Origin of the sequence: Stagnihabitans tardus (assembly GCF_009925085.1) — a bacterium.
GTDB classification, from domain to species: Bacteria; Pseudomonadota; Alphaproteobacteria; order Rhodobacterales; family Rhodobacteraceae; genus Stagnihabitans; species Stagnihabitans tardus.
On record NZ_JAABNR010000025.1, the window covers coordinates 1 to 45,478 of the forward strand.

The following is a 45,478-nucleotide window of genomic DNA, read 5'->3' on the forward strand; positions in this document are numbered from 1 at the left end:
CTGACACCTTGATCATCGGTCCATCAGGTCTCCCCAACTTCCCTACAAGGCCGATATGCTAGCTTTCAGACGCCGATGCGCCCAAACCGCCCGCATATCCCTTCGTTCATTACAGTTTCAAAGAGCAAGAGGACAAAACATGTCCGAGGCGCCAGTCTCCCAGCGTTCCCCGAACCGCCTTATCTTCAGTTTTCGCTTCGCTTCCGCTCAGCTCCCGTCCCGCTTCCAACACCGTCTGGCGTCGTCTTCGTTTCGGTGAGGCGGTATTTACGGAGACAGATCAGAACCCGCAAGAGGAAAAATCAGACCACGTGACGATTTTCTGACGCCTTTCGCAAAATTTCCAAGCCTGCTTGAAAATTTTCCTTGCGAAAAATCCTGGGCCGCCCTCTCCTGTTGCCTTCGCAAGGACAGCGAGGGGCCGAGTTCTCCACAGAAACCGGCCCCCATGTGGATAACTCAAGCGAATCCAGCACCTTGATGGGTCACGCGACCGGCCGAAACCGTCAGGGCGATTCCCATCTGGCCGATCTGGGCGAAGGGTGTCGCCTCGATATCGCCGTCCAGAAGCACCAGGTCGCCCGCCATCCCGATCCGCAGCATGCCCGTCACATCGTCGAGCTTCGCCGCCCAGGCGCCGCCCGCCGTATAGCCATGCAGGACCTCCATCAGGGTGAACCTTTCATCCACACCGCCTTCATAGACAGCCCGGGTCATCGCCGCCTGGATGCCCCGCAGGATCGAGATATCGGTGACCGGCCAATCGCTGGCCAGGGCCACCGGGGCGCCGGCCTCTTTCAGCGTCCGCCACAGATAGGCGTCGTCCCAGCGGTCGCGGCCGATGATCTCTTCCATGGTCGGGGAGAAGGGGAAGTCCATCGCCCCCGGAGGATGCGGCGGCTGCACGGAGGCCGTGATCCCCAAAGCCCCGAGCCGCGGGATATCGGCCTTGTCGATCAGCTCGATATGTTCGATCCGGTGGCGGCTGTCACGCCGCCCGTTGCGGACCATGGCCGCCTCGTAGCCGTCGATCGTCTGGCGCACGGCGCCATCGCCGATGGCATGGACCGCGATCTGCAATCCCCGCCGGTCGATCTCGGCGCAGACATCGCGGAACTGCTCCAGCTCGAACAAGGGCACCGAGCGCGCCTGCGTGCCGGGATAGTTCCGCAGCATATAGGCGGTGCGGCTGTCGACCACGCCATCCATGAACATCTTGACGAAGCCAGAGCGCAGCCAGTCGCCCCGGTAAAGCCGGTCCATCTCGGAGGCCCGCTCCAACTCGGACAGCGCCATCGTGGGCTTCATATGGAAGGGCACCACGACCCGCGCGGTCAGATCCCCCGCGGCTTCGATCTCGGCCAGGACCTGCAAGGTATAGAGGTTGCCATCCATGTTGACCATGGAGGTCACCCCATGCGCCGCGCAATGCGCAAGCCCGCGCTTGAAATGCACCGCATCCGCCGCCCGCTCAGCCGCCCCCGCCCCCTCGGGCTCCATCCCCGTGGCGATGCCCACGTTCATCCGCTTGTAGCCCGCCGCCTCGATCACCGGACCAAAGGCCTCGAACTCGCGCAGCTCACCCGTCGCAAGCCCGTCCTCCATCACCACCTCATGCCCCTCGGGCATCACGGCGCCATGCAAGAGGCCACAGAGCTCCAGGCAGGCGGTGTTCGCCCAGACCGTGTGATGATCCGGCGAGGTCATGGCAAAGGGCCGCGCGATGATCGCATCCAGAAGCTCGCGCGGCTTGCCGGCCCCGAGGCAGCCATAGCCCGCGCCCTGCGCCATCAGGACAGGGTCCGAACGCCCCTCGGCATAGGCCCGCACCCGTGCCGCCACCGCGTCAAAGCCGCAAACGCCGCCCAGTTGCAGCTGATCGAGCTCTGACCCGCCAAGCCCCAGGTGCAGATGGCTCTCGACAAAGCCCGGCAAGAGCGTCCGCCCCCCGGCCTGCACCACCCGCGTCCCCTTCCCCCGCAGCGTCAGCACGGCCGCATCCGACCCCACCGCGACGATCTTGCCGCCCGCCACCGCCACGGCCTCGGCCCGAGGACGCCCGGCATCCATCGTGATAACCCGCGCGCCACAAACGATCAGATCCGCTTCCATCTCTCTCACCCTCTCCGAGAACTCCCGCCCTCGTCTTTCAATTTGGCTCAAATATCCCGGGGGTCCGGGGGCAGCGCCCCCGGCGCTCTCCGTCAGCGCTCCGCCATGACGCAAAGCATCTCGAACATCAGGTTCACCGCCAGCCAGGCCGTGTTCCCCGTCTGGTCGAAGGGAGGCGAAACCTCCACCAGGTCCGCCCCCACGACATTGGCCCCGCGCAAAGCCCGCGCGACCTGAAGCGCCTGCCAGGAATTCGGCCCGCCCACTTCCGGAGTCCCCGTCCCCGGCGCGAAGGTCGGATCGACGAAGTCGATGTCATAGGTGACATAGGTCTCCCCACCCCCGATGATCTCGCGCACCTCCGCCATGACGTCATCGACGCCGCGCTTGTGGAACTCCTCGATCCCGATGATGCGAATGCCCTGTTCCGCCGCGTAATCCCAATCGTCGCGCCCGTAAGCCGTGCCGCGTATCCCCACCAGCACATAGCGCGCGGGATCAATCAGCCCCTCCTCCATCGCACGCCGGAAGGGCGTGCCATGGGTATACTTCCCCGTCCCGAAATAGCAGTCGTTCAGGTCGGTATGGCTGTCGAACTGCACCAGCCCCAGTTTCCGCCCCTTGGCGAGCCCCCGCAGGATCGGCAGCGTGCAGAGGTGATCCCCGCCCCCGGTCAGGGGCCTGACCCCCGCCACACGCAGCCGGTCGTAAAACGCCTCCATCCGCGCGAGGCTGTCCATCAGGTCCGCCGGGTTCGGGCTCACATCCCCCAAATCCGCGCAATTCTGCAATTCAAACGGAGCCACCCAGGTCACCCCATTCTTCGCCCGGATCATGGTCGACAGGTCGCGCAGCTGGCGCGGCCCATGCCTCGGCCCCGGACGGTTCGTCGTGCCGCCATCCCAAGGCGCCCCCACCAGGCCGATCGTCACATCCTTGAAGCGCGGATGGTCGAAATCCACGTAAGGCAGCCGCATGAAGGTCGGGACCCCTGCGAATCGCGGCAAGTCCAGCCCGGACACCGGTTGAAAGAACGGATCACCCGCCATCATCGTCTCCTCATTCCACCGCAAGGCGAACGCCCGCGTATCGAAGCCAGTCAACACCCCCAGAGCCGCCCCCACAAGCCCATCCGCGACACCCAAAGGGCGGGAAATGGCCGCCTCCCCCTTGACCAAGCCCCCCCTTTCCGTCCTTATCGGCCCAACCTCTTCGGGACCTGACACATGTTCACCAAGACCGAGCCGATGACTTCGCCCAATGCCCCCGCCCGCCCCGGCGCCAATTCCAAATCGGTGCTTGCCGCCGACCTGCGCATCGTCGGAGAGATCACCTCCTCCGGCCAGGTCGAGGTCATGGGCGAGGTCGAGGGCAATCTCGTCGCCAAGGGCCTGGTGATCGGGGCCGAGGGCCGGGTCTCCGGCACGGTCAATTCCGACATCGTCGAGGTCAAGGGCGTGCTGAACGGGTCCGTGAAATCGCAAAGCTTCGCGCTGCGCTCGACCGCCGAGGTCCAGGCCGATGTGACCTATTCCACCCTGACCATCGAAAGCGGCGCCCAGATCGAGGGCAAGTTTGCCCTGAACAAATAATGATCGGGGTCAGCCACCACGGCGCCATCACGCGGATCACGCTGCAAAACGGCGCCAAGCTGAACCCGCTCTCGTCGCAGATGCTCCAGGCCTTGACCGACGCGGTCGAGGCCTTTGCTTCCTCTGACGCCCGCGTCCTGGTGATCGCGGCGGAAGGAAAGGCCTTCTGCGCCGGCCACGACCTGCGCGAGATCCAGGGCTTCCGTGCCGACCCCGACGGCGGCGCCGCCCGGATGACCGCGCTCTTCACCCAATGCTCGCGCCTGATGCACCGCATCGCGACCCTGCCCAAGCCCGTCATCGCCGAGGTCCAGGGCATTGCCACCGCCGCAGGCTGCCAGCTTGCCGCCTCCTGCGATTTCGTGGTCGCCGCCGACCACGCGCGCTTTGGCGTGAACGGCATCAACATCGGCCTTTTCTGCTCGACCCCCATCGTGGCGCTCTCGCGCAAAATCCCCCCCTCCGCCGCCTATGAGCTGGCCGCAACCGGCGATTTCCTCGACGCCGCCCGCGCGCAAAGCTTGGGCCTCGTGACCCGCGTGACGGTGCCTGAGGACCTGACGGCCGCGACCATGGCCTTGGCCGAGAAGCTGGCGACCAAGCTCCCCAGCGCCCTGGCCATCGGCAAGAGGGTCTTCGCCGCGCAAGCGGGCCTGGCGCTGGACCAGGCCTATGCGGCAGCCACGCCCCTGATGGTGGAAAACCTGATGAACGCCGACACCGACGAGGGCCTGCAAGCCTTCATCGAGAAGCGCCAGCCCCGCTGGTAAAGACCCGGGGTATACCCCGGGGCCCTAGCCCTCGACCCGCACCCGCGTCACGACGACGGCCAGCACCAGGGCCGCCAGCGCAAAGCCCAGAAGTGCGGCATAGACCGCCCCCGTTCCGAACCCGTCCAACAGCACGGCCCCCAGCGAAGGCGCCGCCGCCGAGGCCAGGATGGGCGAGACCGCCGAAGCGCCCGAGACCGCGCCAAAGCCCCTGCGGCCGAGCACCTCGGCGATCAGCATGGGCCGCATGATCGACATGAGCCCCACGCCCGCGCCCTGCACCGCCACGACGACGAAGACCAGCATCGGCGCCGCGCCCGCCAGGATCAGCAAGCCCCCCGCCAAAGCCACGGCCAGGACCGAGACCCTTGTGGCCGCGCGATTGGTCACCCGGCCTCCGCCCACCATCAGCACCAGCCGGCCCACCAATTGCGCAGGCCCAAGGCAGGCGGCGGCAAAGGCCGCGGCCTCGCGGCTGACGCCCCGCTCCTCGAACAGCGGCAGGATATAGGTCAGCAATATCCCGTGATCGAGCCAGATCAGCGCGAAGATCCCCGCGATGCCCCAGAACTCCCAGCGGGCCAGCGCCGCGCGGAGCGCGCCCTGGGCCGCCTCGTGACGCGGGCTTTCCCCGCGCCCGAGCCGCTTCATGGCGTAAAGGTTCAAGGGCACGGTGATGACCAGGGTCATCAGGGCAAAGACCGGATAGGCGCCCTGCCCGCCCAAGGCCCCCGCCAGGTAATGGCCCAGCGGAAAGGTCATGGTCCCTGAAAGGCCGGCAACCAGGGTGATCCGCGTGATCCCCTCGCGGGCGTTCGGCCCCAGGTGGCGGGCCAGCATGGCGAAGGTGCTTTCATACAGGCAGCCCGCCTGGGCCACCCCCATCAGCGCCCAGACCGCCCACCACTGCCAGGGCTCGCGCACGAAACCCAGGGCGCCGACACAGGCCACCGCCAGAACCGGCGTCCAGATCATCAGCCCCGCGCCAAGGCCCCGGTCGACCAGGCGGCCCGTAAACGGCGTCAGCGCCGCCATGACCAGCGACCCCAGGGTCGGCCCGAAGGCGAGCGTCGCCTTGCTCCACCCGGTTTCCGCCAGCAGATCCGGCAACATCGCCGGATAGGCATAGAAGACCCCCGCGTAGATCACCAAAAGCCCAAGCGCCAGCGCCCAGACCGCATGGCGCTGATCCCTGGTCACAGCCCGTAAAGCCCGGAGAACTTGGCTTCCAGGTAGTCCAGAAGCGGCCCCTCGGAGGGCGCGAAACCGCAGGCATGTGCGATGGTCTCCGACGGCGTCCGCAGACCGCCATGGCGCTGCAAGCGCTCCTTCAGCCAGCCCACCGCGCCCGAGGTATCGCCCTTGGCCAGGGCCTCCTCGACCCCCGGCAGATCGCGCCGCAAGGCCTGCCACAGACAACCCGCATAGACATTGCCCAAAGTATAGGTCGGGAAATAGCCAAAGAGCCCGACCGACCAATGCACATCCTGCAAAACCCCGTTCGAGGGCTTGTCCACCTTGACCCCGAAATCCGCCGCAAACCGCGCGTTCCAGGCCTCTTCCAGGTCGCCCACTGCAAGGTCACCCCGGATCAACGCGCGTTCAAGGTCGAAGCGCATCATGATATGCAGGTTGTAATGCACCTCGTCGGCCTCGGTCCGAATGAAGCCCGCCTGCACCCGGTTCACCGCCCGCAGGAACTCTTGCGCAGAGGACACGCCCAGGGCGCCGAACCGCGCCTCCATCCGCCCGTAAAGCCAAAGGGCCATCGCCCCGCGCCCGATCTGGTTCTCGTAGATCCGGCTCTGGCTCTCATGCACCCCCATGGACACGCCACGCCCCGCCGGAGTCATCTTGAGCCCACGGTCGATGTTCAGCTCGTAAGAGCTGTGGCCCACCTCGTGGATCGTCGAGTAAAGACAGTTGAACGGATCGCTCTCCACCACCCGCGTCGTGATCCGGCTGTCATCGCCCGAACCCGAGCTGAAGGGATGCACCGCCAGGTCGATCCGCCCGCGCGTGAAGTCATAGCCGTAAGCCTCTGCCACCTCGCGCGCCAAGGCCAATTGCCCCTCGGCCGGGAAATGGCCGCTGACCCGGGGCGCGGCCTTGCCGATCACCTTCTCGCGCAGGGCCACCAGCCTTGGCCGCATCCGGTCGAACATCGCGCCGATGGTGGCCGCCGTGGCGCCGGGCTCGTAATCATCCATCAAGGCATCATAGAGATCGCCGCCCTCGGCCAGACACGCCGCCTCCTGGCGCCGCAGGCCCACGACCTTCTCCAGCGTCGGCAGAAAGGCCGCCACGTCCTCCTTCGCCCGCGCCTCGGCCCAGACGCCTTGCGCGACCGAGGTCACCCGCGCCAGCTCCTGCGCCAGGGCCCCCGGGATCTTGACCGCCCGCGCATGAGACCGCGCGATCAGCCGCAATTGCGCTTCGCCTGCGGCATCGGGCGCCACGGCGGCCCCCAGCCACTCCGCGATGCGCGGATCGGTGCGGCGGGCATGCAGGATGCCCTCCATCGCCCCCATCTCCTCGCCGCGCTGCTCGGCGGCGCCCCGCGGCATCATCGTCTCCTGGTCCCAGCCCAGGCGCTCGGCCACGGCGGCAATCGCCTGGGTCTCGCGCTCGAAAGCCATCAAATCGGTGAAAGCGTGGTTGTTCATGCCGTTCCCTTCCGGATCGAGCCCTGGATGGGCGCCGCCGCCAAATGTCGTGCCCGCATCACCAGGACCCAGAGGAGGATCGCCCCCACCTGGTGGCTGATCGCAGGATGGATCGCCGCCGCCGCCAGCACCGTGACGATGCCCAGGACGACTTGCAGGACCAGCGCCGCCAGCACCCAATGGAAGGCGCGGCGCGTGCTGGCATGGGGCGAGGCGCGCCCCTTGACCCAGGCATAGATCCCATAGGCCAGGATCACATAGGCCATCATCCGGTGGACGAATTGCACCAGGGCCGGGTTCTGCAAGAGGGCGCCGTCAAGGGCCTCGGGCGGCAGGAAGGCGCCGTTCATGTCCGGCCAGGTCGGGTAATACTGGCCCGCGTCGATGCCCGCGACCAGGGCGCCCAGGATGGCCTGGAGGAACAGGAAATGCATCAGCCCCGTGGCCTTGACGGCCAGCTTCTTCTCCCCCGCCCGGCGCGCGACCATCAGTTCGGTCTCGCTGCGGCCGAGCTGAAAGACCCAGGAGGCGATGAAACCGAAGATCACGAAGGCCCCGCCCAGATGCGCCGCCAGCCAGACATTGGCGACCGAGATCATGCCCTCCTTCAGGCCGGAATGGACCATGAGCCAGCCGATCAGGCCCTGAAGCCCGATCAAGGCGCCCAGAAGCCAGAAGCGCTGCGACCAGCCCGGCGGGATCTTGCGCGCCAGCGCCAGGCCCGCGAAGCCCACGGCCCAGACCAGGCCGATGACCCGTCCCAGAAGCCTGTGGCCCCATTCCCACCAATAGATGCCCTTGAACTGCTCCATGGTCATGTTCGGGTTCAGGTTCTTGCCCTGCGAGGAGTCCTGATACTTGGCGAATTCCTGCGCCCAGTCGGCCTCGGACAGGGGCGGCAGGGTGCCCATGACCAGGTTCCATTCGGTGATGGAGAGGCCGCTTTCGGTCAGCCGCGTCAGGCCGCCCACCGGGATCATCACGGCGACGAGCAGGAAGATGACGATGAGCCAGGCGCGCACCGCCCCCCGCCCCGCCTTGGGCCCCGAGATCATGCCCGCCTTGGGGCCCTCGACCTTTTGGCCGACCTCTTCGAAAATGCTGCGCTTGGCTGCCATGGATCACCCCTCGTGCTGGGGCCAGACCCTAGTCCGCCGCCCGGGGGGCTTCAAGGGGAGGAGGATCACGGAGGGGTCATGAGACGCGGCCCCGACACCTAGACCGGGCGGGAGAGGGCTCGGATTTTCTGCGAAAATCCTCGCCCCGCGCGGCGGCCCCGGCGCTTAGGCCTCAGGGCGCGACGCGGACCGGGCAGAGGCGGGCGGAAAAGCCGCGCATCCCTTTGTCGTCCTGCTCATAATCCATGAAGACCAGCATCCCGACCCCGGGCCGCAGCGCCTCGACCCGGACCTGCCGATCGGTCACGGCACCCATGTCGGCGGCAAGGCCCCCCGGACCCGCGCCCAGATCGGTCGAGAGCTCGGCAAAGGGGGCGGAGACCTGCAACAGGCGCCGCTCCCCGGGCTTCAGGACCAGGGCTTCCGAAGCGGCCTCGCCCGGGGGAGGTGCCGTTTGCGCCGCGCCTGCGGGGCCGAAGTCGCAATCCCCCCAGGCCCAGGCCCCCGGCTGCTCCATGACCGGCGCGAGGCTCCCGCTGCCCAGAAGGCAGGCATGGACCTGCCCCGCGCCGTCCCAAAAGCGCAACTCGGCCTTGGGGCCGCCTTCCCTCGCCCGCTCGCTGAAGACGAGGGCATGGCGCGGGTCCTGGAGGCCCTCGAAAAAGGCGAGGCCCTCGCCCAGGACCTCGACCCGGTCGAAGTCTACGGGTGTCGTGACCATGGCCGGGAAGCCCGTGGGCACCAGGCCCGGCAAGGGACCGTTCACCGCGCAGGGCGGCGGTTCGGCGAGGACCGGGGCGGCCAGGAGGCAAAGCGCCCCCAGCGCGGCGCCCCGCCTCAGCAGCGCAGGGGTCTTGCCAGGCAAAGTCCTTGCCAATTTCTTAACGGAAAACAGGGTATGAAATGAATTCAACGCATTACCTCCCCTTGCACGCGTGCAAGGCCGCTATTTCCCCGGGTTCTTGATCCGGTAGGCGATCTGGCGGAGCATGCCGTGAAAGGTCTGAACCTCGGCCCTTGTGAGCCCCAGCCGGGACCACATGTTCCGCAGGGAGGTCTTCATCTTCGGCGCCTTGTGGGCCGGAAAGAAGAAGCCCGCGGCCTCGAGGTCTTCCTCGTAATGGGCGGCCAGGGCCGCGATCTCCCCGGCATCGGCGAGATCGGCGCCGGCCATCTCCATGACGACCGGAGCCACCTGAACCGTCTGCCGCCGCCATTCATAGGCCAGGAGAAGCACGCATTGGGCGAGGTTCAGGCTGAAGAACTCCGGGTTGACCGGGACCGTGACGATGGCATTGGCCCGCACGATATCCTCGTTCTCCAGCCCCGCCCGCTCGGGTCCGAACAGAAACCCCACCCGCTTGCCCTGGGCGGCCATCTCGCGGGCCAGCTCCATGGCTCGTTCAGGCGTATAGACCGGCTTGGTCAGCTCCCGCCCCCGCGCCGTCGTGGCCATCACGAAATCGCAGTCCTTCAAGGCCCCGTCGAGGTCCGCAAAGACCCCCGCCTGGTCCAGCACCCGCCCCGCACCGGAGGCCAGCGCCACCGCCCGCTCATTGGGCCAGCCGTCCCGAGGGCCGACGACCCGCATCCGCTCCAGCCCGAAGTTCAGCATGGCCCGGGCGGCTGCCCCGATATTCTCCCCCATCTGGGGCCTGACGAGCACGAAAACCGGGGGGATCATGGCGCCTCCATTCTGCCCTGCCCCCTTACAGAAACCCGTCCCCCTAGGCAACCGCCCGCCCTTGGGCTAAACCGCCCCAAAGCGAGGTATCCAGATGTCCGAAGATCGCCCCCAGATCAACCTGATCACCCCCCCGGTGATCGACCTGATCACCTTCCCCGACCAACTGGCCTCGGTCATGGACGCGGTCGAGATCGCCTGCCTGCGCCTCTCGCTGGCCACGAAGGACCCCGATGACCTCGGCCGCGCGGCGGATGCCTGCCGCCTCATCGCCCATGCCCGCGACGTGGCCATCGTGATCGAGAACCACGTGGCCTTCGTCGAGCGCCATGGCCTCGACGGGCTCCACCTCACGGACGGCGGCCGCCATATCCGCACCCTGCGCAAAGACCTCGGCCCCGACGCCATCCTCGGCGCCTGGTGCGGGGTCACCCGCCACGACGGCATGAACGCCGCCGAGGCCGGGGCGGACTATGTCTCCTTCGGCCCCGTCGGCCCCTCGCCGCTCGGAACCGGAGACCTCGCCCCCCATGACCTCTTCCAGTGGTGGTCCGAGATGATCGAGGTCCCGGTCGTCGCCGAAGGCGCCCTGACCCGCGAGCTCGTGGCCTCCCTCGCCCCGGTCACCGATTTCTTCGCCCCCGGGCCGGAGATCTGGACCTCCGAGGACCCCGCCAAGGCCTTGAAGGCGCTGCTGGCGCCGATCCTTTAGGGCCTGGAATCAAGCGCCTGGCCCCTGCCAGGTCGGAGGTTGCCCCCCCTGACCCGCGACAGCAACGCCTTCGCCCCGCCTGCGGAAACCAAGTGCCTCGGCTGGGCGCGCGATCGCCAATCCCGGCCAGGTGGTGAAGGGCGGTGACCTGCGCCTTCATCCGAGGTATGCGAGCTTGAGGCATGAAGTGCTGCGCGATCCGATGCAGGCCTTCAGGGCAAATCCTTAACGCCAAAGGGAGGTCTTCAAGATGGTCTGGGGCATCGTGTTGCCGACTGGATTTGGCAAGCACTTTCCAAGAAGCGACTTCGTCGGTTGGAAAGAGCACCTGAGCCGTCGGTTGAAGGACCTGGCCCCAGAGGTGAAAGCCATGATGGATGGGTCCGTGGCGGATTACTGCTACCGGGTGTCCGAGGCGTTCACCCGCGAGGTCAGGAACCCTGCCAGGAGTCAGTCTCCTGTCCGCATGCCTGACATTGATGAGCTGCCGCAGGAAATTCGGCTGGAAGGCGCCCATACGGACTTGGCGGCGTTCTTCATGACACGCGATCGCATGTTGGCCGTCGACGAGCAACTTAGGACCATCATCGAAGCCTTGGAACCGGGGGGGCATGTCTTCTGGCCGCTCCGGCTTACGACATCCAAAGGCGCGGACCTTCCGAAGCGCTACTTCGGATTGATCATTGGCCGCTTCTTGGACAGTTTTGATCTCGAAGCAACTCCGCCCGAGTCTGTCACCGGGACGGGCTATCAAAGGCAGGCAAGTGGCATGACAATGGCCGTTTTTGCGACATTGGCCTTTCGGGCCGACCAAATCGGCACTTCGCATCTTTGGCGTGAACGGCGTTTGTTGCGCCCGAGGGTTTTCCTGTCCGACATCTTGCAGGCCGAAATCCTCAAAGCCGGTCTGAACATCCCAAAGCATCACAAGGTGAAGACCATTTGAGGATGCCCCTGCCGTTGGCGGGTCTTCAAGCCCCCGATGTAACCTCTCAACAGATCGCCGAACGCCCCCATTCATCTTTTCGCAAATATCCCGGGGGGAGAGGGCGAAGCCCGAGGGGGGCAGCGCCCCCCTCGCCCGCAGGCGAAGGCGAATGCCGCAGCCGAGGCAAAAGGCTTGGCCAAAGGCCGCAATTTGCTTCGTCCGCTTACTCCGCCAGCGGATGCGAAGTGCGGATCACCCTTTCGCAGTAATTCGCCAGGACCTTGCGGTTCTCGAAGGCCGCCACCGTCACCGGCGCATGGAAGATCACCTCGACGGAGCCCCCGCGCCGATCCCCCAGCACCATCAACAGATGCGGCCCGAATTCCATGTCGCCCCACCAGCCGTAATGGCGCGGATCGCAACCCTCCGGCGCATGATAGACCACGGTCACAGGCTGAACCTGCATCGGCGGCGCGGTCTCGACCGTGAAAAACGCCTGGAACAGCGTCGATTTGAAGGGCAGGATGTGCAGCGCATCGGTGCTGGTCCCCTCAGGGAAAAACAAAAGCTTGTGCCCCGCCTTCAGCCGCGCCTCGAAGAGCTCTTGCTGCTTCTTGGCCTCGGTCCCCTTGCGCGCGATAAAAACCGTCCCAGTGGCGCGGGCCAGGATGCCGATGCCGGGCCAGCCATGGACCTCTTCCTTGGAGACGAAATAGACCCGCGCTGCCGCGTTCAGCGTGAAGATATCCAACCAGGAGGAGTGGTTGGCGACAATCGCCCCCGGCTCCTTCAGCGCGCGGCCCTTGACCGTATAGCGGATGCCCAGGATCGCCATGGCCGAGCGGCAGACGAATTGCGTGATGAACGGCGTCCAGGGCCGTCTAACGCCATAAAGCGGCGCCTCGACGGCGCGCAGCACCAGCATGACCAGAAGGCAGCCATAGGTCAGCCCGCCCAGAAGCAGCCCCCGCCTCAGGACGCGCAGCCAGCCCATGACCCCAAGGGGCGGCATCGCCATCTCGGCCGCGTTCCAGTCATTCATGCCTCGCGGCCCTTCCGGATGTGAAAATCGCGCCGCCTTGCGCTCATCTGCGCCGTGTCCATCACGAGGCAGACATCCACCGTGTTGAAATCCCGGTCGATGAAGGCCCCGTCCGAGACATGACCTCCCAGCCGCAGATAGGCCTTGATCAGCGCGGGCACATGGGCCGCGCAATCGGGCGGGCAGAGGTCCATGCGCTGCGCCCCGTGGGAAAGCGGCGTGACCCGCAAGGCCTCGGGCGCGCGGTGGTTGTGCCAGAGCCAGGAGAGCGGCTTGGCAAGGCCCTCGACATCGGTGCCATGAAAGGAGGCCGGGCCGAAGAGCACTTCGATCCCGCGGTCCTGGACGTAATCGGCCAGGCCGTTCCACAGCATCAGCATCGAGGTCCCGCCCCTGTGGTCGCGGTGGACGCAGGACCGGCCAAGCTCCAGGAGCCGCCGCCCCGAGGCGCGCAGGGCGGAAAGGTCGAACTCCGCCTCGCTGTAGTAACGGTCGGTGCGGCCCGGCGGCAAAAGACGATAGACGCCCACGACATCCGAAAGCGTCGCCGGGTCGCGGCGCGGGTCTATCAGAAGAAGGTGATCGCAAAGCGGGTCGAAAGCGTCGCTCTCCAGCCGGGCCGCGTGGTCGACGCCCGGCCCATCGGCCCCAAGTTCGCGCACGAAGACCTCGTAGCGCAGCCTTTGCGCGGCGGCCAGGTCGCGCCCATCCCGCGCCAGCCGCAGCGTCAGCCTCAGATCATGCACTGTCATCGCCGCCCCCTCACGCCTCTCGCTCCCCCCTCCTGCGGCAGGAATGCTGCCGTTTTGTGACAGGCCCCGCAAGCCCTCCCTACTTGGCCCCCTACTTGGCGTTGCCGAAATCCAGCACAAGGTCGATTTGACCCAGGTCGATCACAACCTTTCCTTGATGCTCGAAGTTAACCGTGCATTTACCATTAATGAGAGATTGTACCTGACCAAGACCCCAGTCGGGGCACTGGGGGTGCCTGACCAGCATGCCCGGCTCCAGAAACGACCGCATCGACTGCCCCTTCGAAAGGAATCCCATGAGCGACAAGTCAGATCTCGCTGCCCTCCTGGGCTCGCGCATCTGCCATGACCTTATCAGCCCGATCGGCGCGATCGGCAATGGGTTGGAGCTGTTGATGATGGAAACCGGCTCGCGCGGGCCGGAGATGGCGCTGATTTCCGAAAGCGTGGCCCATGCCAATGCGCGGATCAGGTTCTTCCGCGTGGCCTTTGGCGCCGCAGCCGGTGAGGCGCGGCTGGGCCGGGCCGAGGTGGCCTCGATCATTTCCGACATGACCAAGGGCGGGCGGTTGTCGATCGACTGGCAGACGGGGGCGGACCTGTCGCGGTCGGAGGTGAAGATCGCCTTCCTGCTTCTGATGTGCCTGGAATCGGCCATGGCTTACGGCGGCAAGATCACGGTGCAGGTCGATGGCGGGCGCTGGTCGATCATGGGCGAGGCGAACAAGCTGCGCATCGATCCCGCCCTTTGGGCCGTGCTGGCCGATCCGACGGCCGAGCCGGAGATCACGCCCTCGAACGTGCATTTCCCCTTGGCCGCCGAAGAGATCTCCCGCCGCCAGTTCCGCCTGGCGGCCGATCTCGGCCAGACCTCGATCAAGCTGAGCTTCTGAGGGGCCGTCACGGATTGCGCCGGGCGTGCTGACGGCCCCGCGTCACCTTGCGCGGATCGGCCATGCGATCCCGCCAGGGACCCGCCGTCCCGGGCTTGACCCGGGACCTCGACCCAAGAGGACCGACCCCCAGCCCGCGGGCGCAACATCCGTTGCACCGATCCCCCAATGACATGGAGGCCCCGGGTCAAGCCCGGGGCAGCCCAGCTTTTGGGACAAGGGCGCGAGACCGCCTCAGTCCCGGATCGTCCCATCCCCGGTGACCAGGTACTTGAACGAGCACAGTTGCTCGGCCCCCACAGGGCCGCGCGCATGCATCTTGCCGGTCGCAATCCCGATCTCGCCGCCAAAGCCGAACTCGCCGCCATCGGCGAACTGGGTCGAGGCATTGCGCATCAGGATCGCCGAATCCAGCCTCTGGAAGAACCGTTCCGCCGTCGCGTCATTCTCCGTCAGGATGCTTTCGGTATGGCTGGAGCCATATTTGCGGATATGGGCGATCGCCTCATCCACCCCATCCACCAGACGCGCTGCGATGATCATATCGAGGAATTCCCGGCCGAAATCATCGGGCGCGGCCCGCACGGTCCCCGGGATCTTCAAGAGCTCCCCTTCCGTGCGCACCTCGACGCCCGCCTTGATCAGGTCCTCGATCAGCACGGCGCCATGCTTGGTGTAGAACTGCCAGTCGATCAGCAGGCATTCCGCCGAGCCACAAATCCCCGTCCGCCGCGTCTTGGCGTTCAAGACCACGCGGCGCGCCTTCTCCAGGTCGGCATCGCGGTCGGCATAGACGTGGCAGATGCCCTCCAGATGCGCAAAAACCGGCACCCGCGCCTCTTCCTGCACGCGGCCCACCAGCCCCTTGCCACCGCGCGGGACGATGACGTCGATCCAACGGGTGGCCCGCAGCATCTCCCCCACCATCGCGCGGTCCGTCACCGGGATCATCTGGATCGCCGCCTCAGGCAGCCGCGCCTCCTTCAGCCCCGCCACCATGCAGTCGTAAATCGCCATCGAGGTCTCGTGGCTCTCCGAGCCGCCGCGCAGGATCACGGCATTCCCCGCTTTCAGGCACAGGGCCCCCGCATCGGCGGTCACATTCGGGCGGCTCTCATAGATCACCCCCACGACACCCAAGGGCGTCGCAACCCGCTGAATATGCAGCCCATTCGGCCGGGTCCATTCGGCCAGAACCCGCCCGACCGGGTCCTTCTGCTCGGCAATCGTCCGCAGGCTGTCCACCATCCCGCGGATCCGCCCCTCGGTCAGCACCAGCCTGTCACGCATCGCAGGCGTGATCCCCCGCGCATCCGCCGCCGCCAGGTCCATGACATTGGCGTCCAGGATCTCCTGCCGCCGCTCCCAGACGAAATGCGCGGCACTCACCAGCGCTGCATATTTCCGCTCCTGCGAAGCATAGGCCAGCTCCGCCGCCGCCGCCCTGGCGCGCGCGCCAATCTCATTCATCAGGCCCGAGAAATCCTCGACCATCCCTAAACCCTTTCAATTTGGCCCAAATATCTCCACGGGGGTCCGGGGGTGTGAAACCCCCGGGCGCGTGGGATCAGACCACCATATCGTCGCGATGCACCAAGGCGGCCCGGCCCTCATAGCCCAGGATCGCGGCGATCTCGCCCGAGCGATGCCCGGCAATCGCCTTCGCCTCCGCCACCGTATAGCGCACCAGTCCCTTGCCGATCACGTCGCCCGCTGGCGAGACCAGGGCCACCGGATCGCCTCGCCCGAAGTTCCCCTCGACCGAGACAACCCCGGCGGGGAGCAGGCTCTTGCCCTCCGCCATGGCCTTGACAGCTCCTGCATCCAGCCGCAGCTCACCGCGCGGCTTCATCGCGTTGATCCAACGTTTCCGCGCCGCCTGGGGGTCGCTTTGCGCGACGAACCAGGTCCGGTTCGCGCCTTCGGCGAGCGCCTTCAGCGGCCGCAGCACGGAACCTTCCATGATCGCCATGGCACAGCCCCCGGCGACGGCCGTCTTGGCGGCCAGGAGCTTGGTCTTCATCCCGCCCTTGGAGAGCCCCGAAATCGGGTCCCCCGCCATGGCCTCGATGGCCGGCGTGATCTTCTCGACCAGGTCAAAGCGCTGCGCCGTGGGGTCTTCCTTCGGATTGGCCGAATAGAAGCCATCGACATCCGAAAGCAGGATCAGCTGATCCGCCCCCACCGTCACCGCAATCTGCGCGGCCAAGCGGTCGTTGTCGCCAAAGCGGATCTCGTCGGTCGCTACCGTGTCATTCTCGTTGACGATCGGGACAACCCCAAGGCCCAACAGAGTCTCCATCGTCGCGCGCGAGTTCAGATAGCGCCGCCGGTCCTCGGTATCCTCCAGCGTCACCAGGACCTGCGCGGTGGTGATCCCATGCGGCGCCAGGACCTCTTCATAGGCCCGGGCGAGCCGGATTTGCCCCACCGCAGCACAGGCCTGCGACTGTTCCAGCGTCAAAACACCGCTGCCCAGCCCCAAAACGCTGCGCCCCAGCGCAATCGAGCCCGAGGAGACCAGCACGACATCGGCCCCGCGCACCTTGGCCTCGGCCACATCCATGGCCAAAGCCGAGAGCCAGCCCTGCCGCAGCCCCTTTTCGCGGTCGACCAGCAGGGCCGAGCCGATCTTGATGACCACCCGTTTCGCGGCCCGAATATCGGGAACGCTCAGTTGGACGCGGGATGCCAAGGCGTTGCCTCCACCGGTTTTGCGGATGCCTCCGCGATGTCTGATTGCAGGGCGCGCAGCACCTCTTGCAGCCCCTTGCCCGCCACGCCGGAAATCACATGGACCGGCCCGCCCGAGGCTTTCTCCAGCGCGCGGCGGCGGTCGGAAATCTGCTTGGCGTCCATGGCGTCGCATTTGGTCATGGCCAGGACCCGGCGCTTGTCGCCCAGGACCTCCGAGTAAGCCTCGATCTCCGTGATGATGGTCCGGTAATCCTTGGTGATGGTCGAAGAGGTGCCATCGACCAGATGGAGTAGCACCTTGCAGCGCTCGACATGGGCGAGGAACTGGATGCCGAGGCCCCTTCCCTCATGCGCGCCCTCGATGAGCCCCGGGATATCGGCCATCACGAATTCGGTCCCGTCGATGCCCACAACCCCGAGGTTGGGCACAAGCGTCGTAAAGGGGTAATCCGCGATCTTCGGACGCGCGTTCGACACGGCGGCCAGGAAGGTCGACTTCCCCGCATTGGGCAGGCCCAAAAGCCCCGCGTCCGCGATCAGCTTCAGCCGCAGCCAGATCGTGCGCTCCACCCCCGGGATGCCCGCATTGGCCCGCGCCGGAGAGCGGTTGGTCGAGGTCTTGAACCGCAGGTTCCCCCAGCCGCCATTGCCGCCCTCTGCCAGAAGCACGCGCTGCCCGACCGAGGTCAGGTCGGCGATCACCGTCTCTTCGTCCTCGTCCAGGATCTCGGTCCCCAGCGGCACGCGCAGGGTGATGTCATCGCCCGACTTGCCGGTCTTCTGGCTGCCCATGCCGGGCTGGCCGGACTTGGCGAAGAAATGCTGCTGGTAGCGATAATCGATCAGCGTGTTCATGCCCTCGACCGCCTCGACCCAGACCGAGCCGCCCCGACCGCCGTCCCCGCCATCGGGCCCGCCGAATTCGACGAACTTCTCGCGCCGGAACGAAACGCAGCCGCCACCGCCGCCACCCGAGCGGATATAGACTTTGGCGAGGTCGAGGAACTTCATGGGCGCACTCCTTGGGATTTCCAGCCGATAAACGCCAAGGCGGCAAGGCGCAAGGCTTTCAGCGCAGGGCGGCCAGCACTTCTGGTGATACCTTGCCCGTGACGGCTTGCCCGGTGGCCCTCTGCCAGGCCTCCAAGGCCGCCCTGGTCTTGGGGCCGAAGACGCCATCGGTGGACCCGGTGTCGAAGCCCAGCGCCGTCAGCCTCTCCTGCACCCGCACCCTTTCGGCCTGGGTCAGGCCCGTCGCATCGGGCGGGAAGGCGCCTTTCAACGCCCCGCCGCCATTCACCCGGTCCGACAGAACGCCAACGCCGACGATATAGCGTTCAGAGTTGTTATAGGCGCCCAGCACCCTGCCGTTGCGCAGCAAAAAGAACCCGGGCCCCGAGGAGGTCACCAGCTTGGCCTTGGCCCCGCCCGAGATGTTGCGATAGGGCACGACGCCGCGTTCGGCCCATTCCGCCACGGTGCGGGTCGCGGCCTTCACCCCCTTGGGCACCTTGACCTCGACGCCCCAGGGCTGGCCCGCCTGCCAACCGGCCTCGGCCAGGTAATGCGCGGCCGAGGCGAGGGCATCGGCGGGATCGTCTGCCCAATGGTCGGATTTCCCGTCGCCCGTCGCATCGACGGCAAAGCTGCGATAGGTCGTGGGGATGAACTGCATATGGCCCATGGCCCCCGCCCAGCCGCCCAGCATGCGGTCCGCCGTCACATCACCGTGCTGCAGGATCTTCAGGGCGGCGATGAGCTGGCTTTCAAAGAACCTCGCCCGCCGCCCCTCGTAAGCCAGGGTCGAAAGCGCTGAAATCACCGGAACCGTGCCCTTTTTCGTGCCGTAGAAGCTCTCCACCCCCCAAATCGCACAGAGAACCTCGGCCTGGACGCCGTAAGCGCGCTCCAGCTTCCGCAAGAGCCCGCCGTGGCGCGAGAGCGCGCGGCGCCCGGCCTTGACCCGCTCTTCGCTGGCGGTGATGGCGAGGTAATCCTCCATCCCATAGATCGATTCCGCCTGGTTGCGGTCCTTCTGGATGACGCCCGGGACAAAGCCCGCCCGGGCGAATGCCTGGCGAAGGGTGGTCTCGGAGATCCCGGCCTTCCGCGCCCGGGACTGAAAGCCCGCGACCCAATCCGCCCAGCCCGCATCGGCCACCGGGGTGAATTCATCCGCCAGAGCCGCAATCGGGGCCACAAGGGGCGCGGCCATCAGCCCCGCCAGAAATCCGCGCCGAGAAAGTCCTGCCAACATGAGCCACCTCTTTTCGCCGCCACCCTAACCCGCCCCCGCCCCCCTTGTCATTCCCCCGGCCACGGACCAATAGGCGCCGATGACCCTGACCACGATCTCTCAGCTTGTTTCCGCCGGTCTTTTGGACGCGGACCAGGCCCCCGGCCTGGAACCTGTGGCCGAGACCTTCCGCGTCGCGGTGACCGAGGCCATGGCCCGCCCCGAGCTTGCCGCGCAATTCGTCCCCACCTTGGCCGAGATGCTGACCCGGGCCGAAGAGCTCTCCGACCCGATCGGCGACCATGCCCATGCGCCTAGCCCCGGCCTGACCCATCGCTACCCCGACCGCGTGATCCTGCATGCGACCCAGACCTGCGAGGTCTATTGCCGCTTCTGCTTCCGCCGCGAATCGGTGGGCGCCTCGGGCCACCTGCCCGAAGCGGACCTGACCGCCGCGCTGGACCATATCGCGGCCACCCCTGCCATCCGCGAGGTCATCCTGACCGGCGGAGACCCCATGGTCCTTTCCCCCCGGCGCCTTGGCGCGCTCTTGCGGCGGCTCGACGCCATCCCCAATGTCGATGTGGTGCGCTTTCACACCCGCGTGCCCGTGGTGAACCCCGCCCGCATCACCGATGAGCTGATCGCGGCGCTGGATATCCGCCCCGCCGTCTGGGTCGTCGTCCACACCAACCACCCCGCCGAGATCACCCCCGAGGCAGAGGCCGCCTTCCGCCGCCTGACCCGCGCGGGCGTGCCGCTCCTGTCGCAATCCGTCCTGCTGAAGGGCGTGAACGCCGACCCGGACACGCTGGAAGCCCTCTTCCGCGCCCTGATCCGCAACCGGGTGAAGCCCTATTACCTGCACCATGCGGACCTCGCGAAGGGGACATCCCACTTCCGCACCACGATTGCCGAGGGCCAAAAGATCATGGAGACCCTGCGCGGCAGGCTCTCCGGCATCGCCCAGCCGACCTATGTGCTCGATATCCCCGGAGGTCACGGCAAGGTGCCCATCGGGCCCGGCTACCTGGAGCCCCGGGGCGCCCAATGGCAGGTCACCGACCCCAGGGGCCAAAGGCATGCTTACGCCGATGTGACCAATGGTGACGTGCAAGCGCCCGCGCCCGCGCCTATATTGACCCCATGAACCTGATCGCTTTCCTCGCCCCGCTCGCCTTCGCGCCCCTGCTTCTGGCCGCGCCGCTTCGTGCCGCCGAAGTGCCCCTTGCCACGCTGTCCGCCTATCTCCAGGGCCTGGTCACCGCCGAGGCCCCTTTCGAGCAGGTGAATGCCGATGGCACGACCTCCAGCGGCAAGATCATCCTGAAACGCCCAGGCTTCGCGCGGTTCGAATATGCCAAGCCCGACCGGACGCTCGTCCTGGCCTCGCAGGGCATCGTCGCGGTCTTCGACGGCAAGACCAACTCGGCGCCCCAGACCTATCAGCTGCAACAGACGCCTCTGAACCTGATCCTGGGGCGCAACATCGACCTGGTGAACTCGCGCATGGTCGTCGATCATACCGAGTTCCAGGGCGACACCCATGTCCTGGCCCAGGACCCGGCCCATGCCGACCTGGGCTCCATCGAGCTGATCTTCGGCGACAGCCCGGTGCGGCTGAAGGGCTGGATCACCACGGATGAGGCGGGCAACCAGACCTCGCTGACGCTGGGCACGCTGAAGACGGGGGAGAGCTACTCCTCCAACCTGTTTTCCATCGACCGGGAAAAGGCCCAGCGCGGGATCGACTAGCGCAGGCAGGTCCGCAGCTGCTCGCGGTACATCGCGGCCCGGGCGCCCACCTTGGCCGCGACCGTCACCAGCCAGCCCTTGGACTGGTAAGACCCATTGGCATAGCCGCGCCGGCCCTCGTGATAGGCCAGGTATTGCGCCTCGGCATCGGTCTTGGGGATGCCAAGAGCCTCGGTCGTGCCGTCGATATACCACCCCATGAAGTCGGTCGCGTCGCGGATGTTGTCGCGCCGCGCGCCCCCCCGGCGCTGGTCCTTCTTGTAGTCGTTCCAGGTGGAGTCCAGCGCCTGGGCATAGCCGTAAGCGCTGCTTTGCCGCCCCATCGGGATCACGCCCAGCGCATATTGATGCGGGGTGCGGGCATTGCCGATGAACTTGCTCTCTTGATACAGGATCGCCATCTGGACCGAGATCGGCACGCCCCATTTCGACTGGGTGGCCTTCATCGCACGCAGGTATTGCGGACGCTGACGGATCACCGAACAGGCGTCATCCAGGTTGCGCGGCGCCGAAAAGTTGCCACCGCCGCAAGAGGCGAGAAACAGCAACAGGATCGACGCACGGGATAGTCTGCTCATCTGCCCCTCATGCGTTCTTGTTTTGCGGGGAAGATAGGGCAGAAATCCGCGCTTTCCAATGGGCCTGCGCGGGTCTGACGGCGAAATCCCGCCCAACTGTCGGTTTCAGGGCCACAGATTGTTTCCCGCACGGGGCCCCGCATCGGTGGACATGAGTTTCCTACAGGTTTACTGAAAAGAACCAAGGAGACCCGGCATGATGCTTTCGACCGCCGCCAAATATCACATCGGCCAGGTGCTGCGCCATCGCAAGCATCCGTTCCGCGGTGTGGTCTTCGACGTGGACGCGATGTTCTCGAACACCGAGGAATGGTATCAGAACATCCCCGAAGAGGCCCGTCCGCCCAAGGATCAGCCCTTCTACCACCTCTTGGCCGAGAACGATCAGTCCTATTACGTCGCCTATGTCTCGGAGCAGAACCTCGTCCCCGACGAGACCGGCGAGCCGATGAGCCATCCCGACCTGCCCGATCTCTTCGGCGATTTCGAGGATGGGCGCTATCCCTTGCAGTTCCAGCTGAACTGAGCCCGCTTACCCTTCCGTAACCCCTTTCCGCTTAGCTTGGCCGCACAACCAATGCGAAAGGGTGTTCCATGAACCTGCAAACCGAACATCAGGGCGATGTCCTGCTGATCACCGTGGCCGATGACAGGATCGACGCGGCCTCTGCCATCCAGTTCAAGGAAATGATGCGGGAAATCGTCTCGGAACCCTCCGAACGCGTGGTGCTGGACATGTCCAACGTGGGCTTTCTCGATTCCTCGGGCCTGGGCGCCGTCGTCGCCGTGATGAAGGCGCTTGGCCCGGTCCGCAGGCTTGAACTTTCGGGCCTGACCGCCACGGTCGAAAAGGTCTTCCGCCTGACCCGGATGGACACGGTCTTCATCATCCACAAATCCCTGCCCGAGGGATTGCGGCATGCCAGTTGACGGGATGGCCTGTGCCATGTGTGCAGAAGCCCCCCTTCCCTCCCCCGCACCGGATGCCATCGCGGACCCGGATGCAGCGCCCCGGACGGACGGGGAATGGACCTTTGACGCAACGCCCCATGCCGTGCGCGAGGGGCTGGCCTGTCTTCTGAAGAGCCCGGCCCTGGCCTCCCTTGGAGAAGAGGATCGCGGCACCGCCGAGCTCCTCCTGGCCGAGGCGCTGAACAACGTCGTCGAACATGCCTATGCCCGCTGGACCGGCGACATCCGCATCAGCCTGAGGTCCGAGGGGTCGCATATCCAGGTCCGAATCACCGATCAGGGCCTGCCGATGCCCGGGGGCGCCCCGCCGCGCGGCGAATTGCCCGAGATCGAGGCGCAAGAGGATCTGCCCGAAGGGGGCTTCGGCTGGTTCCTGATTCGCAGCCTGTCCGAGGATCTGTCCTATCTGCGTCTGGGCGACAGCAACGCCCTGTCCTTTCGCATTCCCGTGGACAATTGGACGCGATAGGGGTGGATTGTTTCCAGTCCCGCACCGGTGACACGAAAGCGCCTTGATCCGCCCCAAATTCCGTCGCGGCACACCGGCATGATCGGTCTTGTAGCTGCATAAGGCTTCACCTCGGCGTCGCGGATCATAGCCCCCACCCAGTCCCCGACGCCGAGGTTCTACTCCCCAAAATCTTGTCCGAACTGGCCCAAGCCCCGCGCCGAAGCGCAAGGCAAAGGGGCCCTCGTCGTCAGCCCCCCAGCCAATCAGCCTGCTCCAGCCGGCCCGCTCCCGTCAGCCCTTCAAGGCGTGCCTCTCCTCCCGGCCAACCGGGACCAACCTGCCGCCCGCCCAGAGCTCCCAGTCGGCAGGGCCACCCCTGTTGCACACCCCCGCCCTCGCAGTCGGCAGGGAGCCGCTCCCCGCCGAGATCGGCCACCCAACCCGCCCTCCCAAAACGCCTCTCCTCCCGGCCAACAGGGCCCAATCTGACGCCTCCCCAGAGCTCCCAGTCGGCAGGGCCACCCCTGTTGCACACCCCCGCCCTCGCAGTCGGCAGGGAACCGTTCCCCACCGAGATCGACCTCCCATCCCGCCCGCCCAAAACGCCACTCCTCCCGGCCAACAGGGCCCAACCTGCCACCCTCCCCAGAGCTCCCAGTCGGCAGGGCCACCCCTGTTGCACGTCCCGGCTTCTCAGTCGGCAGGGCCCGATCCCCCCTTCCCCCCCGCCCCATGCCGCCCTAGTCTCCCCCGAAAGGAGACCCCATGCGCGATTTCCACCTTCCCGGCCGCTCCGCCGTCTATGCCAGCAATGGCATGGCCGCGACCTCGCATCCCCTCGCCGCCGCCACCGCCATCGACATGCTGAAACAGGGCGGCAATGCGGTGGATGCCGCCATCGCCGCAGCCCTCCTCCTCGGCATCTGCGAACCGCAGATGACCGGCATCGGCGGCGACTGCTTCATCCTGCTCAAGCCGGCGGGCTCGGACGAGGTCCTGGCCCTGAACGGCTCCGGCCGCTCCCCCGCCGCCGCGACGGCCCAAAGGCTGCGCGACCAGGGCCACAAGACCGTCCCGATCCGGGGGATCGAGGCCGTGACCCTGCCCGGCGCCATCGACGCCTTCTGCACCCTTTCCGAATCCCACGGCCGCCTTGGCCTCGCGGCCTCCCTCGCCCCCGCGATCCGCTACGCCGAAGAGGGCGTCCCCGTCGCCCCCCGCGTGGCCTTCGACTGGGCCGAAGAGGCCTCTTGCCTGCAGGGCGCGGCCCGCGACCACTACCTGATCAACGGCCAGGTCCCGAAACTCGGCCAGACCTTCCGCGCCCCCGGCCAGGCGGAAGTCCTGCGCCGCATCGCCCGCGAAGGCCGCAAGGGCTTCTACGAGGGCGAAGTGGCCGAGGACATGATCGCCTCGCTCCGCGCCCTGGGCGGCCTGCATGCCCATGACGACCTCGCCGCCGTCAAAGCCACCTGGGGCGCGCCGGTCTCGGGCGATTACGCGGGCCACGAACTCCTGGAGCACCCGCCGAACGGCCAGGGCGCCACGGCGGTCCTGATGCTCAACATCCTCAAGCATTTCGACCTCGCCTCCCTGCATCCCTTCGGCCCCGAACGCGCCCATCTGGAGGCCGAGGCGGCCAAGCTCGCCTATGATGCCCGCAACCGCTTCATCGCCGAGACCTCCCCGCGCCTCGACCACATGCTCTCACCCGAGACGGCCGCCAAACTCGCCGCCCTCATCGACCCCAAGCGCGCGATGAAGGCCGCGGCGCCGCTGACCGAGGCCGTCCACCGCGACACCGTTCTGCTGACCGTCGTCGACCGCGACGGCATGGCGGTCTCGCTGATCTATTCGATTTTCTGGGGCTTCGGCTCTGGCCTGGCCTCCACGAAGTTCGGCATCAACTTCCAGAACCGGGGCGCAGGCTTCACCCTGACCGAGGGGCACCCGAACGAACTGGCGGGCAAGAAACGCCCGATGCACACGATCATCCCCGCCATGCTGCGCCACCAGGGCCGCGTCACCATGCCCTTCGGCGTCATGGGCGGCGCCTATCAGCCCACGGGCCATGCCCGCCTCGTCACCAACCTCCTGACCTATGGCATGGACCTGCAATCGGCCATGGACGCCCCGCGCTGTTTTGCCGAACAGACCCTGTCGGTCGAGCGCGGCTATGCGCCCGAGACCCTGGCGAAACTGTCGGAAATGGGCCATGTCGTGACGATCCCCGATGAGCCCCTGGGTGGCGCGCAAGCCATCCTCATGGATGAAACCGGCGTCCTGATCGGCGCCTCTGATCCCCGGAAAGACGGCTGTGCCCTTGGATATTGACCGCAACGCCCTCGCCCAATCGATCCTCGCCCTGACGGAGGGAGAGACCGACACCGTCGCCCTCATGGCCACCGTGGTTTGCGAGCTGCACAACCATCACCCCTTCGCCGACTGGACCGGGTTCTACCGCGTCGTGGCGCCCGAGCTTCTGAAGATCGGCCCCTACCAGGGCGGCCATGGCTGCCTGGTCATCCCCTTCTCGCGCGGGGTCTGCGGCGCCTCGGCGCGGACGGGCCAGGTCCTGAACGTGCCGGATGTGGAGCACTTCCCCGACCATATCGCCTGCTCCTCGACCACGCGGTCCGAGCTGGTCCTGCCGGTCTGGAACGGCAAGGGGCGGCTTCTGGGTGTGCTGGACCTCGACAGCAACACCGAGGCCGCCTTCACCGCAGAGGACGAGGCCTGGCTCGTTCCCCTTTTGGCGCAGGTCTTCCATGACGCCGACTGAACATCCGGGGTCCTGCCTCTGCGGCGGGGTGCGCTTTACGGCGCTGGGGCCGCTTCGTCCCGTGATCGCCTGCCACTGCACGCAATGCCGCAAGCAATCGGGGCATTTCTGGGCGGCCACTTCCGTCCCGGCCACCCACCTGCACATGGAAAAGATGGAAACCCTGCGCTGGTTCGCAGCCAGTGACACCGCCCGGCGCGGCTTTTGCGGGGGCTGCGGGGCCTTCCTCTTTTGGCGGGCGACGGGCAGCCCGGATATATCCTTCGCGGCCGGAGCCCTGGACGGACCCACCGGCCTGACCATCGCCGAGGAGTGGTATTTGCCGGATGCGGGCGATTACTACACCGCGCCGCAAGAGGCGACCGAGGTCCATGGCGCCTGCCTATGCGGCGCCAACCGCTTCACCGTGCCCCATGCGGCGGGCAAGGTCTGGGCCTGTCATTGCACGCAATGCCGCAAGACCTCCGGCCATTACTCGGCCAGCTTCGACGCCGAGGATATCCACTGGCACGCGAAGGATGCCGCTAGTCATGTGGGCCCGAACGGCGGCGTGCGTGAGTTCTGCCCGACCTGCGGATCGGGCCTGACCTTCACAAAGGACGGCGTGACCTCGGTCGAGGCGGGGGTTTGCGAGAACCCGACGGGCGGCGACCTGCGGAGCCATGTCTTCGTCGGCACCAAGGGCGATTACTACACGATCCCCGAAGGCGCGGATCAGTCCCTGACCGACGGCTGAAGGGCGACCGAGGGGACGAAAGCGTAACCCTCGGGGCAGAGGATCACGGCTTCGCGCAGGCCATGGCCCTGCTTGTCGGTCGCACCAGCGAGAAGGGTGGCCTCGGCAAAAGCCTCGGCCCGCGCGGCGGCCCCGTCTGGGTCGATGCCGTGGAGCCTTATCTCTGCCCCCGAGCCCCTTGGCCCCGCCTCGGGGAGGAGGGCATAAAGCGGATGGGCGGCGAAACTGCCGTCGGAATGCAGCTGCAAGACCGCCGCGCCATGGGTGACGATGGCGAAATCCCGGCTGACGCGATGCGCCTTCAGCCCCAGGACCTGGGTCAGGAAGGCCACTTCCCGCGCCACATCCCGGCACAGAAGGTTCAGGGTGATCCCGCTCAACGCCTGGCCAAAGGTCGCGGCCTCCACCGTCTCGTAGTCCATTTCGCCCCCTCAGGTCAGCAAGACTGACCCATCCAGCCTACTTGCGCTTGCCCCCCGAAGCAAGGATTGTGCGGCCAAAGCACGGAGGCACTTATGGCACAGATCACACTTCTCGACGGCGGCATGGGGCAGGAATTGGTCCATCGCTCGGGCGATGAGCCGACGCCCCTTTGGGCGACGCGGGTGATGATCGACCATCCGGGGTTGGTGAAGGCGATCCATGCCGACTACTTCGCGGCCGGGGCCTCGGTGGCCACGACCAACACCTATAACATCCTGCATGACCGGCTGGTGGGGGTGGGCCTTGACCACTATTACCACGCCCTGCACCTGCGCGCCCTGATGGAGGCGCATGAGGCCCGCGCCGAGGCGGGGCGCGGGATCATTGCGGGCTCCATGGGGCCGCTGGGAGAGAGCTACCGGCCTGACCTGACGCCGGAGCTTGCGGTCTCGGTGCCGCTGTATGAGGAGAAGGCCCGGCTGATGGGGAGCCATGTCGATGTGGTGCTCTGCGAGACCATGTCCTCGCTGGAGCTGGCGCGGGGCGCCCTGATCGGGGCGCAGGCTGCGGGCAAGCCGGTCTGGCTCTCGGTCTCGGTTCATGACCGCGATGGGACCAAGCTGCGGTCCGGTGAAGCTTTGGCCGACCTGGCGGAGGTGCTGAAATCGGCCCCCGCAGCGGCGGTCCTGGCCAATTGCTCGATGCCCGAGGCGATGCTTTCGGCGCTTCAGGTCCTGAAAGGCTTTGGCCTGCCCTTCGGCGCCTATGCCAATGGGTTTTCCGAAATCTCCTCCCTGCCCCTGCCCGAGGGTGGCGGCGCGCCGGACTATACCCACCGCCACGACCTGACGCCCGAGCGTTATGGCGATTTCGCCATGTCCTGGGTGGACCTCGGCGCCACCATCGTCGGCGGCTGCTGCGAGGTGGGGCCCGCCCATATCGCCCATCTGCGCGACCGGCTCCTGGCCTCGGGCCACCAGATCGCATGAAGGATTTCGTCTATGATCCGCCGATTGATCCTCCGGTGATCCTGTACCAGGACGCCGCGATCCTGGTGGTGGACAAGCAGGCGGGATTGCTGTCCGTGCCGGGCAAGCTGGAGGGGCGGGAAGATTGCCTCGAGCGTCGCCTGCGCCTGGCCTATCCCGGCACGCTTCTGGTGCATCGGCTGGATTGCGACACGTCCGGCGTGATGATCTTTGCCCGCAACAAGGCGGCGCAGGGGTTCCTGGGCCAGGAATTCGAGAAACGCCGGGCGAAGAAGTCCTATGTGGCAAGGGTTTACGGAGAGCTGCGCCCCGATGCGGGCCAGGTCGATGCGGCCCTTTGTGCCGATTGGCCGAACCGCCCGCGCCAGATGATCGACCCGGTCAACGGGCGGCCCGCGGTGACGGATTGGCAGGTCATCGGGCGCGAAGAGGGCGCCACCCGCGTCCGCCTGCATCCCCTGACGGGGCGCAGCCACCAGCTTCGCGTCCATATGCTGAGCCTCGGTCACCCAATCATCGGCGACCCGATCTATGCGGAAGATATGCCGGAGGCGCCCCGCCTGATGCTCCATGCCGAGACCCTGGGCCTGCATCATCCCGCGTCGGGCGAATGGGTGGAGTTCGCCGCCCCGGTGCCCTTCTAAGACCCGGGGTATACCCCGGGCTACGCTGGGGACCGAGAGCCCTAGCCGACCACGACCGGCTTGATTTTGAACGCTACGGCGGCGTTGCGTAGCCCGGGGTATAACCCGGGGACTACGCCTCCCAAAGCTCCGGCTGGCGTTCGTAGGCGATATACAAGGGATGCTTCGGGATCCCGGCGATCGAAAGCCCGAGGTGGTAAAGCGCATGGCCCTGGCCACGCAGCAGGTTTTCCACCGCCGCCCCCCGCCCCAGATGCGCGCCATGCGTCCCCCAGGCAGCGACGATCCGGTCGGCCTGGGCCGCCATCTCCAGGATGGCCCGGTCATTCTCGGGGCCGATGGGATCGGCCTGCGCCCGCATCACTTTCGGATCGGTCGCCCTATAGGCAAAGATATTCCCCACCGCAAAGCTGCCAAAGCCCAGGGCCCGCGCCCGCCTTTCGCAGCGCTCGACCGTTGGGTCATTCTGCACCTCGGTCGCGGTCGAGGGGTTGAGCATGACAAACAGCACCCGGGGCCCGGGCGCCCAGACGCGCTCCAGCCGGTAGCGATAGGCTTCGCAGTCCGAATAGACCGCGACGCTTTCGGCGTCCCCCTTCAGATGCCGCCTTGTGATCATGCGACAAAGACGCGGGAGGGGTGGAACTGGCCCATCTTCACCTCGCCGATCCCGAGCGCCTCGCCCTGGTGGGAGGCCCAGCAGATCCCCTCGGCAGATTGGAACACATCTCCGGGGTTGCCGAGGCGGATGCGGCGGGCGCCGTCGAGCGTTGTCTCCACCATGGGGAAATCGGCGAGCGCCGACTGGATCGGCAGAAGCGAGGCCTCCAAAGCCTCGGGGGTCAGGGCAAGCGCCGCCTCCCAGGTCAGGGCATCGGCGGCATCGAAGGGGCCCGACCAGATGCGCCGCAGCCAGGCGACATGGGCAGCAGTGCCCAAAGCCCGCCCGAGGTCGCGGGCAATGGAGCGCACATAGCCGCCCTTGCCGCAGACCATCTCCAGCACGACCGAATCGGGAGAGGGGCGGTCCACCACCTCCAGGCTTTCGACCCACAAAGGCCGGGCCTGAAGCTCGAACTCCTCACCCTCGCGCGCCAGATCATAGGCCCGCTCGCCATCGACCTTGACGGCGGAGACCCGGGGCGGAACCTGAAGGATATCGCCCCGGAAGGCGCAAAGGGCCGCCGCAATCGCCTCATCCGTGGGGCGCACCGGTGACGAAGAAACCACCTCCCCCTCGGCGTCATCCGTCGAGGTCTCGGCTCCGAAGCGCACCTCGAAGCGGTAAGCCTTCAGGCTGTCGGTCAGGAGAGACACCGTCTTGGTCGCCTCGCCAAAGGCCACGGCCAGGACCCCGGTCGCGGCCGGGTCCAGGGTCCCCGCATGGCCCGCCTTCTTGGCCTTCATCAGCCAGCGCAGCTTGTTCACGATATCGGTCGAGCCAATGCCCGCAGGCTTGTCGATCACCAGCCAACCCGTCACGGGCCGCCCCTTGCGTGCCATTATTCCACGACTCCGACGATGGGGCCGATGGCGAAGCCACCGCCCTGACGGCCAATCTCGGGCGCATAGAGCCGCGAGATCGAGCCGTCGAAATACAGCGCATCCCGCGCCCCCAAGGCATCCCGGAAGAACCGCGCGAAACGGTCGAAATTCACCCGTTGTTCGGAAAGCACAAACCAGGCGGTCTTTCCGTCCTTGGAAACCCCCACACCGTTGCGAATGTTCAAGCTGTCGGAATCCGGTTTGAAGGACGGATGCAGCGCGCCCTCGATCACCAGCATGGGGCCGGACTGGGAGGCATAGCGGCATTCCGGCGGATCGACCTTGAAGGCCCGACTTTCGACGACCGAAAACCGCTTGCCGATGCAGAAGACGCCATTGGGAAGAAGCCCGAAATTCCCCGGCCCGTCGCGGGTCACCAGGCCATGGGCCTGGACCCCGTCCTCGATGTAAAGCCCGACCGGGGAGAGGTCGGGCTGATACATCCCGGCATTCATCGCCCAGACCAGCCGCCGAGGCGCCAAGGCCCGGTCCACCGGGCCGAAACCACCATAGGGCTGGCCATTGGCGTCCTTGAGAAACAGCCGCAGGTCATCGCCCGCCTTGGCCTCGCAGACGGCCATGGGCACATCCTCGAAGGTCATGCGCGTGCAATCCGCCGCAGCCTCTTGCGCCAGGGCCAGAAGGCCAAGAACCAGCCAGCGCATCACTCTTCCGGCTCGTCCTTGGCCGCGATGTCGCGCTGCACCACGGGATCGGAGAAGAGCCGTCGGGTCTCGTCCATGCGGTCATAGGTCTCATCGGCGCGGAAGCGCAGGTCGGGGGCATGGCGCAGGATGACCTCTTCCGAGACCTTCTTGCGGATGATGCCCTTGTGCCGCGCCAAGGCCGCGATGGCCTCTTCGACGGAACCCTTGCCGAACAAGGGCATGACATAGATCGTGGCGACCTTGAGGTCGGCCGAGACCGAGACTTCGCCCACCGTGATCGGGATGGCGTCGAAGGCCGGGTCGTGGATTTCGCCGCGTTGCAGGAGCTCTGACAGCACCCGGCGGATCATTTCGCCCACGCGCAGCTGGCGCTGTCCGGGGCCTTTGGAGGATTGTTTTGCCATGAGGCCTGATAGGACCAAAAGCCCCTGCCCGCAAGCGCAAGGGCTTTCCGCCCCCCCGAAATGGCGGTAAACGGCTGTCAAACGGAGGGATATCATGGAAAAGCCGGGCATCGTGATCACGGGGGCCTCGGGCCGCATGGGGCAGGCCCTGGCGAAACTGGTGGTGGCCCAGGGTCGCTTCCAGATCGTGGGGGCCATCGAACGCGAGGGCTCGGCCGCCCTGGGCCGCGACCTCGGCGCGCTTTGCGGGCTGGGAGAGTTGGGCGTCACGGTCACCGATGACCCCCTGCCCGCCTTTGCCAAGGCAAGGGCCCTGGTGGACTTCACCTCCCCGGCGGCCTCGGTCGCCTTTGCGGCTTTGGCGGCGCAGGCGCGCCTCGTGCATGTGGTCGGCACCACGGGGATGGAGCCGGAACATCACCGCAAGCTCGACCTCGCCGCCCATCATGCGGTGGTCATCCAGGCGGGGAACATGAGCCTTGGGGTGAACCTTCTGACGCGCCTGACGCAAAAGATCGCCGAGGCGCTGGATGCCGATTGGGACATCGAGATCGTCGAGGCCCATCACCGCATGAAGGTCGATGCCCCCTCGGGCACGGCGCTGATGCTGGGCGAGGCCGCCGCCAAGGGGCGCGGCATCGACCATGACAAGGCCCGCGTCTCGGGCCGCGACGGGATCACCGGGGCGCGCGAAAAGGGCACGATCGGCTACAGCGCCATCCGCGGCGGCGATATCGTCGGCGAACACGACGTGATCTTCGCCGCCGATGGCGAGCGCATCATCCTGCGCCACATCGCCACCGACCGCGCCCTCTTTGCGCGCGGGGCTCTCAAGGCCGCCGCCTGGGGGCTGGACCAGAAGCCGGGGCGCTATGACATGATGGATGTTCTCGGGCTGTAAAGGTCGCAGGGGGGCTGTCTGCCCCCCTCACCCCCCGAGGATACTTGATCCAGTATGAAAGCCATGCATCCCTTTCATACTGACCCAAACATCCCGGGGTGAGGCGCGAAGCGCCGAGGGGCAGCGCCCCTCACTTCCTTCTTCCCTTTCCTCCGATTCTGCGCTAGACGCCGCCATCCCGAAAGGGACCAAGGGCCTTGCTGGACGACATCCCGGCTCGTGCCGTCACCCTCAGATATGGAGATCCCGATGTCGATCACTGCCGAAGACAAGGCCCGCGTCATCAAGGAATATGCGACCAAGGAAGGCGACACCGGTTCGCCCGAGGTTCAGGTCGCGATCCTGTCGCACCGCATTGCCGCCCTGACCGAGCACTTCAAGGGCCACAAGAAAGACAACCATTCGCGTCGCGGCCTTTTGGCCCTCGTCGCCCAGCGCCGCAAGCTCCTGGACTACCTCAAGGGCAAGGACCAGGCGCGTTACGCGACCCTGATCCAGCGCCTCGCGCTGCGTCGCTGATCGCAAGACCAGACTGACAGGCGCCCGGAGGTCTCCTCCGGGCGTTTTGCTTTGGCCCGGGGCCTGGGCCTCGGAAAGCTTGCGCTTCGGGCGGCTTTGAGGGACGTTCTGGCCATGACCCATCTGCGCAAGAGACTGCTCTTATCCCTGGCGGCAGCCCTGTTTTACGCGGGACTAGGCTATCTGGTGATCTGGGCCGTCCCGCCGGGCGACAGCATGCCCTTCTTTGCCGGCCTTGTGCTTCTGCCCATGGGGCTTGCCTCGGTCGCCACGACCCTGGCAAATCCGCATGGCGATGGCGGCGCCTGGGGAGAGGTCAAACGGTCCTGGATCGTGCTGGGCGCTGCCATCCTGCTTTCTGCCGTGGTCTTTGGCGAGGGGATCCTTTGCCTTGTGATCGCCTCGCCCGTGCTGGGGCTGTTTTCCGCCTTGGGCGCCATCCTGACCCATGCGCTCTTGCGCCGCCTTGCGCCCGCCTCGGTGGCCGGGGTCTTCTGCCTGATGCCCTTCGTCCTTCTGCCGTTGGAGCCCTATCTCTCCTGGCAGGCCAGCGCGGGCCGGGTCGTCACGGTCATCGAGATCGATGCCCCTCCCGCCGAGGTCTGGCGCCACACGGTCGAGATCCCGCAGATCGACGCGGAGGCCCTGCCCTGGACGATCAGCCACGACCTCCTGGGCCTGCCCCAGCCCATCGACGCAAGGCTTCCCCCGGGGTCAGGCGTCCGGCAGTTGCGCTGGACGCGGGGCATCGCCTTCCAGGAAGTCATCACCGACTGGCAAGAGAACCGCGCGCTCTCCTGGACCTTCCGTTTCGACGAGAGCTCGATCCCCGACGAGATCGACCGCCATATCCAGGTCGAAAGCCGCTATCTGCACCTTGAAGGCGGCGGCTATGTGCTGGAGCCCCTGGGGCAAGGCACAAGGCTGACCCTGACCACGGATTATGTCGTGACCTCGCCCCTGAACTTCTATTTCAAGGCCTGGGGCGACCTGATGCTGAACGACTTCCACCACGCGGTTCTGACGGTGATCAAGGCGCGGGCCGAGGGGTGATCCGATCGATCAGCCGGAAGGCCAGGGGATTGGCGATGATCGACAGGATGGCGCCGGCGACGACCAGGGCCACGGCCTCGTCAGGCACCAGGGCCAGTTTCACCCCCAGGACGATCAGGATGAAAGAGAACTCGCCGATCTGCGCCAGGCTGGCCGAGATCGTCAGCGCCACCGATTTGTCATGGCCGAAGGCGCGGACGATGCCATAGGCGGCGGCCGATTTGCCCAGGGTGATGATCAGGAAAGTGGCCAGCACGGTCAGCGGCTCTTCCACCAGGATGGCCGGGTCGAAGAGCATGCCCACCGAGACGAAGAACAGGACGGCGAAGGCATCGCGGAGCGGCAGCGTGTCCTTGGCGGCCTGGGTGGCAAGCTTGCTTTCCGCCAGCACCATGCCCGCGAAGAAGGCGCCCAGCGCAAAGGAAACGCCGAAGAGCTTGGCCGAGCCATAGGCCACGCCAAGCGCAATCGCGAGAACTCCCAGCCGGAAGAGCTCTCGCGAGCCGGTATGGGCGGTGTAATGCAGCACCATGGGGATGGTCCGCCGCCCCAGGATCAGCATCAGCGCGACGAAGACCCCGACCTTGACCGCCGTCAGTCCCAGCGTCGCCCAAAGCGGCTGCACCCCAAGCGAGGCGACCAGCCCCCCCGAGGTCCCGCCCAAGAGCCCGGCAAGCGGCGGCAGAAGCACAAGGGTCAGGACCATGGCCAGGTCCTCGACGATCAGCCAGCCCACCGCGATGCGGCCCTTGTCGGTGGCGACCTCCTTACGCTCTTGCAGGGCGCGCAGCAGCACCACGGTCGAGGCGACCGAGAGCGAGAGGCCGAAGACCAGGCCCGCCCCCGGGCTCCAGCCCAGCGCCCAGGCCAGGCCCATGCCCATCAGTGTCGCCACCGCGATCTGGCCGATGGCGCCCGGGATGGCGATGGCGCGCACCGACAGAAGGTCGCGGAGCGAGAAATGCAGCCCCACGCCGAACATCAGGAGGATGACCCCGATCTCGGCCAGCTCTGTCGCCAGCGCCGCATCGGCCACGAAACCGGGGGTGAAGGGTCCGACGCAGATCCCCGCCGCGAGATAGCCCACAATGGGCGGCAGGCGCAGCCTCTGGGCGATGAGGCCGAAGAGGAAGGCAAGGCCAAGGCCCATGGCGATCGTGGCAATCAGCGGCGTGTCGTGGGGCATCGGTTCTCCCTTTTTGCCCAAGGTAAGCAGGTATCGGGGGGGATCAACCGCGGGGCCCCGGATTTCCCGCCCCTTGGGCGATTTTCTTGACGGCGCCATCGGTTGTGCCCTGCAAAGCGTCGCAAATGGCCCATGGCGCGGGCGGTGGGCGGGCCAGTCTCGCGCCATGCAGCGCCCCTGGCTCTTCCCGCTTCTTGCCGCCGCCATGGTCATCTCCTGGTCGGGCGGCTTCATCGGCATCCGCTTTGCCACCGAGGGCGCCGCCGTCGAGACCATGCTCTTCTGGCGCTCCCTCGCCTCGGGGCTGATCCTTCTGCCCTTTGCGCTGCGGGGGCCTGCCATCGGGGCAAGGGCGGCGCTGGCGCAGGGGCTGCTCTCCTTCCTGGGGATGTTTCTCTATCTCGGAGGCTTCTCTTGGGCCATCGCGCTTCGGGTGCCCACCGGGCTCGTGGCGCTGATGGCCGATCTCGTGCCCCTGGCCATCGCGGCCCTGGCCTGGCCGATGCTGGGACAGCGCTGGACGGGGCGCCAGGCCCTGGGCACCCTGATCGGCATTGCGGGCGTGGCCCTGACCACGGCGCCAGCGCTGCGGCTGGGCCATGCGCCGCTGTACGCCTATGCCCTGCCCGTCCTGGGCATGGTGACCTTCGGCCTCGCCACCGTCCTGCAAAAGCGCAGCCCCGGCCTTGGCATCGTGCAGCGGCTTTGCCTGCAATGCCTCTGGGCCGCGCTTTTCTTCTCCCCCTTCGCAGCCCTGGGCGGAGGCCTCGTCCCGCCCATGACCTTCGTGGCGCTGGGGGGCATCGCCTGGCTGGTTCTGGTGGCGACGCTGGCCTCCTGGGGGATCTATTACCTCTGCCTCAGGCTTTACCCGCCGAACCGGGTGGCGGCCCTCATCTACCTTTCGCAGCCGCTGACCATGGTCTGGGCCCATCTCGTCTTTGCCGAGCCCCTGACCCTGGGGATGATTGCGGGGCTTGTGGTCACCCTGGGAGGGGTCGCCTTGGTCTCGGGGCAAGAGACGGCGTAAAGACTTCGTCAATCCTTGGCTGGTAGCAGAAGGCAAATGCAAAGAATTTGCCGAGGATTGGATGGAAACCCTGCGACTTGAGATGACGCCGCGCCTGCGCGATTTCCTTTGGGAGAAGCGCATCGTGCCCAAGCCCTGGCGGACCAAGGGGCTCGACCGCATCAAGAGCCTGCATTTCCCCGATGACCTGGAGGTCGAGCCCTATACCCGCCATGTCTTCCGGCCCGGCGATGGGGCGATGCTGCTCTCTTCCTCGCGGCACATGACCTACCAGCATGCCCAGCTTGCGGGCTCTCGGATCGGGGCCTTTTGCTCGATCGCGCGGGGGGTGGAAGAGATGGGCGACACCCATCCGATGGACCGGGTGACGAGCCACTCCCTGGGCTATGGGTCCTATTATCACCAGATGGCGCTGGAGCTTGGCGCGGAAGAATACCGACCGTGGAGCGCGTACAACGCCCGCGCGCCCCATGTGAAGATCGGCAACGATGTCTGGATCGGGGCCCAGGCCATGCTGAAGGGCGGCATCACCATCGGCGATGGCGCGGTGATCGGGGCGCGGTCGGTGGTGACCAAGGATGTGCCGCCCTATGCCGTGGTGGTGGGCCAGCCCGCCCGCATCCTGCGCCACCGCTTCGCCCCCGAGATCTGCGCCAGGCTTCTGGCGACGCGCTGGTGGGATTACTCGCTGGGCGACCTCGCGCGGTTCTCCTTCGACGACCCTCTGGCCTTTTGCGAGGCTTTCGAGGCCGCCAGCCCCGGCCTCTCTCCGCGCGACGTGGCACCGATCACGGTCGCCATGCTGCAGGAGATGGCGTGAAATCTCGCCGCTTCCCAAGAGGTCGGTTTTGGTGTAAGCGCGGCGCATCTGCGACGTGAGGCCCCACCCCCGGGCCCGTGCATCAGGATTGGGGGCGGCGGCAATGGGGCCGCCATATGTGTGAGGGAACCGGCAGGGGCCGGCCCTTCCGAGGAAACGATATATGTTCAACGAAACCAAGAAATCGATCCAGTGGGGCAACGAAACGCTCACCCTGGAAACCGGCAAGGTTGCGCGTCAGGCCGATGGGTCGGTGATCGCGACCCTGGGTGAGACCTCCGTCATGGCCAACGTGACCTTCGCGAAATCCGCGAAGCCGGGCCAGGACTTCTTCCCGCTGACCGTGCATTACCAAGAGAAATACTATGCGGCCGGCAAGATCCCCGGCGGCTTCTTCAAGCGCGAGGCGCGTCCGTCCGAAAAGGAGACCCTGGTCTCCCGCCTGATCGACCGTCCCTGCCGTCCGCTCTTCGTCGAGGGCTTCAAGAACGAAGTGCTCGTCATGGCGACCGTGCTCTCCTGCGACCTGGTCAATGACCCGGACGTGGTGGCGATGATCGCGGCCTCCGCCGCCCTGACCATTTCGGGCGTGCCCTTCATGGGCCCGATCGGCGCCGCGCGCGTGGGCTTCGCGAATGGCCAATACGTGCTGAACCCCGCCATGGACGACATGACGCAGCTGCGCAACAACGCAGAGCAGCGTCTGGACCTGGTCATCGCCGGCACGAAAGACGCCGTGATGATGGTGGAATCCGAGGCCTATGAGCTGACCGAAGAGGAAATGCTGGGCGCGGTCAAATTCGGCCATGACGCCATGCAGCCGGTGATCGACCTGATCATCTCGCTGGCCGAAACCTCGGCCAAAGAGCCCTTCGACTTCACGCCCCCCGATATCTCGGCGCTCTATGCCAAGGTGAAGGCCGCCGGTGAGGCCCAGATGCGCGCCGCTTTCGCGATCCGCGACAAGCAAGAGCGCACCAATGCGATCTCGGCCGCGGCCAAGGCCATCGTGGCCAGCCTTTCCGAAGAGGAGCAGGCTGACATCAACCTCGGTTCCGCGATCAAGAAGCTGGAAAGCTCGATCCTGCGCGGTGACATCATCAACGGTGGCGCGCGCATCGACGGGCGTGACAACAAGACCGTGCGTCCGATCAACGTGGAAACCGGCATCCTGCCGCGCACCCATGGTTCGGCCCTGTTCACCCGTGGCGAAACCCAGTCGCTTTGCGTGGCGACGCTCGGCACCGGCGAGGATGAGCAGATCATCGACGCGCTGAACGGCAACTATCGGTCGAACTTCCTCCTGCACTACAACTTCCCGCCCTATTCGGTCGGCGAAGTGGGCCGCGTGGGCTCGCCGGGTCGTCGTGAAATCGGCCATGGCAAGCTCGCCTGGCGCGCGCTGCAGGCGGTTCTGCCGGCGGCGACCGACTTCCCCTATACGGTCCGTCTGGTCTCGGAAATCACCGAGTCGAACGGTTCGTCGTCCATGGCCACCGTCTGCGGCTCGGCCCTGGCCATGCTGGATGCGGGCGTGCCGCTGAAGGCTGCGGTTGCTGGCGTCGCCATGGGTCTGATCCTGGAAGACGACGGCAAATGGGCCGTGCTGACCGATATCCTCGGCGACGAGGATCACCTCGGCGACATGGACTTCAAGGTTGCCGGCACCGCCACCGGCATCACCACGATGCAGATGGACATCAAGGTCGCGGGCATCACGCCCGAGATCATGGCCCAGGCCCTGGCCCAGGCCAAGGATGGCCGCCTGCACATCCTGGGCGAGATGGCCAAGTCGATCACCGGCCCGGCCAAGTTCTCGGCCTATGCCCCCAAGATCGAGACCATGACCATCCCGACCGACAAGATCCGTGAAGTGATCGGCTCGGGCGGCAAGGTCATCCGCGAGATTGTGGAAACCTCCGGCGCCAAGGTCGACATCAACGACGACGGCACGATCAAGATCGCCTCTTCGGATGCGGCCGCGATCAAGCGCGCCTATGACATGATCTATTCGATCGTGGCAGAGCCCGAAGAAGGCCATATCTACACCGGCAAAGTGGTGAAACTGGTCGATTTCGGCGCCTTCGTGAACTTCTTCGGCAAGCGGGACGGCCTGGTGCACGTCAGCCAGATCGCGGGCAAGCGTCTGAACCACCCGAACGAGATCCTGAAGGAAGGCCAAGAGGTCAAGGTCAAGCTCCTGGGCTTCGACGAGCGTGGCAAGGTCCGCCTCGGCATGAAGATGGTCGACCAGGAAACCGGGCTGGAAATCACCCCCGAGAAGGAATCGGCCGAGGGCTAAGCCCCTTTCGGCGCGACCCCAGGCCCCCGCCCTCACCGGCGGGGGCTTTTTCATGGTTGACGCAAGGGGTGTTGCGGCTAGAAGAGGTCAATTGCCCGCAAAGCCAGGACGGAAGTTGGATTATACGTACACGCCCCCGCCGAAACCGACCCTGGCCCGCTGGTGGAACATCACCCGCGCCTACAAGGGTCAATCCGTGCTGCGGATGCTGGAGTATGAGCACCTTTCCACGCTGTCCATCGCGGGCAAGGTCCTGGACATGGGCGGCGGCAAGAAGGCCAAGTATCTGCGGCTTTTGCCGCCCGGTCTGACCGTGGAATCGGTCAACATCGACCCCGGCATCGAGCCCACGCACCTGGTCGAACCCGGCCAGCCCCTGCCCTTGGCCGACAACAGCTATGACGCCGTCATCTGCTTCAACACGCTGGAGCATATCTACGACGCCGTCCCCGTGCTGCAAGAGCTTTACCGCGTGGTCAAGCCCGGCGGCGCGGTCCATGTCATCGTCCCCTTCATGTTCCGCATCCATGGCCACCCCGACGATTACTTCCGCGCAACGCCCAGCTGGTGGCAGGAAACCTTCCGCCGCACCGGCTTTGCCAAGATGGAGCTGATGCCGCTGGTCTGGGGTCGTGGATCGACCCGCGCCGTTGTGCCGGGGATGCACGGTGCCTTCCCAAGGGCGCGGATGCACCTGGCCATGCTCTTCGACATCCTCTTCGCCAAGCTGATGCTCAAGGGCGACCGCATGTCGGGACGGCGCGGCGACAGCATCAGCGGCACCTCTCCGGGCTGGTTCATGACCGGATGGAAGGGGCAGGAATGACGGGCAAATCTCCGTTCCGCGGGCTGAAGCTGGGGCTGCACCGGCTTCTGGGCCGCAAGACGACGCGGGTCGATGGGCTGACCGTGACCTGCGATCCGGCGCTGATCCCGCGCTCGGTCGTGACCGCGCTGGTCAAGGGCAGCTACGAGGCGCCCGAGCGGCAGATGGTCGCCGACGCGATCCGCAAGGGTGACCGCGTGGTCGAGATCGGCACCGGGGTCGGCGTCGTCAGCCTCTTGTGCAACCGGCTGGCGGGGGCGGGCAATGTCCTGTCCTTCGAGGCCAATGCCAGCCTGGAGCCCGCGATCCGCGCCAATTTCGCGCTGAACGGGATGGAGCCGCGCCTGCGCTTGCGGGCCGTCACGGTGGATGGGGCGCCCATCAGCTTTTACCGGAATGAGAACATCGTCTCCTCTTCGGTCTATGACCGGGGGCTGGAGGCCGAGAAGGTGACGGTCGAAAGCGAGGCGCTGGATGCCGTGCTGGAGGCCGAACAAGCCACCGTCCTGGTGATCGACGTCGAGGGCGCGGAGCTGGCGCTTTTGGCCTGCGAGGGTGTCGGGCGCCTGCGCGAGATCATCGTCGAGACCCATCCCCATATCGTGGGAGAGGCCGAGACGGCGGCCATGGTGGCGGGCCTTCAGGCGCGCGGCTTCAAGGTGACGGGCCGCATCCACAAGAACCTGCGTCTCAGCCGGGCGGGTTGAGATGGCCGACCCGCTGCGCGTCATCCATTTCCACTTCGGCAAGGAGGGCGGGGCCGAGAGGTTCTTCGTCAAGCTCGCCCAGGCCTTGGACCGGCGCGGGGTGCAGCAGCGCTTCATCATCCGCAAGGGGCGGTCCTGGGATGCGCAGATTGCAGAGCTCGGCCCGGTGATCCGCAACAACTTCTCGCGGTTGTCACCGATGACTCCGGTCCTGCATTGGCAGGCCAGTCGTTGGGTGCGGGACTGGAAGCCCCATGCGGTAATGAGCTGGATGCCGCGCGCCGGGCGGTTGGTGCATCGCTGGCCGGGGGTGGTCAAGCTGAACCGGATGGGGGATTTTCCCCAGAACCTCAAGCACTTCGACAACCTGGACATCCTCGTTGGCAATGTCCCGGGTATCGCCCAGACCTGCCGCGACCTCGGCTGGACCAAGCCCGCTCTGACGATTTCCAACTTCACCCCGCTGACCCCGCCGAACCCCGTGCCGCGAGCCGCCCATGACACGCCCGAGGGCGTCTTCCTGATCGCCGCCGGGGGCCGTTTCCAGCCGCGCAAGGCCATGGACATGGCGATCCGGGCGCTGGCCCGGATGCCGGGGGCCTGGCTCTGGCTGATCGGTGAAGGGCGGCTGCGCCCGGAGCTTGAGGCGCTGGCGGAGGAATTGCAGGTCACCGACCGCCTGCGCTTTGTCGGTTGGGTCGACAACCCGATCCACCATATCGCCGCCGCCGATGCCTTCCTCCTGCCCTCGCGCCATGAGCCGCTGGGGAATATCCTCCTGGAGGCCTGGGCGGCGGGCGTGCCCTCGGTCTCCACCCGCTGCGAGGGGCCCGCCTGGTTCATGCGCGACGGCATCGACGGCCTCATGACCCCCATCGACGACGATGCGGCGATTGCCGAGGCCCTGACCCGGCTGCGCAACGACCCCGCCCAGGCGCAGGTTTACGCGGCAAATGCCCGCGCCCGACTGGACGAGATGTTTTCCGAAGAAGCGATCTGCCGCGACTATATGAAGGTCTTTGCCGGAGAGATGCCATGACGCTCCCCATCTCTGCCTTCATCATCTGCCAGGACGAAGAGCGCTTCATCGAGCCCTGCATCCGCTCCCTTCACATGTGCGCCGAGATCGTGGTGGTGGACTCAGGCTCCACCGATGAGACCTTCGACATCCTCGACCGCCTGACCGCCGAGGGCTTCCCGATCAAGCTTTTCCGCGAGGCCTGGCGCGGCTATGGCGGCCAAAAGCAATTCGCGCTGGAGCAGTGCACGCAACCCTGGTGCCTGTCGATCGACAGCGACGAACGCCTGTCGCCCCTGATCGCCCAGGACCTGCCCGGCCTCATCACCCAGGATGTCGCGGGCTGGCGGATCACGCGTTACCCCTATCTCGACGGTTTCGGCTATGCGCCGCCCCAGGCGAAAGAGCGGATGAACCTGCGCATCATCCGCAATGGCGCGGGGCATTTCGACCCCAAGGACAAGGTCCACGAGGGTCTTTACGTCACCGGAGAGGTCAAGAACGCGCCGCGTGGCGGGCTCTTGCACTTCCGCCCCATCCATCTGCATGAGCAATTCCTGAAGGAAAACAAATACTCCAGCCTCAAGGCGCAGATGAAGGTGACCCAAGGAAAGCGCGCGCAGCCCTGGAAGATGGCGGTCTCTCCCTGGATCTATTTCCTGCGGCTGTATTTCCACAACGGCCTTTGGCGCTGTGGTTGGGCGGGGTTCATTCGGGCGATGCTGGGGGCGACCTATGCCTTCATGACCGAGGCCAAACGCTGGGAGCATGAGGCGATCCAGGCCGTCCCGCCGGTGGAGCCCGACTTCTCGAAGCTCGACAGGTATTGACCGCGATTCGCGCAGCTTGCGCACAAATTTCGCGCATGCACGCCACGATGCCGGACAAAGTTGCGTCATACCTCCAGGATGCCGCAGAAATCGCAACAAAGCGTCAGCTCGCCTGCCCTATCCTGCCCGCAACTGCGAACAGGAGCCCCAAATGCGTATCGTCATCCTCGGAGCCGGTGTGATCGGCGTGACCTCGGCCTGGTACCTGGCGCAGGCCGGGCACGAGGTGACCGTGATCGACCGGCAATCAGGCCCGGCGCTGGAGACCTCTTTCGCCAATGCCGGCGAGATTTCGCCCGGCTATGCCAGCCCCTGGGCCGGCCCCGGCATCCCGATGAAGGCGCTGAAATGGCTCTTCATGCGCCATGCCCCCCTGATCCTGGAGGCCAAAATCGACATCGCCCGGATCGACTGGATCATCCGGATGCTGGGCAACTGCACCGCCTCGGCCTATGCGGTGAACAAGTCGCGCATGGTCCGGCTGGCGGAATATTCCCGCGACTGCCTGCGCGACCTGCGCAGCAGCACGGGGATTTCCTATGACGAGCGCACCCAAGGAACCCTGCAGCTCTTCCGCACGCAAAAGCAGGTCGATGCGGCCGAGAAGGACATCAAGGTCCTCAAGGCCGACGGCGTCCCCTTCGAGGTCCTGACCCCTGCGCAATGCGTCGCCGCCGAGCCCGGCCTCGCCTCCAGCCTGCACAAGATCGCAGGCGGCCTGCGTCTGCCGGGCGACGAGACGGGCGACTGCTTCAAATACACCAACCGCCTGGCCGAGATGGCAGCGGCGGCGGGTGTGACGTTCCGCTACGGCGTCCAGATCTTCGGCCTGAACCGCGAGGGCGGGCGGATCGCCTCGGTCCATACCTCCCAAGGCCGCGTCGAGGCCGATGCCTTCGTGCTGGCCATGGGCTCCTACTCTCCGGCCATGGTCAAGCCCCTGGGGATGCGCCTGCCGGTCTATCCGGTGAAGGGCTATTCCATCACCATCCCGATCCAGGACGAGACCCGCGCCCCGGTCTCGACCGTCATGGACGAGACGTTCAAGATCGCCATCACGCGGCTTGGCGACCGCATCCGGGTGGGCGGCATGGCGGAAATCTCGGGCTTCAACAACACCTTGGAGGCGCGGCGGCAAGAGACCCTGACCCATTCGGTCGAGGACCTCTTTGGCGGGGCGGGCGACCAAAGCCGGGTGAGCTACTGGTCGGGCCTGCGCCCGATGACGCCCGATGGCACGCCGGTCGTGGGCGCCACGCCCCTGTCGAACCTCTGGCTGAACACCGGCCACGGAACCCTCGGCTGGACCATGGCGGCGGGTTCGGGCCGGGTGCTGGCCGACCTGATCTCGGGCCGCGCCCCGGAAATCGACAGCTCTGACCTCGGCCTGTCGCGCTATGGCCGGAGAGCCGCCTGAGCGCCTGACGGAATGGCTTGACAGGGCGCCCGTCGCCCTGTTCAACCTCGGGCAAGGCGCAGGCGAGGTGGGGCGATGTATCTGGATTCCGTGCGCGAACTCCTCCGCAAGCAAAAGCTGGTCGAGGGCCTGACGCGGGCCCAGGCCGGGGCCCATACGCCCGCGCTGGATACGGTCACCGAAAAGCAGCAACATGCGGAAATCGAGAATTTCCTGGCCAAGCTGGCGGTCGCCGACATCGTCGAGATCTTTGAAAGCCTGACACCGGACGAGGCCGCCCAGCTTTGGCCGCGCGTGCCTGCGGGGCGGTCCACCGATGTGCTCTGGGAGGTCTCGGATGAACTCCGCGACCGGCTGGAGGATGTGGCGGGACCGCGTCTGACCGAAACCAAGGTCTCGGTCTTCGAGATCATCGGGGGCCGGATCAAGCCGACGCCGATCAAGAGCCGCAAGGACCTGGAAGGCCGCCGCCCGATCTGGGTCGACCTTCTGAACGCCTCCCCCGCCCAGCGCGCCTATATCGGCGAGTTCTACAAGCTGGAGCTGCCGGACCCGGGCGACGAGGTGGACCTCGAGGTCGCCAACCGCTTCCATGTCGAGGAAAACGGCGCCCTGGCCTTGCACTCGAACTTCCTGCTGGACCGGGGCGGCAAGAGCCGCTCGATCCCGGTGAGCTTCCTCTTGCACCAGAAGATCCTGTTTTCCCTGCGCAACGAGGACCTGCCGGTCTTCCGCCTGCAGCGCCGCAGGGCCGAGACGGTGCCGGGCTATGCCGAGGATTGCTTCGACCTGCTTCTCAGCCTCTATGGCTCGGACGTCGAATATTCGGCCGACAGCCTGGAGGATATCTACAAGACCCTGAGCCGCGTCGGGAAGCATGTCCTCTCCGAGACGATGACCGACGAGGAGGCCGCAAGCGTCCTGGCCGATATCGCCGAGGAAGAGGACCTCAACGGCCGCATCCGCAGCAACATCATGGACACGCAAAGGGCCATCGTCTTCCTGATGCAGGCCAAGGTGCTGGAGGATGAGCATATCCAATCCGCCAAGCAGGTGCTGAGGAATATCGACAGCCTGAACAGCCACACGGCGTTCCTGTTCGACAAAATCAACTTCCTGATGGATGCGACCATCGGTTTCATCAACATCAACCAGAACCGCCGCGTGACCCAGTTGACCATGCTGAGCGTGGTCTTCCTGCCGATGAACGTGCTGGCGGGGATGGGGGGGATGTCGGAGTTCTCGATGATGACGGCGGGGATCCCCTGGCCGATCTCTTACGGCGCCTTCCTGGTGGGGACGGCGGCCATCGGCTTCCTGACCTATCGCGTCGTGCGCCGGGCCGACCGGATCAAGCGGGGCCAGAAGTGAGGGCTTTGCGTCATGGGCTGGTGATCCTCGCGCTCACAGCCCTGACGCAGGTGGGCGGCCTGGCCTGGGCCCTGGCGCTGGTGTTTCGCCGCCGGATGCTGGCCTTCCTTGCAGCCTATGTCGCCCTGAGCCTTGTGGCCCACCTCGCCGCCCCCATCTTCGGACGCGAGGCCCTGCCCTGTTTCGGCGCCCCGCTGCGGGCGCAGAGCCCTTTCTATTGCGGGTGCGCGCTATTCTGGAATGCGACTTTTCATGGTTCCTTGATGTTTGGGACCAGACAAGGAGCTGAGAATGAAGATCCGGTTTTCCCATCTTTCCGTCTCCGAGCGGCGCAAGATCGAGCGCTGGC

48 protein-coding genes and 1 pseudogene are annotated in these 45,478 nt (G+C 66.3%); 28 read left to right on the forward strand and 21 right to left on the reverse strand.

Translation table 11 applies throughout. The features are described 5' to 3' along the window. Positions 1-459 precede the first annotated feature (459 nt). Positions 460-2,112 (reverse strand): amidohydrolase, encoded by a 1,653-nt coding sequence (locus tag GV832_RS18245; RefSeq protein WP_168776321.1) that lies wholly within the window; start codon positions 2,110-2,112, stop codon positions 460-462. Between the two features lie 92 nt (positions 2,113-2,204). Continuing rightward, on the reverse strand, positions 2,205-3,161 hold the full coding sequence (locus GV832_RS18250; protein WP_168776365.1) for an agmatinase: 957 nt from the start codon (positions 3,159-3,161) through the stop codon (positions 2,205-2,207). Positions 3,162-3,338: 177 nt separating this feature from the next. Between GV832_RS18250 and GV832_RS18255 the strand changes: the two genes are divergently transcribed. Next, positions 3,339-3,704, forward strand: a complete 366-nt coding sequence (locus GV832_RS18255) for a bactofilin family protein (protein WP_168776322.1) — start codon at positions 3,339-3,341, stop codon at positions 3,702-3,704. Beyond that, positions 3,704-4,474, forward strand: a complete 771-nt coding sequence (locus GV832_RS18260; protein ID WP_168776323.1) for an enoyl-CoA hydratase — start codon at positions 3,704-3,706, stop codon at positions 4,472-4,474. Before GV832_RS18255 ends, GV832_RS18260 begins: the two co-directional genes overlap by 1 nt. A 24-nt stretch (positions 4,475-4,498) precedes the next feature. Here GV832_RS18260 and GV832_RS18265 read toward each other — a convergent pair whose 3' ends face one another. The 5 genes from GV832_RS18265 to GV832_RS18285 form a co-directional block, all read right to left on the reverse strand. Further along, complete coding sequence (locus GV832_RS18265; protein WP_168776324.1) at positions 4,499-5,674, reverse strand: MFS transporter; 1,176 nt, start codon at positions 5,672-5,674, stop codon at positions 4,499-4,501. Next, a complete protein-coding gene (locus GV832_RS18270) occupies positions 5,671-7,140 on the reverse strand; it encodes a carboxypeptidase M32 (RefSeq protein ID WP_168776325.1) in 1,470 nt (489 codons plus the stop codon). Before GV832_RS18270 ends, GV832_RS18265 begins: the two co-directional genes overlap by 4 nt. Further along, the gene (locus GV832_RS18275; protein WP_168776326.1) at positions 7,137-8,258 is read right to left on the reverse strand and encodes a COX15/CtaA family protein; all 1,122 of its coding nucleotides are present in this window, start codon (positions 8,256-8,258) and stop codon (positions 7,137-7,139) included. The genes GV832_RS18270 and GV832_RS18275 overlap by 4 nt, the downstream gene beginning before the upstream one ends. 172 nt (positions 8,259-8,430) lie before the next feature. Continuing rightward, positions 8,431-9,123, reverse strand: coding sequence for a hypothetical protein (locus GV832_RS18280; protein WP_168776327.1), 693 nt, complete (start codon positions 9,121-9,123; stop codon positions 8,431-8,433). An 81-nt stretch (positions 9,124-9,204) separates the two neighbouring features. Next, on the reverse strand, positions 9,205-9,942 hold the full coding sequence (locus tag GV832_RS18285) for an RNA methyltransferase (protein ID WP_168776328.1): 738 nt from the start codon (positions 9,940-9,942) through the stop codon (positions 9,205-9,207). Between the two features lie 94 nt (positions 9,943-10,036). Between GV832_RS18285 and GV832_RS18290 the strand changes: the two genes are divergently transcribed. Together GV832_RS18290 and GV832_RS18295 are read left to right on the forward strand one after the other, a co-directional pair. Beyond that, positions 10,037-10,654: a thiamine phosphate synthase gene (locus GV832_RS18290; RefSeq protein WP_168776329.1), complete on the forward strand. Its 618-nt coding sequence runs from the start codon at positions 10,037-10,039 to the stop codon at positions 10,652-10,654. A gap of 250 nt (positions 10,655-10,904) precedes the next feature. Further along, entirely contained in the window at positions 10,905-11,600 is a 696-nt protein-coding gene (locus GV832_RS18295) for an imm11 family protein (RefSeq protein WP_168776330.1), read from the forward strand. Between the two features lie 205 nt (positions 11,601-11,805). Here the strand turns inward: GV832_RS18295 and olsA are convergent, their stop codons facing one another. The 3 genes from olsA to GV832_RS18310 all read right to left on the reverse strand — a co-directional run bounded on the left by olsA (position 11,806) and on the right by GV832_RS18310 (position 13,647). Further along, complete coding sequence (gene olsA, locus GV832_RS18300; protein ID WP_168776331.1) at positions 11,806-12,624, reverse strand: lyso-ornithine lipid O-acyltransferase; 819 nt, start codon at positions 12,622-12,624, stop codon at positions 11,806-11,808. After that, complete coding sequence (olsB, locus tag GV832_RS18305) at positions 12,621-13,376, reverse strand: L-ornithine N(alpha)-acyltransferase (RefSeq protein WP_168776332.1); 756 nt, start codon at positions 13,374-13,376, stop codon at positions 12,621-12,623. The genes olsA and olsB overlap by 4 nt, the downstream gene beginning before the upstream one ends. Before the next feature lie 91 nt (positions 13,377-13,467). Continuing rightward, positions 13,468-13,647: a DUF3553 domain-containing protein gene (locus tag GV832_RS18310; RefSeq protein ID WP_168776333.1), complete on the reverse strand. Its 180-nt coding sequence runs from the start codon at positions 13,645-13,647 to the stop codon at positions 13,468-13,470. A gap of 25 nt (positions 13,648-13,672) precedes the next feature. On the opposite strand from GV832_RS18310, the gene GV832_RS18315 reads away from it, so the two are divergent. After that, complete coding sequence (locus GV832_RS18315; RefSeq protein ID WP_168776334.1) at positions 13,673-14,269, forward strand: histidine phosphotransferase family protein; 597 nt, start codon at positions 13,673-13,675, stop codon at positions 14,267-14,269. A gap of 234 nt (positions 14,270-14,503) precedes the next feature. On the opposite strand, the gene GV832_RS18320 is transcribed toward GV832_RS18315, so the two are convergent. The 4 genes from GV832_RS18320 to GV832_RS18335 all read right to left on the reverse strand — a co-directional run bounded on the left by GV832_RS18320 (position 14,504) and on the right by GV832_RS18335 (position 19,223). After that, positions 14,504-15,763, reverse strand: a complete 1,260-nt coding sequence (locus GV832_RS18320) for a glutamate-5-semialdehyde dehydrogenase (RefSeq protein WP_168776335.1) — start codon at positions 15,761-15,763, stop codon at positions 14,504-14,506. A gap of 73 nt (positions 15,764-15,836) precedes the next feature. Next, positions 15,837-16,946 (reverse strand): glutamate 5-kinase, encoded by a 1,110-nt coding sequence (proB, locus tag GV832_RS18325; protein ID WP_435531774.1) that lies wholly within the window; start codon positions 16,944-16,946, stop codon positions 15,837-15,839. After that, positions 16,943-17,977 (reverse strand): GTPase ObgE, encoded by a 1,035-nt coding sequence (gene obgE, locus GV832_RS18330; protein WP_168776337.1) that lies wholly within the window; start codon positions 17,975-17,977, stop codon positions 16,943-16,945. The genes proB and obgE overlap by 4 nt, the downstream gene beginning before the upstream one ends. A gap of 58 nt (positions 17,978-18,035) precedes the next feature. Next, complete coding sequence (locus GV832_RS18335) at positions 18,036-19,223, reverse strand: lytic murein transglycosylase (protein WP_168776338.1); 1,188 nt, start codon at positions 19,221-19,223, stop codon at positions 18,036-18,038. A 79-nt stretch (positions 19,224-19,302) separates the two neighbouring features. Between GV832_RS18335 and GV832_RS18340 the strand changes: the two genes are divergently transcribed. Further along, the gene (locus GV832_RS18340) at positions 19,303-20,352 is read left to right on the forward strand and encodes a lysine-2,3-aminomutase-like protein (RefSeq protein ID WP_168776339.1); all 1,050 of its coding nucleotides are present in this window, start codon (positions 19,303-19,305) and stop codon (positions 20,350-20,352) included. Next, entirely contained in the window at positions 20,349-20,957 is a 609-nt protein-coding gene (locus tag GV832_RS18345; RefSeq protein WP_168776340.1) for a LolA family protein, read from the forward strand. The genes GV832_RS18340 and GV832_RS18345 overlap by 4 nt, the downstream gene beginning before the upstream one ends. Here the strand turns inward: GV832_RS18345 and GV832_RS18350 are convergent. After that, positions 20,954-21,535, reverse strand: a complete 582-nt coding sequence (locus GV832_RS18350) for a transglycosylase SLT domain-containing protein (RefSeq protein WP_168776341.1) — start codon at positions 21,533-21,535, stop codon at positions 20,954-20,956. The genes GV832_RS18345 and GV832_RS18350 overlap by 4 nt on opposite strands. A gap of 199 nt (positions 21,536-21,734) precedes the next feature. Between GV832_RS18350 and hspQ the strand changes: the two genes are divergently transcribed. The 6 genes from hspQ (at position 21,735) to GV832_RS22120 (ending at position 26,476) form a co-directional block, all read left to right on the forward strand. Next, entirely contained in the window at positions 21,735-22,061 is a 327-nt protein-coding gene (gene hspQ / locus GV832_RS18355; protein ID WP_168776366.1) for a heat shock protein HspQ, read from the forward strand. Between the two features lie 68 nt (positions 22,062-22,129). Then, on the forward strand, positions 22,130-22,465 hold the full coding sequence (locus GV832_RS18360) for an STAS domain-containing protein (RefSeq protein WP_168776342.1): 336 nt from the start codon (positions 22,130-22,132) through the stop codon (positions 22,463-22,465). A 16-nt stretch (positions 22,466-22,481) separates the two neighbouring features. Further along, complete coding sequence (locus GV832_RS18365) at positions 22,482-22,976, forward strand: ATP-binding protein (RefSeq protein WP_168776343.1); 495 nt, start codon at positions 22,482-22,484, stop codon at positions 22,974-22,976. 747 nt (positions 22,977-23,723) lie between these two features. Continuing rightward, on the forward strand, positions 23,724-25,292 hold the full coding sequence (locus GV832_RS18370; protein ID WP_168776344.1) for a gamma-glutamyltransferase family protein: 1,569 nt from the start codon (positions 23,724-23,726) through the stop codon (positions 25,290-25,292). Then, a complete protein-coding gene (locus GV832_RS18375; RefSeq protein WP_227754526.1) occupies positions 25,282-25,740 on the forward strand; it encodes a GAF domain-containing protein in 459 nt (152 codons plus the stop codon). Before GV832_RS18370 ends, GV832_RS18375 begins: the two co-directional genes overlap by 11 nt. Further along, a complete protein-coding gene (locus GV832_RS22120; RefSeq protein ID WP_227754524.1) occupies positions 25,727-26,476 on the forward strand; it encodes a GFA family protein in 750 nt (249 codons plus the stop codon). The genes GV832_RS18375 and GV832_RS22120 overlap by 14 nt, the downstream gene beginning before the upstream one ends. Here GV832_RS22120 and GV832_RS18385 read toward each other — a convergent pair. After that, on the reverse strand, positions 26,455-26,898 hold the full coding sequence (locus GV832_RS18385) for a VOC family protein (RefSeq protein ID WP_168776345.1): 444 nt from the start codon (positions 26,896-26,898) through the stop codon (positions 26,455-26,457). The two genes, GV832_RS22120 and GV832_RS18385, sit on opposite strands and share 22 nt — an antisense overlap. A 93-nt stretch (positions 26,899-26,991) precedes the next feature. Between GV832_RS18385 and GV832_RS18390 the strand changes: the two genes are divergently transcribed. Together GV832_RS18390 and GV832_RS18395 are read left to right on the forward strand one after the other, a co-directional pair. Beyond that, positions 26,992-27,888 carry a homocysteine S-methyltransferase family protein gene (locus GV832_RS18390; RefSeq protein ID WP_168776346.1) on the forward strand — a complete coding sequence of 299 codons (897 nt, stop codon included), beginning with the start codon at positions 26,992-26,994 and terminating at the stop codon, positions 27,886-27,888. Next, the gene (locus GV832_RS18395; RefSeq protein WP_168776347.1) at positions 27,885-28,532 is read left to right on the forward strand and encodes an RluA family pseudouridine synthase; all 648 of its coding nucleotides are present in this window, start codon (positions 27,885-27,887) and stop codon (positions 28,530-28,532) included. The genes GV832_RS18390 and GV832_RS18395 overlap by 4 nt, the downstream gene beginning before the upstream one ends. Positions 28,533-28,644: 112 nt before the next feature. Here the strand turns inward: GV832_RS18395 and GV832_RS18400 are convergent, their stop codons facing one another. From GV832_RS18400 to rbfA, 4 genes are read right to left on the reverse strand one after another with little or no spacing between them, the layout of a single operon-like run. Further along, positions 28,645-29,151 (reverse strand): DUF1643 domain-containing protein, encoded by a 507-nt coding sequence (locus GV832_RS18400; protein ID WP_168776348.1) that lies wholly within the window; start codon positions 29,149-29,151, stop codon positions 28,645-28,647. Next, positions 29,148-30,035, reverse strand: coding sequence for a tRNA pseudouridine(55) synthase TruB (gene truB / locus GV832_RS18405; RefSeq protein ID WP_168776349.1), 888 nt, complete (start codon positions 30,033-30,035; stop codon positions 29,148-29,150). The genes GV832_RS18400 and truB overlap by 4 nt, the downstream gene beginning before the upstream one ends. Further along, entirely contained in the window at positions 30,035-30,742 is a 708-nt protein-coding gene (locus GV832_RS18410) for a phosphodiester glycosidase family protein (protein ID WP_168776350.1), read from the reverse strand. Before GV832_RS18410 ends, truB begins: the two co-directional genes overlap by 1 nt. Beyond that, the gene (gene rbfA, locus GV832_RS18415; RefSeq protein ID WP_168776351.1) at positions 30,742-31,149 is read right to left on the reverse strand and encodes a 30S ribosome-binding factor RbfA; all 408 of its coding nucleotides are present in this window, start codon (positions 31,147-31,149) and stop codon (positions 30,742-30,744) included. Before rbfA ends, GV832_RS18410 begins: the two co-directional genes overlap by 1 nt. Before the next feature lie 91 nt (positions 31,150-31,240). Here rbfA and dapB point away from each other — a divergent pair, with 91 nt between their 5' ends. From dapB to GV832_RS18430, 3 genes are all read left to right on the forward strand, one after another. Then, a complete protein-coding gene (gene dapB, locus GV832_RS18420) occupies positions 31,241-32,050 on the forward strand; it encodes a 4-hydroxy-tetrahydrodipicolinate reductase (protein ID WP_354001986.1) in 810 nt (269 codons plus the stop codon). A gap of 249 nt (positions 32,051-32,299) precedes the next feature. Next, entirely contained in the window at positions 32,300-32,569 is a 270-nt protein-coding gene (gene rpsO, locus GV832_RS18425) for a 30S ribosomal protein S15 (protein ID WP_168776353.1), read from the forward strand. Positions 32,570-32,683: 114 nt separating this feature from the next. Beyond that, complete coding sequence (locus GV832_RS18430) at positions 32,684-33,622, forward strand: SRPBCC family protein (protein ID WP_168776354.1); 939 nt, start codon at positions 32,684-32,686, stop codon at positions 33,620-33,622. On the opposite strand, the gene GV832_RS18435 is transcribed toward GV832_RS18430, so the two are convergent. Beyond that, complete coding sequence (locus tag GV832_RS18435; RefSeq protein WP_168776355.1) at positions 33,600-34,808, reverse strand: cation:proton antiporter domain-containing protein; 1,209 nt, start codon at positions 34,806-34,808, stop codon at positions 33,600-33,602. The genes GV832_RS18430 and GV832_RS18435 overlap by 23 nt on opposite strands. A gap of 166 nt (positions 34,809-34,974) precedes the next feature. On the opposite strand from GV832_RS18435, the gene GV832_RS18440 reads away from it, so the two are divergent. The 10 genes and pseudogenes from GV832_RS18440 to GV832_RS22130 form a co-directional block, all read left to right on the forward strand. After that, on the forward strand, positions 34,975-35,838 hold the full coding sequence (locus GV832_RS18440; RefSeq protein WP_168776356.1) for a DMT family transporter: 864 nt from the start codon (positions 34,975-34,977) through the stop codon (positions 35,836-35,838). Positions 35,839-35,920: 82 nt separating this feature from the next. Next, positions 35,921-36,658 (forward strand): CatB-related O-acetyltransferase, encoded by a 738-nt coding sequence (locus GV832_RS22445; protein WP_168776357.1) that lies wholly within the window; start codon positions 35,921-35,923, stop codon positions 36,656-36,658. A 163-nt stretch (positions 36,659-36,821) separates the two neighbouring features. Next, the gene (gene pnp, locus GV832_RS18450; protein ID WP_168776358.1) at positions 36,822-38,960 is read left to right on the forward strand and encodes a polyribonucleotide nucleotidyltransferase; all 2,139 of its coding nucleotides are present in this window, start codon (positions 36,822-36,824) and stop codon (positions 38,958-38,960) included. Between the two features lie 115 nt (positions 38,961-39,075). Further along, on the forward strand, positions 39,076-39,786 hold the full coding sequence (locus tag GV832_RS18455) for a class I SAM-dependent methyltransferase (RefSeq protein ID WP_168776359.1): 711 nt from the start codon (positions 39,076-39,078) through the stop codon (positions 39,784-39,786). Then, complete coding sequence (locus GV832_RS18460) at positions 39,783-40,493, forward strand: FkbM family methyltransferase (RefSeq protein ID WP_168776360.1); 711 nt, start codon at positions 39,783-39,785, stop codon at positions 40,491-40,493. The genes GV832_RS18455 and GV832_RS18460 overlap by 4 nt, the downstream gene beginning before the upstream one ends. Before the next feature lies 1 nt (position 40,494). Further along, positions 40,495-41,532, forward strand: coding sequence for a glycosyltransferase (locus tag GV832_RS18465; RefSeq protein ID WP_168776361.1), 1,038 nt, complete (start codon positions 40,495-40,497; stop codon positions 41,530-41,532). Next, entirely contained in the window at positions 41,529-42,341 is an 813-nt protein-coding gene (locus GV832_RS18470) for a glycosyltransferase family 2 protein (protein ID WP_168776362.1), read from the forward strand. The genes GV832_RS18465 and GV832_RS18470 overlap by 4 nt, the downstream gene beginning before the upstream one ends. Before the next feature lie 151 nt (positions 42,342-42,492). Further along, positions 42,493-43,758 carry a D-amino acid dehydrogenase gene (locus GV832_RS18475; RefSeq protein WP_168776363.1) on the forward strand — a complete coding sequence of 422 codons (1,266 nt, stop codon included), beginning with the start codon at positions 42,493-42,495 and terminating at the stop codon, positions 43,756-43,758. A 75-nt stretch (positions 43,759-43,833) separates the two neighbouring features. Then, on the forward strand, positions 43,834-45,129 hold the full coding sequence (locus GV832_RS18480) for a CorA family divalent cation transporter (protein ID WP_168776364.1): 1,296 nt from the start codon (positions 43,834-43,836) through the stop codon (positions 45,127-45,129). 20 nt (positions 45,130-45,149) lie between these two features. Then, positions 45,150-45,478 (forward strand): annotated as a pseudogene (locus GV832_RS22130) (hypothetical protein); the annotation flags it as partial.

Excerpts from the sequence above, each read along its gene's own strand:
- GV832_RS18385 (WP_168776345.1), bottom strand. The coding sequence starts at position 26,898 with ATGGACTACGAGACGGTGGAGGCCGCGACCTTTGGCCAGGCGTTGAGC.
- GV832_RS18340 (WP_168776339.1), top strand. The coding sequence starts at position 19,303 with ATGACCCTGACCACGATCTCTCAGCTTGTTTCCGCCGGTCTTTTGGAC.
- GV832_RS18480 (WP_168776364.1), top strand. The coding sequence starts at position 43,834 with ATGTATCTGGATTCCGTGCGCGAACTCCTCCGCAAGCAAAAGCTGGTC.
- GV832_RS18285 (WP_168776328.1), bottom strand. The coding sequence starts at position 9,942 with ATGATCCCCCCGGTTTTCGTGCTCGTCAGGCCCCAGATGGGGGAGAAT.
- GV832_RS18250 (WP_168776365.1), bottom strand. The coding sequence starts at position 3,161 with ATGGCGGGTGATCCGTTCTTTCAACCGGTGTCCGGGCTGGACTTGCCG.
- GV832_RS18295 (WP_168776330.1), top strand. The coding sequence starts at position 10,905 with ATGGTCTGGGGCATCGTGTTGCCGACTGGATTTGGCAAGCACTTTCCA.
- GV832_RS18365 (WP_168776343.1), top strand. The coding sequence starts at position 22,482 with ATGTGTGCAGAAGCCCCCCTTCCCTCCCCCGCACCGGATGCCATCGCG.
- GV832_RS18310 (WP_168776333.1), bottom strand. The coding sequence starts at position 13,647 with ATGCGGTCGTTTCTGGAGCCGGGCATGCTGGTCAGGCACCCCCAGTGC.
- olsB (WP_168776332.1), bottom strand. The coding sequence starts at position 13,376 with ATGACAGTGCATGATCTGAGGCTGACGCTGCGGCTGGCGCGGGATGGG.
- GV832_RS18320 (WP_168776335.1), bottom strand. The coding sequence starts at position 15,763 with ATGGTCGAGGATTTCTCGGGCCTGATGAATGAGATTGGCGCGCGCGCC.
- GV832_RS18475 (WP_168776363.1), top strand. The coding sequence starts at position 42,493 with ATGCGTATCGTCATCCTCGGAGCCGGTGTGATCGGCGTGACCTCGGCC.
- olsA (WP_168776331.1), bottom strand. The coding sequence starts at position 12,624 with ATGAATGACTGGAACGCGGCCGAGATGGCGATGCCGCCCCTTGGGGTC.
- GV832_RS18465 (WP_168776361.1), top strand. The coding sequence starts at position 40,495 with ATGGCCGACCCGCTGCGCGTCATCCATTTCCACTTCGGCAAGGAGGGC.
- truB (WP_168776349.1), bottom strand. The coding sequence starts at position 30,035 with ATGGCACGCAAGGGGCGGCCCGTGACGGGTTGGCTGGTGATCGACAAG.
- hspQ (WP_168776366.1), top strand. The coding sequence starts at position 21,735 with ATGCTTTCGACCGCCGCCAAATATCACATCGGCCAGGTGCTGCGCCAT.
- rpsO (WP_168776353.1), top strand. The coding sequence starts at position 32,300 with ATGTCGATCACTGCCGAAGACAAGGCCCGCGTCATCAAGGAATATGCG.
- GV832_RS18440 (WP_168776356.1), top strand. The coding sequence starts at position 34,975 with ATGCAGCGCCCCTGGCTCTTCCCGCTTCTTGCCGCCGCCATGGTCATC.
- GV832_RS18435 (WP_168776355.1), bottom strand. The coding sequence starts at position 34,808 with ATGCCCCACGACACGCCGCTGATTGCCACGATCGCCATGGGCCTTGGC.
- GV832_RS22445 (WP_168776357.1), top strand. The coding sequence starts at position 35,921 with ATGACGCCGCGCCTGCGCGATTTCCTTTGGGAGAAGCGCATCGTGCCC.
- rbfA (WP_168776351.1), bottom strand. The coding sequence starts at position 31,149 with ATGGCAAAACAATCCTCCAAAGGCCCCGGACAGCGCCAGCTGCGCGTG.
- GV832_RS18270 (WP_168776325.1), bottom strand. The coding sequence starts at position 7,140 with ATGAACAACCACGCTTTCACCGATTTGATGGCTTTCGAGCGCGAGACC.
- GV832_RS18335 (WP_168776338.1), bottom strand. The coding sequence starts at position 19,223 with ATGTTGGCAGGACTTTCTCGGCGCGGATTTCTGGCGGGGCTGATGGCC.
- GV832_RS22120 (WP_227754524.1), top strand. The coding sequence starts at position 25,727 with ATGACGCCGACTGAACATCCGGGGTCCTGCCTCTGCGGCGGGGTGCGC.
- GV832_RS18370 (WP_168776344.1), top strand. The coding sequence starts at position 23,724 with ATGCGCGATTTCCACCTTCCCGGCCGCTCCGCCGTCTATGCCAGCAAT.
- GV832_RS18460 (WP_168776360.1), top strand. The coding sequence starts at position 39,783 with ATGACGGGCAAATCTCCGTTCCGCGGGCTGAAGCTGGGGCTGCACCGG.
- GV832_RS18430 (WP_168776354.1), top strand. The coding sequence starts at position 32,684 with ATGACCCATCTGCGCAAGAGACTGCTCTTATCCCTGGCGGCAGCCCTG.
- GV832_RS18275 (WP_168776326.1), bottom strand. The coding sequence starts at position 8,258 with ATGGCAGCCAAGCGCAGCATTTTCGAAGAGGTCGGCCAAAAGGTCGAG.
- GV832_RS18345 (WP_168776340.1), top strand. The coding sequence starts at position 20,349 with ATGAACCTGATCGCTTTCCTCGCCCCGCTCGCCTTCGCGCCCCTGCTT.
- GV832_RS18410 (WP_168776350.1), bottom strand. The coding sequence starts at position 30,742 with ATGCGCTGGCTGGTTCTTGGCCTTCTGGCCCTGGCGCAAGAGGCTGCG.
- GV832_RS18350 (WP_168776341.1), bottom strand. The coding sequence starts at position 21,535 with ATGAGCAGACTATCCCGTGCGTCGATCCTGTTGCTGTTTCTCGCCTCT.
- GV832_RS18390 (WP_168776346.1), top strand. The coding sequence starts at position 26,992 with ATGGCACAGATCACACTTCTCGACGGCGGCATGGGGCAGGAATTGGTC.
- GV832_RS18290 (WP_168776329.1), top strand. The coding sequence starts at position 10,037 with ATGTCCGAAGATCGCCCCCAGATCAACCTGATCACCCCCCCGGTGATC.
- GV832_RS18395 (WP_168776347.1), top strand. The coding sequence starts at position 27,885 with ATGAAGGATTTCGTCTATGATCCGCCGATTGATCCTCCGGTGATCCTG.
- GV832_RS18255 (WP_168776322.1), top strand. The coding sequence starts at position 3,339 with ATGTTCACCAAGACCGAGCCGATGACTTCGCCCAATGCCCCCGCCCGC.
- GV832_RS18400 (WP_168776348.1), bottom strand. The coding sequence starts at position 29,151 with ATGATCACAAGGCGGCATCTGAAGGGGGACGCCGAAAGCGTCGCGGTC.
- obgE (WP_168776337.1), bottom strand. The coding sequence starts at position 17,977 with ATGAAGTTCCTCGACCTCGCCAAAGTCTATATCCGCTCGGGTGGCGGC.
- GV832_RS18315 (WP_168776334.1), top strand. The coding sequence starts at position 13,673 with ATGAGCGACAAGTCAGATCTCGCTGCCCTCCTGGGCTCGCGCATCTGC.
- pnp (WP_168776358.1), top strand. The coding sequence starts at position 36,822 with ATGTTCAACGAAACCAAGAAATCGATCCAGTGGGGCAACGAAACGCTC.
- GV832_RS18260 (WP_168776323.1), top strand. The coding sequence starts at position 3,704 with ATGATCGGGGTCAGCCACCACGGCGCCATCACGCGGATCACGCTGCAA.
- GV832_RS18470 (WP_168776362.1), top strand. The coding sequence starts at position 41,529 with ATGACGCTCCCCATCTCTGCCTTCATCATCTGCCAGGACGAAGAGCGC.
- GV832_RS18245 (WP_168776321.1), bottom strand. The coding sequence starts at position 2,112 with ATGGAAGCGGATCTGATCGTTTGTGGCGCGCGGGTTATCACGATGGAT.
- GV832_RS18360 (WP_168776342.1), top strand. The coding sequence starts at position 22,130 with ATGAACCTGCAAACCGAACATCAGGGCGATGTCCTGCTGATCACCGTG.